57 protein-coding genes, 1 rRNA gene and 1 other annotated feature (1 of these 59 running past the window's edge) are annotated in these 57,671 nt (G+C 33.9%); of the genes, 9 read left to right on the top strand and 49 right to left on the bottom strand.

Features of this window, described 5'->3' with window-relative positions:
• The 31 genes from BO51_RS02690 to spoVG form a co-directional block, all read right to left on the bottom strand.
• A 16S ribosomal RNA gene (locus BO51_RS02690) occupies positions 1-238 on the bottom strand; the annotation flags it as partial.
• Positions 239-401: 163 nt separating this feature from the next.
• Positions 402-1,613, bottom strand: a complete 1,212-nt coding sequence (locus BO51_RS02695) for a glycosyltransferase family 4 protein (protein ID WP_496483724.1) — start codon at positions 1,611-1,613, stop codon at positions 402-404.
• Positions 1,614-1,659: 46 nt separating this feature from the next.
• Complete coding sequence (lysS, locus tag BO51_RS02700) at positions 1,660-3,108, bottom strand: lysine--tRNA ligase (RefSeq protein ID WP_496483878.1); 1,449 nt, start codon at positions 3,106-3,108, stop codon at positions 1,660-1,662.
• A gap of 62 nt (positions 3,109-3,170) precedes the next feature.
• On the bottom strand, positions 3,171-3,647 hold the full coding sequence (gene greA / locus BO51_RS02705; RefSeq protein WP_496483726.1) for a transcription elongation factor GreA: 477 nt from the start codon (positions 3,645-3,647) through the stop codon (positions 3,171-3,173).
• 129 nt (positions 3,648-3,776) lie between these two features.
• Positions 3,777-4,787: a tRNA dihydrouridine synthase DusB gene (gene dusB, locus BO51_RS02710; protein ID WP_496483728.1), complete on the bottom strand. Its 1,011-nt coding sequence runs from the start codon at positions 4,785-4,787 to the stop codon at positions 3,777-3,779.
• A 3-nt stretch (positions 4,788-4,790) separates the two neighbouring features.
• The gene (locus BO51_RS02715; RefSeq protein ID WP_496483730.1) at positions 4,791-5,573 is read right to left on the bottom strand and encodes a type III pantothenate kinase; all 783 of its coding nucleotides are present in this window, start codon (positions 5,571-5,573) and stop codon (positions 4,791-4,793) included.
• Between the two features lie 18 nt (positions 5,574-5,591).
• The gene (locus tag BO51_RS02720) at positions 5,592-6,338 is read right to left on the bottom strand and encodes an ECF transporter S component (RefSeq protein WP_496483732.1); all 747 of its coding nucleotides are present in this window, start codon (positions 6,336-6,338) and stop codon (positions 5,592-5,594) included.
• 128 nt (positions 6,339-6,466) lie between these two features.
• Positions 6,467-7,423, bottom strand: a complete 957-nt coding sequence (locus BO51_RS02725; protein ID WP_496483734.1) for a P1 family peptidase — start codon at positions 7,421-7,423, stop codon at positions 6,467-6,469.
• An 83-nt stretch (positions 7,424-7,506) separates the two neighbouring features.
• A complete protein-coding gene (locus BO51_RS02730; RefSeq protein ID WP_496483736.1) occupies positions 7,507-8,685 on the bottom strand; it encodes a sodium ion-translocating decarboxylase subunit beta in 1,179 nt (392 codons plus the stop codon).
• Positions 8,686-8,709: 24 nt separating this feature from the next.
• Positions 8,710-9,096 (bottom strand): biotin/lipoyl-containing protein, encoded by a 387-nt coding sequence (locus BO51_RS02735; protein WP_496483738.1) that lies wholly within the window; start codon positions 9,094-9,096, stop codon positions 8,710-8,712.
• 15 nt (positions 9,097-9,111) lie between these two features.
• Entirely contained in the window at positions 9,112-9,474 is a 363-nt protein-coding gene (locus BO51_RS02740) for an OadG family transporter subunit (protein WP_496483740.1), read from the bottom strand.
• 11 nt (positions 9,475-9,485) lie between these two features.
• The gene (locus tag BO51_RS02745) at positions 9,486-11,030 is read right to left on the bottom strand and encodes an acyl-CoA carboxylase subunit beta (protein WP_496483742.1); all 1,545 of its coding nucleotides are present in this window, start codon (positions 11,028-11,030) and stop codon (positions 9,486-9,488) included.
• 19 nt (positions 11,031-11,049) lie between these two features.
• A complete protein-coding gene (mce, locus tag BO51_RS02750) occupies positions 11,050-11,451 on the bottom strand; it encodes a methylmalonyl-CoA epimerase (RefSeq protein ID WP_496483744.1) in 402 nt (133 codons plus the stop codon).
• A gap of 15 nt (positions 11,452-11,466) precedes the next feature.
• Complete coding sequence (gene meaB / locus BO51_RS02755; protein ID WP_496483746.1) at positions 11,467-12,402, bottom strand: methylmalonyl Co-A mutase-associated GTPase MeaB; 936 nt, start codon at positions 12,400-12,402, stop codon at positions 11,467-11,469.
• A gap of 11 nt (positions 12,403-12,413) precedes the next feature.
• Entirely contained in the window at positions 12,414-12,812 is a 399-nt protein-coding gene (locus tag BO51_RS02760; RefSeq protein ID WP_496483748.1) for a cobalamin B12-binding domain-containing protein, read from the bottom strand.
• Positions 12,813-12,829: 17 nt separating this feature from the next.
• Complete coding sequence (locus BO51_RS02765) at positions 12,830-14,509, bottom strand: acyl-CoA mutase large subunit family protein (protein WP_496483750.1); 1,680 nt, start codon at positions 14,507-14,509, stop codon at positions 12,830-12,832.
• Between the two features lie 185 nt (positions 14,510-14,694).
• A complete protein-coding gene (gene ftsH / locus BO51_RS02770; protein WP_496483752.1) occupies positions 14,695-16,509 on the bottom strand; it encodes an ATP-dependent zinc metalloprotease FtsH in 1,815 nt (604 codons plus the stop codon).
• A gap of 42 nt (positions 16,510-16,551) precedes the next feature.
• On the bottom strand, positions 16,552-17,079 hold the full coding sequence (gene hpt / locus BO51_RS02775) for a hypoxanthine phosphoribosyltransferase (RefSeq protein ID WP_496483880.1): 528 nt from the start codon (positions 17,077-17,079) through the stop codon (positions 16,552-16,554).
• A 27-nt stretch (positions 17,080-17,106) separates the two neighbouring features.
• Positions 17,107-18,492, bottom strand: coding sequence for a tRNA lysidine(34) synthetase TilS (gene tilS, locus BO51_RS02780; protein ID WP_496483754.1), 1,386 nt, complete (start codon positions 18,490-18,492; stop codon positions 17,107-17,109).
• Between the two features lie 49 nt (positions 18,493-18,541).
• Entirely contained in the window at positions 18,542-18,958 is a 417-nt protein-coding gene (locus tag BO51_RS02785) for a S1 RNA-binding domain-containing protein (RefSeq protein WP_496483756.1), read from the bottom strand.
• A gap of 192 nt (positions 18,959-19,150) precedes the next feature.
• A complete protein-coding gene (locus BO51_RS02790) occupies positions 19,151-19,480 on the bottom strand; it encodes an FtsB family cell division protein (RefSeq protein ID WP_496483758.1) in 330 nt (109 codons plus the stop codon).
• A gap of 61 nt (positions 19,481-19,541) precedes the next feature.
• Positions 19,542-19,784: an RNA-binding S4 domain-containing protein gene (locus tag BO51_RS02795; protein ID WP_496483760.1), complete on the bottom strand. Its 243-nt coding sequence runs from the start codon at positions 19,782-19,784 to the stop codon at positions 19,542-19,544.
• 43 nt (positions 19,785-19,827) lie between these two features.
• The gene (locus BO51_RS02800) at positions 19,828-20,127 is read right to left on the bottom strand and encodes an HU family DNA-binding protein (RefSeq protein WP_496483762.1); all 300 of its coding nucleotides are present in this window, start codon (positions 20,125-20,127) and stop codon (positions 19,828-19,830) included.
• A 37-nt stretch (positions 20,128-20,164) separates the two neighbouring features.
• Positions 20,165-21,646, bottom strand: coding sequence for a bifunctional methyltransferase/pyrophosphohydrolase YabN (gene yabN, locus BO51_RS02805; RefSeq protein ID WP_496483764.1), 1,482 nt, complete (start codon positions 21,644-21,646; stop codon positions 20,165-20,167).
• A 12-nt stretch (positions 21,647-21,658) separates the two neighbouring features.
• Entirely contained in the window at positions 21,659-23,260 is a 1,602-nt protein-coding gene (locus tag BO51_RS02810) for a putative polysaccharide biosynthesis protein (protein ID WP_496483766.1), read from the bottom strand.
• A 24-nt stretch (positions 23,261-23,284) separates the two neighbouring features.
• Complete coding sequence (locus BO51_RS02815) at positions 23,285-24,205, bottom strand: peptidylprolyl isomerase (protein WP_496483768.1); 921 nt, start codon at positions 24,203-24,205, stop codon at positions 23,285-23,287.
• A 16-nt stretch (positions 24,206-24,221) separates the two neighbouring features.
• Positions 24,222-27,740, bottom strand: coding sequence for a transcription-repair coupling factor (gene mfd / locus BO51_RS02820; protein WP_496483770.1), 3,519 nt, complete (start codon positions 27,738-27,740; stop codon positions 24,222-24,224).
• A 49-nt stretch (positions 27,741-27,789) separates the two neighbouring features.
• On the bottom strand, positions 27,790-28,350 hold the full coding sequence (gene pth, locus BO51_RS02825) for an aminoacyl-tRNA hydrolase (protein ID WP_496483772.1): 561 nt from the start codon (positions 28,348-28,350) through the stop codon (positions 27,790-27,792).
• A 17-nt stretch (positions 28,351-28,367) separates the two neighbouring features.
• On the bottom strand, positions 28,368-29,315 hold the full coding sequence (locus BO51_RS02830) for a ribose-phosphate diphosphokinase (RefSeq protein WP_496483774.1): 948 nt from the start codon (positions 29,313-29,315) through the stop codon (positions 28,368-28,370).
• A gap of 17 nt (positions 29,316-29,332) precedes the next feature.
• Complete coding sequence (gene glmU, locus BO51_RS02835) at positions 29,333-30,718, bottom strand: bifunctional UDP-N-acetylglucosamine diphosphorylase/glucosamine-1-phosphate N-acetyltransferase GlmU (RefSeq protein WP_496483776.1); 1,386 nt, start codon at positions 30,716-30,718, stop codon at positions 29,333-29,335.
• A gap of 127 nt (positions 30,719-30,845) precedes the next feature.
• On the bottom strand, positions 30,846-31,136 hold the full coding sequence (spoVG, locus tag BO51_RS02840; RefSeq protein WP_496483778.1) for a septation regulator SpoVG: 291 nt from the start codon (positions 31,134-31,136) through the stop codon (positions 30,846-30,848).
• A gap of 201 nt (positions 31,137-31,337) precedes the next feature.
• Here spoVG and murC point away from each other — a divergent pair, with 201 nt between their 5' ends.
• Positions 31,338-32,753, top strand: a complete 1,416-nt coding sequence (gene murC / locus BO51_RS02845; protein ID WP_496483780.1) for a UDP-N-acetylmuramate--L-alanine ligase — start codon at positions 31,338-31,340, stop codon at positions 32,751-32,753.
• 60 nt (positions 32,754-32,813) lie between these two features.
• Here murC and BO51_RS02850 read toward each other — a convergent pair whose 3' ends face one another.
• The 6 genes from BO51_RS02850 to BO51_RS02875 all read right to left on the bottom strand — a co-directional run bounded on the left by BO51_RS02850 (position 32,814) and on the right by BO51_RS02875 (position 38,661).
• A complete protein-coding gene (locus tag BO51_RS02850; RefSeq protein WP_496483782.1) occupies positions 32,814-33,668 on the bottom strand; it encodes a 3-hydroxybutyryl-CoA dehydrogenase in 855 nt (284 codons plus the stop codon).
• A 12-nt stretch (positions 33,669-33,680) separates the two neighbouring features.
• On the bottom strand, positions 33,681-34,460 hold the full coding sequence (locus BO51_RS02855) for an enoyl-CoA hydratase-related protein (protein ID WP_496483784.1): 780 nt from the start codon (positions 34,458-34,460) through the stop codon (positions 33,681-33,683).
• 64 nt (positions 34,461-34,524) lie between these two features.
• Complete coding sequence (locus tag BO51_RS02860) at positions 34,525-35,820, bottom strand: glucose-6-phosphate isomerase (RefSeq protein ID WP_496483882.1); 1,296 nt, start codon at positions 35,818-35,820, stop codon at positions 34,525-34,527.
• An 18-nt stretch (positions 35,821-35,838) separates the two neighbouring features.
• The gene (locus BO51_RS02865) at positions 35,839-36,963 is read right to left on the bottom strand and encodes a PP2C family protein-serine/threonine phosphatase (protein ID WP_496483786.1); all 1,125 of its coding nucleotides are present in this window, start codon (positions 36,961-36,963) and stop codon (positions 35,839-35,841) included.
• 23 nt (positions 36,964-36,986) lie between these two features.
• Entirely contained in the window at positions 36,987-37,517 is a 531-nt protein-coding gene (locus BO51_RS02870) for a cob(I)yrinic acid a,c-diamide adenosyltransferase (protein ID WP_496483788.1), read from the bottom strand.
• 4 nt (positions 37,518-37,521) lie between these two features.
• On the bottom strand, positions 37,522-38,661 hold the full coding sequence (locus tag BO51_RS02875) for a THUMP domain-containing class I SAM-dependent RNA methyltransferase (protein WP_496483790.1): 1,140 nt from the start codon (positions 38,659-38,661) through the stop codon (positions 37,522-37,524).
• Positions 38,662-38,795: 134 nt separating this feature from the next.
• On the opposite strand from BO51_RS02875, the gene BO51_RS02880 reads away from it, so the two are divergent.
• The 5 genes from BO51_RS02880 (at position 38,796) to BO51_RS02900 (ending at position 43,827) form a co-directional block, all read left to right on the top strand.
• Complete coding sequence (locus tag BO51_RS02880; protein WP_496483792.1) at positions 38,796-39,167, top strand: class II SORL domain-containing protein; 372 nt, start codon at positions 38,796-38,798, stop codon at positions 39,165-39,167.
• 50 nt (positions 39,168-39,217) lie between these two features.
• Positions 39,218-39,398: a binding site (T-box leader), on the top strand.
• Between the two features lie 38 nt (positions 39,399-39,436).
• The gene (gene tyrS, locus BO51_RS02885; RefSeq protein WP_496483794.1) at positions 39,437-40,660 is read left to right on the top strand and encodes a tyrosine--tRNA ligase; all 1,224 of its coding nucleotides are present in this window, start codon (positions 39,437-39,439) and stop codon (positions 40,658-40,660) included.
• A gap of 185 nt (positions 40,661-40,845) precedes the next feature.
• Positions 40,846-41,985 (top strand): acyl-CoA dehydrogenase, encoded by a 1,140-nt coding sequence (locus BO51_RS02890; protein WP_496483884.1) that lies wholly within the window; start codon positions 40,846-40,848, stop codon positions 41,983-41,985.
• Positions 41,986-41,997: 12 nt separating this feature from the next.
• Complete coding sequence (locus BO51_RS02895) at positions 41,998-42,786, top strand: electron transfer flavoprotein subunit beta (protein WP_496483796.1); 789 nt, start codon at positions 41,998-42,000, stop codon at positions 42,784-42,786.
• Between the two features lie 12 nt (positions 42,787-42,798).
• Complete coding sequence (locus BO51_RS02900; RefSeq protein WP_496483798.1) at positions 42,799-43,827, top strand: electron transfer flavoprotein subunit alpha/FixB family protein; 1,029 nt, start codon at positions 42,799-42,801, stop codon at positions 43,825-43,827.
• A gap of 34 nt (positions 43,828-43,861) precedes the next feature.
• Here BO51_RS02900 and pgeF read toward each other — a convergent pair whose 3' ends face one another.
• Genes pgeF through BO51_RS02915 form a run of 3 tightly spaced genes read right to left on the bottom strand, consistent with a single transcriptional unit; the run spans position 43,862 to position 46,485 of the window.
• A complete protein-coding gene (pgeF, locus tag BO51_RS02905) occupies positions 43,862-44,635 on the bottom strand; it encodes a peptidoglycan editing factor PgeF (protein WP_496483800.1) in 774 nt (257 codons plus the stop codon).
• 16 nt (positions 44,636-44,651) lie between these two features.
• The gene (locus tag BO51_RS02910; RefSeq protein WP_496483802.1) at positions 44,652-45,278 is read right to left on the bottom strand and encodes an NUDIX hydrolase; all 627 of its coding nucleotides are present in this window, start codon (positions 45,276-45,278) and stop codon (positions 44,652-44,654) included.
• Position 45,279: 1 nt separating this feature from the next.
• On the bottom strand, positions 45,280-46,485 hold the full coding sequence (locus BO51_RS02915) for a patatin-like phospholipase family protein (RefSeq protein ID WP_496483804.1): 1,206 nt from the start codon (positions 46,483-46,485) through the stop codon (positions 45,280-45,282).
• Between the two features lie 102 nt (positions 46,486-46,587).
• Here BO51_RS02915 and BO51_RS02920 point away from each other — a divergent pair, with 102 nt between their 5' ends.
• Positions 46,588-47,016 carry a deoxycytidylate deaminase gene (locus BO51_RS02920; protein WP_496483806.1) on the top strand — a complete coding sequence of 143 codons (429 nt, stop codon included), beginning with the start codon at positions 46,588-46,590 and terminating at the stop codon, positions 47,014-47,016.
• Here BO51_RS02920 and BO51_RS02925 read toward each other — a convergent pair.
• Positions 47,008-47,604 (bottom strand): ribonuclease H1 domain-containing protein, encoded by a 597-nt coding sequence (locus BO51_RS02925; RefSeq protein WP_496483808.1) that lies wholly within the window; start codon positions 47,602-47,604, stop codon positions 47,008-47,010. The genes BO51_RS02920 and BO51_RS02925 overlap by 9 nt on opposite strands.
• A gap of 224 nt (positions 47,605-47,828) precedes the next feature.
• Between BO51_RS02925 and BO51_RS02930 the strand changes: the two genes are divergently transcribed.
• On the top strand, positions 47,829-49,181 hold the full coding sequence (locus tag BO51_RS02930; protein ID WP_496483810.1) for an alanine/glycine:cation symporter family protein: 1,353 nt from the start codon (positions 47,829-47,831) through the stop codon (positions 49,179-49,181).
• Between the two features lie 26 nt (positions 49,182-49,207).
• Here BO51_RS02930 and BO51_RS02935 read toward each other — a convergent pair whose 3' ends face one another.
• The gene (locus BO51_RS02935; RefSeq protein WP_496483812.1) at positions 49,208-49,717 is read right to left on the bottom strand and encodes a phosphatidylglycerophosphatase A family protein; all 510 of its coding nucleotides are present in this window, start codon (positions 49,715-49,717) and stop codon (positions 49,208-49,210) included.
• A 114-nt stretch (positions 49,718-49,831) separates the two neighbouring features.
• On the opposite strand from BO51_RS02935, the gene BO51_RS02940 reads away from it, so the two are divergent.
• Complete coding sequence (locus tag BO51_RS02940; protein WP_496483814.1) at positions 49,832-50,182, top strand: FMN-binding protein; 351 nt, start codon at positions 49,832-49,834, stop codon at positions 50,180-50,182.
• A 33-nt stretch (positions 50,183-50,215) separates the two neighbouring features.
• On the opposite strand, the gene cuyB is transcribed toward BO51_RS02940, so the two are convergent.
• From cuyB to BO51_RS02975, 7 genes are all read right to left on the bottom strand, one after another.
• A complete protein-coding gene (gene cuyB / locus BO51_RS02945) occupies positions 50,216-50,920 on the bottom strand; it encodes a cysteate racemase (RefSeq protein ID WP_496483816.1) in 705 nt (234 codons plus the stop codon).
• 16 nt (positions 50,921-50,936) lie between these two features.
• Positions 50,937-52,022 (bottom strand): FAD:protein FMN transferase, encoded by a 1,086-nt coding sequence (locus BO51_RS02950; protein ID WP_496483818.1) that lies wholly within the window; start codon positions 52,020-52,022, stop codon positions 50,937-50,939.
• A gap of 78 nt (positions 52,023-52,100) precedes the next feature.
• Complete coding sequence (locus tag BO51_RS02955) at positions 52,101-53,204, bottom strand: hypothetical protein (RefSeq protein WP_496483820.1); 1,104 nt, start codon at positions 53,202-53,204, stop codon at positions 52,101-52,103.
• A 330-nt stretch (positions 53,205-53,534) separates the two neighbouring features.
• Positions 53,535-53,840, bottom strand: a complete 306-nt coding sequence (locus BO51_RS02960) for a hypothetical protein (RefSeq protein WP_496483822.1) — start codon at positions 53,838-53,840, stop codon at positions 53,535-53,537.
• Between the two features lie 1,122 nt (positions 53,841-54,962).
• The gene (gene glmS / locus BO51_RS02965; protein ID WP_496483824.1) at positions 54,963-56,792 is read right to left on the bottom strand and encodes a glutamine--fructose-6-phosphate transaminase (isomerizing); all 1,830 of its coding nucleotides are present in this window, start codon (positions 56,790-56,792) and stop codon (positions 54,963-54,965) included.
• 46 nt (positions 56,793-56,838) lie between these two features.
• A complete protein-coding gene (locus tag BO51_RS02970) occupies positions 56,839-57,354 on the bottom strand; it encodes an adenine phosphoribosyltransferase (protein WP_496483826.1) in 516 nt (171 codons plus the stop codon).
• An 83-nt stretch (positions 57,355-57,437) separates the two neighbouring features.
• On the bottom strand, positions 57,438-57,671 hold the 3' end of the coding sequence (locus tag BO51_RS02975; protein ID WP_496483828.1) for a Mur ligase family protein. The gene runs 1,317 nt beyond the window's last position; the window shows 234 of its 1,551 coding nt (coding positions 1,318-1,551); the start codon falls outside the window, past its right edge — the gene reads right to left on this strand; its stop codon occupies positions 57,438-57,440.

A 57,671-nucleotide genomic window follows, 5' to 3' on the forward strand; every position in this document is an offset into this window, starting at 1 on the left:
CGCTTATTCGCTTTGACTTATCTTTCATGCGAAAGTTAAGTTTCATATGGTATTAATCCCAGTTTCCCGAGGCTATCCCTTTGTGAAAGGCAGGTTGCTCACGCGTTACTCACCCGTCCGCCGCTAAGATATATTTAAGTTCCGTCCGAAAACTTCACTTAAATATACTTCGCTCGACTTGCATGTGTTAGGCACGCCGCCAGCGTTCGTCCTGAGCCAGGATCAAACTCTCATTTAATAGTTTGATTTAGCTCAATTACTTCTTATTTTTTTAAAATTAACTTTGTAGTTTATTCAAAGTTTCACACTGTTTAGTTTTCTTGGTTCGTTGCCGCTCTCTTGGCGACTTTGTTAGTATACCATCTTCTATTAGCTTGTGTCAATACCTTTTTTAAAGTTTTTTAAAGTTTTTGTAAAATCTTCTCGAAATCATTAAATAAATGCTCCCACGATAGTTCTCTCAACTTGCTTTCTATTGCGGTAAAATTATTATACCCTTTTAACACTTTCTTAATCATATTTTCTATGCCTTTTTCAAGTGATTTTACAAAAATATTTTCTACATCTTCAGAAATCATATCTATGCTTGACATTGGCGGTAAATCTACATATTCAATTGCTCCACTTTTATTTATTTCTTCCCCTAAGTATTCTTTTATTCCAGAGTGATTTGTAACCACAGCTCCAAGCCCACAGGCTAAAGCTTCTATTGTGACTAAACCCAATCCTTCGTAAAAAGAAGGAAGTACAAATATATGAGATCTTCTGAATGCTTCTCCTAATTCTTTTTGGCTTAAATTTCCGAGATAAACAACTCCATTTTTATCTGCCATTTCTAATATTCTCTTTTTTTCTTCCCCTGTTCCATTCCCAGCTAGTAAAAGCTCAACATCATATTTATCTTTTAAATTTGTAAAAGCGCTTATAAGATAAGGTACACCTTTACTATTGCTTAATTTCCCTGCATATATAATTTTTATAGGTCCATTGGAAGGCCTTTTATCTGGAGGGTAGAAGTATTCACTATTATATCCAGCTCCTATAACATGAATTTTTTCTTTTGGAATATTATATATATTATGTACTTCAAATTTTTGCTGACTAGAAAGTGTCAATACTAAATCTAGGTTTTTGCAACCACCTACGACATATTCCATATATTTAGGATTCAAATGCAGTTGTCTAAGATCTGTGCCGTGGCATATACCTATGACTTTTTTGTTTGAATTTAACCTGCATACTAGTGATGTTAAAATCCAAAGATGATGAGATATTATTATATCTGGATTGAAATTTTTTATAGCATCTAATACAGCCTTTTCAAAAGCATTCATCCAAACCGACAGCATGTTTTCATCTAATTCTTTATACGTAGTGCTTGGATATGGCATTATGTCACTCATGCCAACTATGCTAAAAGGTATTTCTTTAGTGTTAAATCTAACCAAGTTTAAATAACTCAACGAACCATTTTCATATGTTAGTCCGTCTTGTATCGCAGCTATTAATCCTTGTTCATGATTTCTCTTATAGCCTTCGTTGATAAGAGAATTTACATATGTTCCACTTCCTGTTAGCCCAGGGAACTGTGCTATAATATGGAGTATTTTCATTTTTCTCACCTATAAAATATTGCGGCTAAATAGCCGCAATATAAATCTAATCTTCTAATGGTTTCATCGTTGGGAATAATATTACATCCCTTATGCTTGCTTGATTTGTCAACAACATTATCATTCTATCTATTCCAATACCTTCTCCACCTGTTGGAGGCAATCCTACTTCAATGGCATTTATAAAATCTGTATCCATAGGATGAGCTTCGTCATCTCCAGATTCCTTTTGCCTTACTTGTTCTTCGAATCTCTCTCTTTGGTCTATAGGGTCATTTAACTCTGAGAATGCATTTGCGATTTCCCAAGTGTTTATAAACGCTTCAAACCTGTTTGTTATCCTTGGATCTTTAGGATTTCTCTTAGCTAAAGGAGATATATCGACAGGGTGGCCAGTGATAAAAGTAGGTTGAACTAGATGTTGCTCGACAAATTCTTCGAACATCTCAGATATAATCATACCTCTGGTCATATTGTCTTCGATTTCCAATCCCTTTTCTCTAGCTACTTTTCTTGCTTCCTCGTCAGTATCGATTACACTAAAGTCAACTCCTGTGTACTTCTTTACCGCTTCAGCCATATCCATTCTATCCCAAGGAGGCGTCAAATCTATTTCAGTACCTTGATAGTTGATTACAGTAGTGCCCAATGTCTTCATAGCTACATATGAAAATAACTCTTCAGTAAGTTTTATCATTTCTTCAAAGTCTGCATATGCTTGATAAAATTCTATACTGGTAAATTCAGGATTATGCCTTTGGTCCATTCCTTCATTTCTGAACATTTTCCCCATTTCATAAACTTTTTCAAATCCGCCGACGATTAACCTCTTTAAATAAAGTTCATTTGCTATTCTTAAGTACATGTCTATGTCTAATGCATTGTGATGAGTCACAAATGGCCTTGCATTTGCTCCGCCGGCAATTGTACTAAGTATAGGAGTTTCAACTTCTAAAAATCCTCTGTTATCTAAAAATTCTTTTACAGCTTTAATTATTTTGCTTCTAAGTATGAAAGTATCTTTAACTTCGGGATTAACTATTAAATCTACATATCTCTGTCTGTATCTGAGTTCTTGGTCTTTTAGGCCATGGAATTTCTCAGGAAGGATTTGAAGTGATTTAGACAGTAAAGTTATTTTTTCAGTTCTGATTGAAACTTCCCCTGTTTGGGTTTTAAATACAGTCCCTTCAGCTCCAACAATATCTCCTATGTCCAAAAAATCCAAGTCTTCATATCCTTCGTCGCCAAGCACATCTTTTTTAGCGAATAATTGAATCCTTCCGTTGCTATCCTGCAAGTCAAAGAAAGTAACTTTCCCATGTCCTCTTCTAGACATCAACCTACCAGCTACACTAACTCTTTTCCCTTCCAGCTCATCATAATTGTCTTTTATCTCATCGCTGTGATGAGTGTAATCATATTTTTCAATTAAATAAGGGTTCTTGCCACTTTCCATTAGTTTAGCTAATTTGTCTCTTCTTATTTTTAACATTTCATTCAAATTTTGCTCATTATTATCCAATATAAGCCCCCCTTGTTTTAATAAAGATCATATTATCTCATAATTGCTTTTATTTTGTATTTTATGATTCCGTCAGGTGCTTGTACACTTACAGTGTCCCCAACTTTCCTTCCTAATAGTGCTTTTCCCATAGGCGATTCATTTGAAATTTTACCTTCGAATGGATCTGCTTCGGCTGATCCAACTATTGTATATTCCATTTCTTCATTGAATTCTATGTCTAAAACAGTAACCTTAGAACCTATTGTCACTATATCAGTAGATATTTCATCATCATCTATAACCACTGCATTTCTAAGCATTGCTTCAAGTTTGGCTATTCTCTCTTCTAATTTAGCCTGCTCATTTTTAGCTTGATCATATTCAGCATTTTCACTTATGTCTCCAAAAGCAAGAGCTTGTTTTATACGATCTGCTATCTCTTTTCTTTTAACTACTTTTGCTTCTTCTAATTCCATCTCCAATTTTTCTAATCCTTCTGGGGTCAGAAATACTTCCTTTTCGGTCATTAAACTCTCTCCTTTGATTTAATAATACATTTATTGTCAATATTAGCTAAAATTGTATCTGAATATTTCTAACTTTGTATGCAAACTATTATAATCAAGCATAAATTAGTTGTCAAGCTATAAACAATCTTATTTATCTTGAGATATTAGTTTATCTAAATAATTGTTCAAAACTGTTATGATTTCTTCTTTAGTGTTAATGGTATTTATTTGTTCTCTCACAGCTTTAGAATTCTTTAATCCCTTGATATATCCGTGTATATGCTTTCGCATCTCTTTAACACCAATTCTTTCTCCCTTTATATTGCACAATTCATTAAGGTGAAAAATCACCATGTTTATTATCATTTCTGGCGTAGGCTTTGTGATTTCTTTTTTTGATATTGCCTCATTGATATTTAAAAATATCCACGGGTTTCCAACTGCAGCTCGACCTACAGCTACATAATCACAATTTGTTCTTTCTAATACTAATATAGCATCTTCTGCATTTGATATGTCTCCATTCCCAATAACAGGTATTGAAATGCTATCTTTTACTTTTTTAATAAAATCTATATCCGCTTTCCCTGAATAAAACATCTCTCTGGTTCTAGCATGGACAGTAACAGCGCTTGCTCCAGCTTGCTCGAGCATTTTCGCAAATTCTACGCCATTTATATTGTCTTTATCCCATCCCATTCTGATTTTTACTGTAACTGGTTTATTAGAGGCATCGACTACTTTTTTTACTATTTTATAGCTTAGTTTTGGATCGTTCATCAATGCACTGCCTTCGTTGTTCTTCACAATTTTGGGTGCAGGGCAGCCCATGTTTATGTCTACTATATCGAAATCATCCCTAGTATTGAGTTTTGTTTCAACTACATAAGCCATTATATCAGGGTCAGAACCAAAAATCTGAATTGCCAATGGTCTTTCAGATTCATCGGTCAAAGTTAGTTCAACTGTCTTTTTATCGTTATAATACATTCCCTTTGCGCTAACCATCTCGCTTGTTACTAATCCAGCACCTAATTTTCTTGCAATTTTTCTAAAAGCTAAATCTGTATATCCAGCCATTGGCGCTAATACAGCTTTAGAATCTATATTGATATGATCTATAATAGATACCCACCTCCTATCAAATAAGGTAAGCAACTTTTAGTTACTTACCTTATTTCTCTCATATATTATCCTCAATCCTTCTAATGTAAGATATTTATCTACAACTTTTATATTCTTCGTTTCAGATGATATGAGGTTAGCAAAACCTCCAGTCGCTACAACCATTACATCTTCAATTGATTGATTCATTTCTTCTATCATTTTATCAATTATATAATCTACCATACCTGCAAAACCATTAATAAGACCAGATTGAATGCTTGTGATGGTATTTTTTCCTATTATTTTTTCAGGCTTTGTGATTTCAACTTTGGGTAGCTTTGCTGTCCTTAAAAACAAGGCTTCAGCTGATATATTAATTCCAGGTGTTATTACTCCTCCTAGATATTCCCCTTCCTTATTGACATAGCAGAAAGTGTTTGCTGTACCGAAATCAACAATAATCACTGGCCCGCCGTACTTTTCATATGCGCCAACTGCATTTACTATTCTATCTGCTCCAACTTCTCTAGGATTGTCATATTTTATATTCATGCCAGTCTTTACACCAGGTCCTATTACTATGGGCACTTTATTAAAATATCTCTGTGCCATTGAAGGTAAAGTGTGCATCAAAGTTGGAACTACAGAAGATATTATTATATCCTCTATTTCTTCTCTTTTTATGCCATCGTATTTAAAGAACTGATCAAATAGCAATCCATACTCGTCTGAGGTCTTTTCTTTGTCTGTAGCTATTCTTCTGTCATATATCAATTTCTTCCCATCATATACTCCAAATACAATGTTTGTATTGCCTACATCAATTACCAATAACAAATTTTCACCCTCTAGTCATTATTTTCGTTTAACTGCCGACACTACGCTGGACACGACGATTGCAGCAATTATTGTCTCTGGAATTCCATTTGCAACCCCAATTCCTGCTATTACCCTTCCAACAAATTGTGTGTCTTGGCCAATGGATTCCACGAATTGCTCCCCATAAATGATATAAATCATAGATAGCACCAATACAGTGTTTGTAAGTGTACCTATTACAGCACTTATCAATACATCTATTGATTTGCCTTTGAATTTCTTAGTAGTCATATATACCATAGTTGCAGTCAATAAAATGAGAATTATATTAATCAAAACTTTCCAAATGCTAGTATAGTTGATTACATTCAAGTATAATCCATGAGCTAAATAGATAATTATCGCGCACCATATGACATTCATAATCCAAATCGTATTTTTATTTCCAATTTTATTGAATAGGCGATAGCTATAATATGAAGTTATTCCTATTAAAATTCTTGGAAGTACAGAAACTAATGGATTTAAAAAAAATGGGCTGACAGGTGTAGGTGCAGTTATTGCTTGATAAATACTAAAAAGTCCAAAGATAAGCCCTACTAACGCTCCTACTACAGGGCCTTCCAATATTGCACCGATTATGACAGGTATATGCATAACTGTCGCCTTAGTTGGCCCCACTGGAATGAAACCTAGTGGTGTCATACCTAAAACTATGGATATAGCCCCTAATACGCCAACTACCGTTAACTTTCTTACATTTACACTTTTACTATTTTTCATTTTACCCCTCCGCTCTAGTTCCGTTTGGATACCAGTCGATATGCCAAAACAAATTATATAGTCTGACTCAAAAAGATGTCAGCTTTCTAACAAGATAATTATACATATTTTGATTAGATTATACAATATTAATTTATTATGTCTTTGTAAGCTTTCAAATTGCCTATGCTTTCTGCATTCAGTATTGCGTTGACTATTGCTCGCCTCGTAACCTCTGCTCCCAATGTAAGCACTAAGTTAAAGTCGGCTTCTACTACATTTGTCGCTAATGCGAAGATTGTATCGCCATCATACATTGTATGCACAGGATTGATTGCTTTAGCATATCCATTATGTGATGTCTCTGCTAATTTATTAGCATATGCTTTAGTTAATTTAGCATTAGTTGCTACAACGCCAATAGTAGTATTTGTGTGAGAAATTGAATTGTCAATATAACCTTTTTCCATTATTTCAACAGTATTTAATAATTTATTCTCATTATAGTCATATACGCCTGCAATTTCTTCTGTGCCTTCATATACATCCCCTAGACTGTTTACACAGATGAGAGCTGAAACCACCAAGTCTCCTACTCTTATTGAAGCACTGCCAATTCCAGATTTCATTGCGTTGTTAAAACCTAATATTTTCCCAATGCTTGCACCCATACCACATCCTGTATTCCCTTGACGGTTTTCATTGAAAGTTGCATTTTCACATGCTCTATAACCCATTTCTTTGTCAGGCCTAATGGTATGATCCCCAACATTTAAATCAAATATTACGGCAGAAGCGACTATTGGCACTTTCGTAAAGCCAACATCAAGCCCAATACCTTTATTTTCTAAAAAATGCATCACTCCAGATGAAGCGTCTAACCCAAAGGCAGAGCCTCCAGCTAAAACTATAGCATTGATTTTTTCTACTGTCTTGTCTGGCTTAAACAAATCTGTTTCTCTAGTTCCAGGTGCACTTCCTCTCACATCAACACCGCCGGTAGCTCCTTCTTCGCTTATTACAACCGTTACCCCTGTCATTCCTACTTCTGAATGAGCATGCCCTACTTTTATACCCTCTACATCAGTTATATATCCACTATACATATTTACATCTCCTATGTTCAATTTACTATTAATTACCCAAAATTTAAAATAAGCCATCAAAGTTATAACTTTGATGGCTATATTTAACTAAAAAACATTAATAACATTCCTGCCGCTATGGCAGAACCTATTACTCCTGCAACGTTTGGCCCCATTGCATGCATAAGTAGAAAGTTTTTAGGATTTTCTTCTTGCCCTACCTTTTGAGATACTCTAGCTGCCATTGGTACAGCAGAAACACCTGCTGAGCCTATTAAAGGATTTACTTTTCCTCCTGTTGCTTTGTACATTATTTTACCAAAAATAACACCAGATGCTGTTCCTATTGAAAATGCGACTAATCCTAGTGCAATGATTCCTAGTGTTTTTAAATTCCAAAAATTTGCAGCACTTGCTGTTGCACCAACTGTCGTACCCAACAGTATTGTTACTATGTTGATCATTTCATTTTGTGCAGTTTTTGATAGCCTGTCAGTTACTCCCGATTCTCTGAATAAATTTCCTAGCATCAGCATGCCTACTAGTGTAGCTGCTGATGGTAAAAGCAAAGAAACTATTAAAGTTACCATAATTGGAAATATGATTTTTTCTTTTTTTGAGACTGGCCTTAGTTGTTCCATTACAACAGATCTTTCTTCTTTTGTTGTAAGCGCCCTCATTATTGGTGGCTGTATGATTGGAACTAATGCCATATACGAATAAGCTGCTACAGCAATAGGTCCTAATAGTTGTGGTGCTAATTTTGACGTAAGGTATAAAGCTGTAGGGCCATCTGCTCCGCCGATTATCCCTATACTTGCTGCTTCAGCTCCTGGGAATCCTAATAGTATAGCTCCAATAAACGTTGCAAATATGACGAATTGTGCTGCTGCCCCAAGAAGTACTGATTTTGGATTTGCTATTAATGGACCAAAATCCGTCATTGCTCCAATTCCTAAAAATATTAATGGAGGATAAATACCTAATTTTACACCTTGATATAGATAATACAATAAGCCCCCGTACTCTTTTGTATGACTTACTAATTCCCCTGTGTTAGGGTCTTTAATAATCTCTACAACAGGCTCTTTCATCATATTTGCCCCCGGAAGATTAGCCAATAACATTCCAAAAGCAATTGGAATCAATAAAAGAGGTTCAAAACCTTTGGCTATAGCCAAATATAATAGAACAAGTGATATAATTATCATTATGATGCTCCCAAAAGACATCATGGCAAAGCCTGTGCTATTAAGAAAATCAACCAATACAGTTGCAGTCATTTTTTTCACCCTTTCTTATTAGCTCTATTCTATTATTGCTAATTTATCTCCGGTATTTACTGTACTGCCTTCTTTAGTTAGCATTTTTGATAGCTTGCCATCTCTTGGAGCTAAAATTTCATTTTCCATTTTCATTGCTTCTAAAATTAGGATGACATCTCCTGCTTTTAATTGTTGACCTTCTTGAGCAACTATTTTCCAGATGTTTCCTGGCATTGGCGCTTCAACTATTTCTTGACCTGCCTGAGCCTTAATTTCCTCTTTTACTTCTGGTTTTGGCTGTGGCTTCTCTATTTTCTTTTCTTCTCTTGTTACAGTGTTTGGAATTACAGCTGAATTTTCTTTTGATGAAATTTCTTCAACTTCAACCTCATAGCTTTGCCCATTTACATTTATTTTAAATTTTCTCATCTCATATCCTCCAATCTATATTTTGTTAAAAATTTGTTCTAATTGCCCTGCTCTTTGCCAGTCACTAATTTCTGGTGGTATTCTTTTAATAGTTTTTATTTTTATATCCTCTACCTTATTTTCGGTCGCACACGCTATTGCAGCAGCAATTACCGCAATTATTTCTTCATCGATTTCATTCTCAAATTTCTTGCTGTCTTCTTTCACTTCTTTAGTTTCAATTTTTACGGTCTCTATTTTGCTCTTAGAGTCTTTGTCATTTCCAATTGCTTTTAACTTATCTATTAGAAATGATATCAATATTAGTATTATAAAAACTACTAACATGCTAGAAACAGTGACGATTAATGATTCTCCAATAGTTATATGTTCTCCCATTTTTCGGCCTCCTATACTGGCAAGTTGCCGTGTTTTTTGCTAGGTCTAGTCTCTCTCTTTGTTTCCAGCATATCAAATGCACTTATTAATCTTGGTCTAGTATGGCTTGGAACTATTATGTCGTCAACAAATCCTCTTTGGGCAGCAATAGATGGGTTTGCTACGGTATTTCTATATTCTTCAATTTTTTCCATTCTTGTTTTTACTGGATCGTCAGAATTGGCAATTTCATTTTTAAATATAATATTCGCAGCTCCGTCTGGCCCCATTACCGCAATTTCTGCTGTTGGCCATGCAAATACTTGGTCTGCTCCCAAGTCTTTGCTGCACATTGCAAGATAAGCTCCGCCATAAGCTTTTCTTGTTATAAGTGTGACTTTTGGAACTGTTGATTCTGAATATGCATAAAGCACTTTAGCCCCATGTCTTATTATTCCACCGTATTCCTGATTAGTTCCTGGTAAAAATCCTGGTACATCGACTAGATTCAATAATGGAATATTATATGCATCGCAAGTTCTAATGAATCTTCCAGCTTTGTCAGACGCATTTATGTCTAAGCAGCCTGCCAATACTTTAGGTTGATTTGCTATAACTCCTATAGTCTTTCCATTCAATCTAATGAACCCTGTGATTATATTCCCAGCATATAGTGGTTGTACCTCGAAAAATTCGTTTTCGTCTGCTATCGACTTTATTACTTCCTTCATGTCATATGGTTTGTTTGGATTTTCTGGAACTATATCGTTTAACATTTCATCTGTGCGATTTATATCGTCATTGGTTCTTACAACTGGGGGCATCTCTAAGTTGTTTGAAGGGAGATATGAGAGCAATTCTCTGACTCTCTTTATGGTTTCTTCCTCTGTTTTATCCATGAAATGAGCGACTCCACTAGTTCTATTGTGTGTCATTGCACCTCCGAGTTCTTCTTGAGTAACCTCTTCACCTGTAACTGACTTGATTACTTGTGGTCCTGTAATAAACATCATGCTTGTCTTTTCTGTCATAAATATAAAATCAGTTAGAGCTGGAGAATATACTGCTCCTCCTGCACACGGTCCCATAATTACAGATATTTGTGGTATGACCCCAGATGCTATTGTATTTCTATAGAATATTTTGCCATATCCTGATAAAGCATCGACTCCCTCTTGGATTCTAGCGCCACCAGAATCATTAAATCCAACTATAGGTGCACCCATTTTCAAAGCCATGTCTTGAACCTTTACAATTTTATTAGCATGCATTTCTCCTAAGGAGCCACCGACAACTGTAAAATCTTGAGCATACACAAACACTAATCTGCCATCTACTGTACCATATCCAGTTACAACTCCATCAGCAGGCGCTTCAACACTTGCCATGTCAAAATTCGTCGATCTGTGTTTGACAAACGCATCTATTTCAATAAAGCTGTTTTCATCTAAAAGTAGATTTATTCTCTCGCGCGCAGTTAATTTGCCTGAACTATGTTGTTTTTCAATTCTTTTAATTCCACCGCCGAGTTTTATATTCTCTTTTGCTTTGATTAATTCATTTATTTTGTCATTCATTTTTATCCTCCTATAGAGATTATTCTCTTTCGCTTATTTCTATTAGCACGCCATTTGTTGATTTTGGATGTAAAAATGCAATCTTTGCCCCACCAGCTCCATATCTTGGTTTCTCATCGATAAGCCTTACACCTTTTTCCTTTAATTCTTCGAGTGTTTTTTCGATGTCATCAACTCTAAAGGCAATATGTTGAATACCTTCTCCCTTCTTTTCAATAAATTTAGCTATTGGTCCTTCATCATCTGTTGATTCCAACAATTCTATTTCCGAATCCCCTACAGGCAAAAATGCTACTTTTACTTTCTGTTCTTCTACTACTTCTCTTCCAGTACATTTAATTCCAAGCATTTGCTCATAGAATTCCACTGATGTTTCAAGATTCCTTACTGCTATACCTATATGATCTATTTTTTTTACCATTAGAACTCTCCTCTCTTAGTTCAATAATAAATTTAGCAGTTCTTCCTTTGCAGTATATGGGTCTTTCTTTCTTGTATATACTTCGTTTACAAGAGTATTTAAAAAATCATTCTCAACTGCTTTTTTCATTATTAAATTGATTAAGTCCTCCTTTGCTAAATCCAATAATTCTTGTTTAGCATTGTTAATTCTTCTCTTTTCATAATTTCCTGTTTTCATCTGATAATCCCTATGCTCAAATATAGCTTCTAAAAGGGTGTCAATATCTTTATTCTTTATAGCTGACACTTTTACTACTTTAGGCCTAAAATCCTTGTTTTCATTTAAATCTAAATTCATTTCTATTTCTAACTTTGTCTTATCTGCACCATCTAAATCGGATTTATTGATTGCAAAAACATCAGCTATCTCCATTGTGCCAGCTTTTATAGCTTGTATGTCATCCCCCATATTTGGAACCAATACCATTAAAACTGTATCCGCCATTTTTACAATGTCTATTTCAGATTGTCCTACGCCTACTGTTTCCACGAAGATGTAATCGCAACCAAAGATGTCTAATACTTTTATTGCACTCGAAGTTGCTTTTGATAATCCTCCTAGGTTGCCTCTAGTTCCCATGCTTCTTATGAAAACCCCTTCATCTAGACTTAAATCAGTCATTCTGATTCTATCCCCAAGTATTGCACCACCTGTAAAAGGGCTAGTCGGATCTATGGCAAGAATACCTATTTTTTTGCCTTCTTCTCGAAGTTTTTTAGCCATTTTTTCTGTAAGTGTTGATTTTCCAGCTCCAGGCGAACCTGTTACTCCAATGATATAGGCCTTTCCTGTTTTATGATACAAATTTTTAAGAATTTCCTCAGCTTCTTTTTCATTGTTTTCAAGCATAGAAATGAGTCTCGCACAGGCTATCTTGTCTCCAGCTAAAAGCCTATCTTCTATGTTCAAATAATCACCACCTATTGTCTTTTTACATGAGTTGTAATAAATTCGACAACATCCTTTGTACTAGTACCCGGAGTGAATATTGCTTCTACTCCAGATTGGATTAAAAATGGAATATCATCATCAGGGATTACTCCTCCTCCAACAATGAGTCTATCTGTAACTCCTCTTTCTTTCAAAAGATTTACAACCTTTGGAAACAATGTATTGTGTGCACCAGACAAAATACTCATTGCAACTACATCTACGTCTTCCTGAATTGCTGCTTCTACTATTTGCTCAGGTGTCTGTCTTAAGCCAGTATATATTACTTCCATGCCCGCATCTCTCAATGCTCTAGCTATTACTTTTGCGCCTCTATCATGCCCATCCAAACCAGGCTTAGCAACCAAAACTCTAATTGGTCTATTCATTTGTCTTCCTCCTCATCTTATAAAATGACAGATTGTTGATATTCACCAAACACTTCTCTTAATGCGCCACAAATTTCTCCTAATGTTGCATATGTTTTTACTGCATCTAAGATATAAGGCATTAAATTCTCATTTGTTTTTGCTTTTTCAGTCAATGTAGCAATTGCTTCGTTAACTCTTACATTGTCTCTTTCTTGACGTAATTTTTGCAATTTTTTCTTTTGTACAATTTCAACTTGTGGATCAACTTTTAATATCTCTTTCTTTTGTTCTTCTTCCACTTTAAATTTATTAACTCCTACAACTATCCTCTCTCCACTTTCGATTTGCATTTGATACTTGTATGCGGAGTTTTGTATCTCTTTTTGAATGTATCCAGTTTCAATTGCTTTGGTTGCTCCACCTAAGTTGTCGATATTTTTTATATATTCCATTGCTTCTTTTTCTATCTTATCTGTTAAGCTTTCTACATAATATGAACCTGCTAATGGATCAATAGTTTCAGTTACTCCTGATTCATAAGCTACGATTTGTTGCGTCCTAAGTGCGATCATTACGGAATCTTCCGTTGGCAATGCTAGAGCTTCATCTCTTGAATTTGTATGAAGAGATTGAGTTCCACCTAATACAGCTGCTAGAGTTTGAATTGCAACCCTTACGATGTTGTTATCTGGCTGTTGAGCAGTTAGCGTAGAACCAGCAGTTTGGGTATGGAATTTTAGCTGCATTGACTTTTCAGATTTTGCATTGAATCTTTCTTTCATTATCTTCGCCCAAAGTCTTCTTGCAGCTCTGTATTTAGCAACTTCTTCAAATAAGTCGTTGTGAGCGTTAAAGAAGAATGAAAGTCTTGGTGCAAATTCATCCACTTCAAGTCCTGCATTTATAGCTGCATCAACATACGCTATTCCATCTGCTAATGTAAATGCTACTTCTTGTGCCGCAGTTGAGCCTGCTTCTCTTATGTGATATCCGCTTATACTTATAGTGTTCCATTGTGGTACGTGTTTTGAGCAGTACTCGAATATATTCGTGATGAGTCTCATAGATTCTTGGGGTGGAAATATATATGTTCCACGCGCAATATACTCTTTTAATATATCATTTTGTATTGTGCCTCTTAATTTATCAGGTGAAACTCCTTGCTTTTCTGCTACTGCTATGTACATTGCTAATAGTACACTTGCTGGTGCATTTATTGTCATTGATGTGCTTACTTTATCTAAAGGTATTCCATCAAACAATATCTCCATGTCTTTTAATGAGTCTATCGCAACTCCAACTTTGCCAACTTCTCCTTCACTTAGCGGATGATCTGAATCATATCCAATCTGAGTAGGCAAGTCAAAAGCTACACTCAAACCTGTTTGCCCTTGTTCCAGCAAGTATTTATATCTCTTGTTTGATTCTTCTGCTGTCGCAAAACCGGCATATTGTCTCATTGTCCAGAGCCTTCCTCTGTACATTGTAGGTTGTACACCTCTTGTAAAAGGATATTGCCCTGGGTAACCTATTTCTTCTTCGTAATCCATATCTTTGATATCCAATGGTGTATATAATCTCTTTACTTCAATACCTGAGCCTGTTGTAAATGTTTTCTTCCTTTCAGGAAATTTTTCTATTAGCTTAACAATCTTATTTTCTTCCCATTTTTGATAGGAAGATAATATTTTATCAAGCTTGTCTTTTTCGTACATTTCATTGACCCCCTTGAATTTCACTTTCAGTTTTTATTATATTAGAAAATGTAACAATATTGCAATATAAATTTCATGCAATATATAAATTGAAATTTATATTGCAATATTGTTCTCCTCTACTATATTCTATCCTAAATATAAATTCTATGAAAGACCTAAAAAAAGCAGGAAATTAAATTTCTTTAATTTCCTGCTATAATACTTTCAAATTCTTTACCGTCAATTGTTTCTTTTTCCATAAGAGCTTGAGCTAATCTATGCAAAACATCTATATTGTCTTTTAAAAGAGACTCTGCCTTGTGATAAGCGCGATCTATTATATTTCTCATTTCTTTGTCAATTTCAGCAGCTACTTCTTCACTGTAATTTCTAGTTCTGCCGAAGTCTCTTCCCAAGAAAACTTCGTCATTGTCAGTTCCATAAGTCATAGGCCCAAGTCTTTCACTCATTCCATAGTGAGTAACCATGTCTCTTGCTATTTTAGTTGCTCTTTCTATGTCATTTTGAGCGCCAGTACTTATATCCTCGAGTACCAATGCTTCTGTTACTCTTCCACCTAGAAGCACAGCTAACCTGTCTTCCATTTCGCCTTTTGTCATGTAGTTCCTATCCTCTTCAGGTATATAAGCTGTAAATCCTCCTGCCATACCTCTTGGAATTATAGTAACTAGGTGAACTGGATCTGAGCCAGGAATCAATTTAGATGTTAATGCATGCCCTGCTTCATGATAAGCAGTTAGCCTCTTTTCTTTTGGGCTGATTACTTTGCTTTTTTTAGCTGGACCTGCTTGTACTTTTATTGAAGCTTCCTCAATCAAATGCATAGGTATTTCTTTTAAATTATATCTAGCAGTTAAGAGCGCAGCTTCATTCATTAAATTCTCAAGATCAGCTGGAGTAAATCCTGGTGTCCTCTTTGCTACTACTTTTAAGTCAACATCATCTGCTAAAGGTTTGTTCTTAGAATGAATCTTCAAGATTTCTTCCCTACCTTTAACATCTGGCAAACCTACATAAATAGTTCTGTCAAATCTTCCAGGTCTAAGCAATGCTGGGTCAAGTATGTCTGCTCTATTTGTTGCAGCCATTACTATGATACCTTCATTTTTGCTAAAGCCATCCATTTCAACTAGAAGTTGGTTAAGAGTTTGTTCTCTTTCGTCGTGCCCTCCTCCTAGTCCTGCGCCTCTTCTTCTCCCAACTGCATCTATCTCATCTATAAACACAATACATGGCGAATTTTTCTTAGCCTGTTCAAATAAATCTCTAACTCTGCTAGCGCCAACTCCAACAAACATTTCAACAAAATCCGAACCTGATATCGTGAAAAATGGAACTCCCGCTTCTCCAGCTACCGCTTTGCTAAGATAAGTTTTACCTGTTCCAGGAGGACCCACCATCAATACACCTGTAGGTATTCTAGCACCTATGTCGATGTATTTCTTTGGGTTTTTAAGGAAGTCTACTATCTCTTGTAGTTCCTCTTTCTCCTCGTCTAGCCCAGCAACATCGTCAAATGTCACAATTTTCCCATCGTCAAATTTTTGCATTTTTGCTCGGCTTCTTCCAAAGGACATTACTCCTTTGTTTCCTCCGCCCTGAGTTTGTTGCATCATTACCATCCAAAATACTCCAAAAATGAGGAGTATAAAGATTGTTGGAAGCATTTCAATATACCATGGTGTTGTGGGTACTTGTTCTGCCTCATATACAATTTTGCCTTCATCAACTAATTCTTTCACATAATCGTGATAAAAAGTAACCCTTGTTTCTTCAGGTAGAATGGCTGTAAACTTATTGCCATCATCGAGTTCACCTTCTACTGTGTTTCCAATAGAGGTTATTTTATTAATACTTCCATCGTTTAAATGTGTAACCAGCTCTGTAAAACTAAGCTCCACAGGTTTCTCTACATTCGTTCCTAACATTCTTACACTCAGCATAATCATCAATACTATTATCAAGTAAATGCTTATGCCTCTAAAAAATCTCTTCAAATTCAGTCTCCCTCCAGTCATAATTAAGTCTATTGAATATTGTTATTTATAATATTCTTCTTTTAATGCAGCTACAAATGGGTAATTTCGATATTTTTCATTATAATCTAGTCCATATCCAATGATGAACTCATCAGGTATAGTAAATCCGGTATAGTCAACATTTATATTAATTTTTCTTCTTTCAGGTTTATCCAATAATGTACAGATTTTGACACTATCAGCTCCTCTCTTTATAAGCAATTCTTTTAAATATCCTAGAGTCAGTCCTGTATCTATGATGTCTTCAACAATAATAATGTCTTTATCTTCTACACTGAAATCCAAATCTTTTATTATCCGAACCTCTCCAGTAGATATGCTTGACTTTCCATAACTTGATACAGCCATAAAATCAATGTGAATAGGTATTTTTATCTCTCTTATTAGATCAGACAAAAACACTACCGCACCTTTTAAAATGCCTACGACAACTGGCTCTTTGCCTTGATAGTCTTTAGTTATTTGTTCTCCTAACTCCTTTACTCTCTTTTTGATTTGCTCTTCAGAAACTAAAATTTCTTTAATCATTTGGTCTTCCACCTAAATACCTCCAAATTAATATTTTTGGTATCGCATTTTTAATACCCTTTGTGTTTTATTCGTAATCTTAAAAATATCTGATATGTCATAGCCTATTATCCACATAATATTGTTGATATCACATACGAGAGGAATTTTGCCTCTTTCTTCTTGTGGTATCTTTTTATCTATAAAGTATTTTTTAACTGTTTTTTTGCCTCCTAAGCCTAGAGGATAAAAAACATCGCCCTCTTTTCTAGTTCTTAAAATAATTGGCCATTCTATTTTATCATAATCAAAATACTTTGTATTTAAATTATTGAATTTTATATCTTTTTTATCTATTTCTTCAATGGTCAATTTAAGCCTTAACTCTTCAATGATGTTCTCTCCCATTGTCAGTTTCTTTGGTTCGAATACTATTTCTCTTGGCTTTTCCAATTCTAGATATAGATTTCCATACGAAATTCTCGCTATTATTCCCTTAGCGATATCGATACTCTTGCCAGTTTTATTGTTCTCTAATAATTCTATTATTAATTCTACATGTTTTTGTTCAATGTCAACAATGTCATCGCAAAGGCAAAATATAGCTTTCCTAATTATTCGATTTTTTATTGCTCGAAGCTCTTTATTTAAAAGTACGCCTTCAATGATTATACTATTATTGTCTGTTTTTTTCACCAATAAATTATATTTTTTTTCTGCGATTTCATCTAAAGCATCAGAGTCGATTTGAGCATTTTTTGATAATCTGTAAAGACTATCTACTATATTTGGATTGAAATTCTCTTCAATGTATGGAAAAAGTTCCAGTCTTACTCTATTCCTCTGATATATAGTTTCTACATTTGTATAGTCCTCTACATGATCTAACCCATATGACATTAAATACTCATTAAGTTCATTTCTCTTTATATTGAGTATAGGTCTTATTATATCTTGTGCTTTGAATTGCATGCCCTTTAGTCCATCTATTCCAGTGCCTCTAATTATTCTCAACATAACAGTTTCAGCTTGGTCATTTTTATTATGCGCTACTGCAATTTTCCCTCCGCCAACTTCGTTTAATATCTTCCTAAAAAATCCGTATCTAAGTATTCTACCAGCTTCCTCTGAAGAAATCTTCTTTTCTTTTGCGAATCCATTCATATCTACTTTTGTGCTGTAAAATGGGACGCTGTATTTGTTTGATAATCTCTCTACGAATTTTTCATCTCTATCGGCTTCGATACCTCTTACTCCATGATTTACATGAGCGACATAAAGATTATAATCGAATAAATCTCTAAGTCTAGCCAGTAAATCAAGCAATACTACAGAGTCAATACCGCCAGATATCCCAGCGACAATATTATCTTTTGGTTTTATCAAATTGTATTCCGTGACGTTTTTATAGAATTTATCGAATATATCGTCCATAAGATCACCTTTTCCCTAGATAAACAAAAAACCGGGAAACCCGGTTTAATCAATCGCTATATCCTGCTTTTTTGCTCCTCACTCCACTACTTTTTCTATTATCCCTCGTTTTCATTTGATCTAGCTTTTCATTACTGTCTTTTAAGTACATGTTCAGCATATCCTCAAACGATAAATTCTTCTGCCTTTCATCAGACTTATGCCAGTCAATATCAGCTGGTTTTGATGTCTTTGGCTTAGCTTGCCTAATTGACAAACTGATCTTTCCATCATTTGAAATTGACAAAACTTTTACTTTGACTTTTTGGTCTTTTTTTAAGTAATCCGATACTTTTTCTACATAATCATGTGAGACTTCGGAAATGTGTACCAAACCACTCTTCCCATCAGGAAGCTCAATGAAAGCTCCAAAATTTGTAATACCTGTTACAGTACCCTCAACTATTTCTCCTACAGATAGGGGCATAAATTAATTCTTCCTCCTTAGATTAATAATATATGATAAGTATATATCAGGATTTATTAATTGTCAATCAATTATCTTAATCATAAAGTACGCTTGGATTACTCATTAAGATGATTAAAAAATTTGGAAGTATGAAGCTGATATAATTTATAGCGCTTATGCCATTTAATTTCTTAGTAGATTTGTTGATTGTTATTTGTTGAAAAGACTCTTCTCATCGGTTTTATTTTTATCTATGTATATTATTTCCCTTGGCTTTACTAAGCCATATTCGTCTCTTGCAACTTTCTCAACAAATGATAATGTTCCACTTTGTTTTATTTGAGTGTCTAAATCTGTGATTTCATTGTTCAACTCTGATACTTCTTCCTCTAGTTTGACCTTTTCTGCCATGAGATCTCTCTGTAAATTTTTCTGGTTAAAAAAAGTTATTGTAGTGTATATGGCTATAATTAAAATGAATAGATGATGAATCCTAAATCCTCTTTTTTTAATTTGTTTTTTTCTTTTATTTTTAGACATATAATCACCACCTCAATATTATATATAGAATTATCTCACTTTTCTAAATTAATATCAATAACTATTCTATTATTTTGTACATTTCTGTCGATTCAGCTTTGGAAACATTCTCTTTAACATTCACTATCTCAATTTTTAAGTTTTTATTTCCAAATTGAATTTCAACTATATCTCCAGGTTTTACTTCATCTCCTGCTTTAGCAACTTTGCCGTTTATATAAACTCTACTGCTGTCGCATGCTTCTTTGGCTATTGTTCTTCTTTTTATTATTCTTGAATCTTTAAGAAATTTATCAATTCTCATATATTCTCTCCTGTAAAAAAAATCAGGTCTAAGACCTGATTTTTTATTTCTTTTTACCTTTTTTAGTTACATTTACGCTTTCTTTAAGAGCTTTTCCAGCTTTGAATACAGGTGCTTTTGAAGCTGGAATCTTAATTACTTCTTCAGGATTTCTTGGGTTTCTACCTTCTCTTGCTTTTCTTTCTCTTACTTCGAATGTTCCAAACCCAACTAGTTGAACTTTGTCTCCTGCAACTAGAGTCTCTTCAACTGATTTCATGAATGCATTTAATGCTGCTTCTGCATCTTTTTTTGTGAGATTGCTCTTTTCTGCAATGCTAGCTATTAATTCTGCTTTGTTCATTTTTACTCCTCCTTTAAATTTAACTAATTTTGAGTAATTATTTAGTTGTGTCATCTAAGCGACTCTTTGCTTGATCCCACAATTCATCTAACTCTTCTATAGACATCTCAAGCAACTTTCTACCTTTTTTTTGCGCCAATTCTTCGACTACTCCAAACCTATCTATAAATTTATCAGTAGCTTTATGCAGAGCAGTCTCAGGATCGACTTTTAAAAATCTAGCTAAATTGACGATGGAAAACAATAAATCTCCCAATTCTTCCTCATAGCGTAATGAATCTTTTTCTCCATTTTCAATAAGCTCTAGAACTTCATCATATTCCTCAATTACCTTTTTCATTGGTCCGTCTATATCATCCCAATCAAATCCGACTTCTGAAGCAAGTTTTTGAACTTTTTTACTTCTGATTAGGGAAGGCAATTTAGGAATATTCTCCATTCTACCGGACAAAGTATCGATTGATCTAGACCCATACTTTATCATATTCCAATTATATACTACTTTATCAGTATTTACCAGTGTTTTTTTTAAAAAAACATGAGGATGTCTTGTAATTAACTTGTTAGCAAGATTTTTTGTCACATCTATTAAGTAAAAATCGCCATTTTCAGAGGCTATCTGGGTATGCAATAACACTTGAAGCATCAAATCTCCTAGTTCTTCTGCCAAGTGATTAAAATTTTCTTCCTCTATCGCTTCTATTACTTCATAAGCTTCTTCGATTAAGTTTTCTCTTAATGTAAAATGATCCTGTTCTCTATCCCAAGGACACCCGTCTTTAGAACGCAGCTTTTTCACAATATCTACCAAGTCGTTAAAATCATATATGTTAAATTCATCTTTATTTACTTTAAAAACCACTAATGTTGTCAAAGCTCCGATATTCTTAGATCTGTCAATATCCATCACTTTGATTTTCTCGATTAGCTCTTTATCTTTTACACCTGCATAATGTACTAAACTGACTTCATACTCATCACCATAAACTTCCGACAATGCTAGTTTTACTTCAGAAGCCACTCTTTTATTGTATACCTGGCATATTATCAAATTAGAATTAATATCTAATTGTGTTGGTTTTAATTCTAATGCATCGATGATTTTTATCCCATCAATTGGATCTATTTTAAGAGATGCTAAAATCGGTTCGATAAAGCTCTCACTTGGAACTATTTCAATTTCAAAAGTTCCCTTGGATGCTTTTTCAAGCAAATGAGAAACAGTTTTTTCCGCTACCATCGGATGTCCGGGAACAATATAGTTAATTTCATCGTTGGATTCCAACTCATAAAGTAATCTATCTACTATTTTCTCATACACTTTTTCGAAGCTCATTTCGCTCTCATATATATAATCCATGCTTATAAATGGTATGTTTTTATTGTGAAAAAACTCAATTGTAGGATGATTAACAGTTCTTAGTATGTTTTTGTTTCCACTTTGTATCTTTTCGATTGCCCCCAATGTCAAAGAATCGATATTGCCACACCCAAGACCTATTATGTTGATTTTCTTCATAGAAACCTCCAACTACAGATATTTATCTGCTATAGCTAATATTTTTTCATTTTTTGTCATTAATAAAATGTCTTCTTTTGTTATAGTTTTTGTCATAAATAAAGCAACTACATAGGAAATAACTCCTAACACAACTGCGGTCAATGTAGATATTGAATTTCCTGCTAAAAGATGCACTAAGTAATATCCTGAAGCAGCAAATATCGACATTATAATAGAAGAAATAAAGGGTTTAATGAATATGTCCTTTAAATCCAGATGGATTTTGCCTTTAGTTATTACATATTTCAAATTCAACAATGATGCTATTGCATATGCCGTGACGGTACTAATTGCAGCTCCGTTTATGTTTATTGCCGGTATTGCTGTCAAAGTGTAAGTAAGCAAAACTTTAGCTAAAGCTCCAATAAATAAATTTCTTACCGGTATGAAAGGCTTTCCAAGCCCTTGAATAATGGCTGTCAAAGACTGAACTAAAGTTAAAAAAACCACTCCCAATGATAAATATCTAAGTATTTTCCCTGTGCTGACTATAACTTGTTCTGTGTTGCTAAAATACAAAAGCCTTATTATTGGTTCAGCTAGCACAAATATACCTAATGCACAAGGCAATCCTATTAGCAAAGTAATTCTTATTCCAGATGATATTGTTGCATTTAATTCTTCTTTTGAGTCCTTTGCTTTAAGCGATGAAATTGCGGGCACTAAGCTCATTGCTATTGCCATTGAAAAAACTTGTGGTAAATTTATGAGAGTCTGTGCCATGCCTTTTAATTGGCCATATAAAGCATTTGATTCTTGCTGTGTAAAAGATATTGACTGAAGTCTTCTCAATACTAAACTTGCATCTATAGCATCCATTATCGGAGCAATTGCAGAGCCTATTGTTATTGGTATTGCTATCAATAACAAATCTCTTATTATGCTTTTTGCAGGGTATTCCTTGGCTTCAATCGTCTTATGGGATTCTCTTTTTATAGTATCTCTAAATAAATAATATATAAACACAATACAAATCGTTCCAAATATTGCTCCTACTGAGCCTCCAAGCGATGCGCCTCCTGCAGCTATTGGAATACCCTTGTCTAGCAATATTACTGTCAACGTAAGCCCAAACACCACTCTGAAAAGTTGTTCCACAATCTGTGATAGCGCCGTTGGCACCATGTTTTGCCTGCCTTGAAAAAGTCCTCTAAAGGCTGACATTATAGGCACAAACAAAAGTGCTGGTGTCAACGCAATAAGTGCATAATATGCATTAGGGTTTCCCAAATAATTTACTATTTTTTTAGCGAAAATCAATAAAATTGACGAAGTCAATAATCCGGCAATTGCCATTACAGTTAGTGCAGTCTTAAATACCTTCTGTGCGTTTGAATAATCTCCTAAAGCTCTCTTTTCTGATACGATCTTAGCTACAGCTACTGGAATACCAGAAGTTGAAATTGTAAGCAATAATACATAAAACGGGTATGCTGTCTGGTAATATCCCATCCCCTCAGCTTTAATTATATTTGACAAAGGGATTCTATAAATAGCACCCAATATTTTTACAATAACCCCTGCCATACCTAAAATAGCAGCGCCTTTTACAAAGCTGTTTTGTTTAGACATCTATTTATCCTCCTGGATGAATTACTATAAATTATCATAATAATTTTTTATCTTTGCTTCGTTTTTTAGTTCAGTTACGTATTCAATGTATTTATTATTTTTTATTTCTAGGACTACATCATCTTTTAAATCATCAAAAGATTCTTTTACATCAGTTAATTTCATGATGAAAAATCCATTTGATGCAGATATGACATCGGTGATTTCTCCAACCTTTAACCCTTTAATATAATCGTCTAAAACCGGATCTTGCCCTTTTCTAATATATCCTACATCTCCACCCTGTATAGCTGAAATACTGTCTTTTGACTCTATTTTAGCAAGTTCTTCAAAACTTTCGCCCTTCTTTAGCCTATTCAATATATCATTGGCTTTTTGTTCATCTTCCAAGTATATTTGGCTTAACCTGTACTTTATGATTTCGTCTTTGTGTTTATTATAATACTCCTTGATTTCAATTTCATTAATATTTAATGTCTCAAAATAGTGATCCTTATGTTTATTGACCATTAGCTCTGATTTTTGGAGTTTTTGAACATCTTCCCAACTTATTCCAATCTTCGATATGAAATCGCTAAATTCATCTCTAGCTTCGCCTAGTGATTCTTCCATGTATTTTTCTAACTCTTGACTTGTTATTGTTAAGCCAGCTTTATTGAAATCTTGCTCTATGATTTTCTCAAGTATCAGTTTATCATAAATATCTCTTTTTAATGTATCTTCATATGTCTTATCAGCTGATGATTTTTCATAAAGCGCTTCTTCTCCATTTTGAAATACAAATAAAGCTTTGTAAATTTCGTATTCGCGATTATATTCATCAATAGATATTTCTTCTCCATTCACTATTGCAACTACTCCATCTTTGCTACTAGAACAGCCTGATAATAATGCAATGAATAGGAAAGATATTGCAAGTACTTTTATTATACTCTTCTTTTTCAAATAACCACTCCCTCTATCAATCTTTTTGTCTACTATTTATACTGTCAATTATCTGAATTAATTCTAAAGTAGATTTCAAAATATCTTTTTTAACTTTTATTGTTATATTCGCATTTTTTGTTAAATTAAAGAAAACATTGTTTTTATATTTGTCAGTCAACTTCGTAATGAGTTCTAAAGAAATATTGTTGACATTTGCAAAGTTTACCATTATGCCTTTATCAATTTGCTCAACATTTGTTATGTTATTTTTGCTTGCTAAATATCTGATATATGAGATTGTGATTAGATTGAAAACAGGCTGTGGTATGTCTCCAAATCTATCTATTAACTCATCAGTTAATTCATCAATATCTTCTTTGCTCTCAACGGATGAAATTTTTCTATACATCTCAATTCTTTGTTCTTCTTCTTCTATATAGAATGAGCTTATATACGCATCTAATTTCAAATCTATCGTAGTATCTATTTTCTCTATTACGCTAACTCCTTTAACCTTTTGAACTGCTTCTTGCAAATATTTGATGTAGAGGTCATAGCCAACATTTTCAATATGCCCGTGTTGACTTAAGCCAAGTAAATTTCCAGCTCCTCTGATCTCTAAATCTCTCATCGCAATCTTGAATCCAGCTCCAAACTCTGTAAAGTCTTTAATCGCTTTTAGCCTTTTCTGCGCTACTTCGCTTAGAACTTTATCTCTTTGATACATCAGATATGCATAGGCAAGTCTATTTGTTCTTCCAACTCTTCCTCTAAGTTGATACAACTGAGATAGACCTAGTTTATCAGCATCGTGAATTATTATAGTGTTGACATTTTGAATGTCCATTCCAGTTTCAATAATTGTAGTACAAACTAAAACATCAATTTCATTGTTGATGAAATCAATCATAACATTTTCCAATTGTCTTTCTGTCATTTGGCCATGCGCTACGCCAAAGCTTGCCTCTGGGACTAGTTGCTCGAGTTCATACGCTATTTTATCGATGGATTCAACTCTGTTATATACATAATAGACCTGTCCGCCTCTTGAGATTTCTTTAAGAATTGCTTCTCTAATCAATGCCTTGTTTAACTCAGATACATATGTTTGAACTGGATACCTTTCCTCAGGCGGTTCATCAATTACAGACATGTCTCTAATCCCGATTAAACTCATATTTAAAGTTCTCGGAATTGGTGTTGCGCTTAATGTCAAGCAATCTACATTTTCTTTCAGTTTTTTTAGAGCTTCTTTGTGTTTTACTCCAAATCTTTGTTCTTCGTCTATGATCAACAATCCTAAGTCTTTGAATACAACATCTTTTGATAAAATCCTATGAGTCCCTATAATTATATCAACAGAGCCCTTCCTTATCATAGACAAAGTGTTTTTAATTGATTTAGATGTGCTAAATCTACTTAGCAATCCTATTTTTACAGGAAAATCAGAAAATCTTTCAATTATAGTATTGTAATGTTGCTGTGCCAATATTGTAGTTGGAACTAATATTGCCACTTGTTTCCCGTCCATTACAGCCTTAAAAGCAGCTCTTAAAGCAACTTCCGTCTTTCCATACCCTACGTCTCCACATAAAAGCCTGTCCATAGGTCTTGGTTTCTCCATATCTGCTTTGATTTCCTCGATTGCTCTCAATTGACCTTCTGTCTCTTCATATGGAAAACTGTCTTCAAATTGTTTCTGCCATGGCGTGTCAGGAGAAAACGCATAGCCCTCTATGTTTTCGCGCTTTGCATAGAGTTCAACAAGATCTTTTGCCATTTCTTCAATTGCTTTTTTTGTTTTATTTCTTTTTTTAATCCATTCAATGCTGTTTAGGCTGTCTACCTTAGGTAAACCGGCATCTTTGGCTGTATATTTCTGAATCATGCTCATTTGGTCAATTGGCAAGTATAGCTTGTCTTTGCCTCGATATGCAATTGATAGATAATCTTTTTTTACTCCATCGACATCGAGTTGTACTATGCCTAAATATTGACCAATACCGTGGTTTTCATGGACTACATAATCTCCTACATTTAAATCCCCTAAAGATATTGCATCATTTGCCTTCGTTTTATTTTTCTTAGCTTTTTTAGTTTTCTTGCTACTCCCTAATATATCTTTATCGCTTATAAGCGTAAATTTCACATTTTCATATTCAAATCCTTTATCTAAGCTCCTAGGAATTATAAAAATTTGTGATGATTGAATGATATTATCTTCATCTTCAATTACGGATGCATTAATTGAAGAATCGCTAAGTTGAGTTTTCAATCTGTTTGCTCTTTCAAGAGTACCAGAGAAAATCAATGTCTTATAACCACGATACATATATCTTTTTAAATCTTCAATAAGAAAATTGAAATTATTAGCATAATACGAGCCCTGCTTAGCTGAAATCTGATAAATTGCTTTTGGTGGAAAATCATTGTCTTGTTTTAAGAAAAAGCTCGTCGTGATTATATTTTTATCTTTTAAAGCTCGAAGAAACTTTAAATAATCGTAGTTTAAATACAAATGAGAATTAAGTATTTCTCCAGTTTCAAATAGCTCTAGCAATTCAGAATTTTGTATATCCCTATTTGTTTTGATCTTTTCTTCAATGCTTTTGACTTCGTCTAGCAATACGATGCTATCTGGAGAAAAATAATCAGTTATGCCGCCTCTTATGCTCTCATCTATATAGGGTAAAATCAAATCTATATTTGCTACATCGCTATTATTGTCTAAAATCTCTAGTATATGATTATACTTATTTATAGCCATTTCACTTGCCTTCGAATTTTTAACTCTGTTCATATGTTTATTTAAATCTTTTTCCAACTTCGCAGCAATATTTTTTTTCTGGATTTCAGATAAAATGATTTCTTTTGCAGGAATAACCTCTATATTATCCAAATTGTCGATAGTTCTTTGAGAAATGACATCAAAATACCTTATGGAGTCTACTTCATTATCAAACAATTCAATTCGGAATGGATATGAATAATTTGGCGAGAAAATATCTACAATCCCGCCTCTTATGCTGAATTGGCCTTTGCCTTCCACTTGATTTACTCTCTCATAGCCTAACTGAACCAATTTATCCTGTAATGATCTTAATTCTATAGAGCTATTTAGATCTATACGGATTATAGAATTCTCAAATATTTTCCTGTTGATCAAGATATCAAATACGCTTTGTGCACTTAATGCCAATATTATTTTGTCCCCATTCACTAGTCTGTTTAGAATTCTCAATCTTTCATGTGAAATTTGGTTGCTTAATGCCTCAATGTCATAAAACATCATTTCTTTTTTTGGAAAATACTCTGCGTCACCATAACTTGACATAGCTTTTATATTTTCGACTAGTTTCTTAGCTCTAGTTTCCTCTGCTGTAATAATAATTATTTGTCTATTTAAATGTCTATTAAGAGCATATACAAAATGGGAGTGATTTTCTTCAATCAATCCATGTATCATAATTGGAAATTCATGATTTACAATGCTCTCATTCAATTTTTTATATGAATCCAAATTCAGCAATGGATCAATTAAAATGTCTCTCATACTATCCCTCTTTAACACCTTAAGCCCAGGTATTACCTGGGCGTGTAAGTTATTTATTATATAAATTCATGGATTTATCAATGCCATCTTTGATAAATACTTCTACTGCATCACAAGCTAAATTGATAGCTTGTTCAATAGTACCCTTCTCTTCCTTGGTAAAATCGCTTAGAACAAAGTCCGCAAGATCCCATCCCGGTGGCTTCTTGCCAACGCCTATTCTAATCCTTGGAAATTCAGTACTATTTAACTCTTTTACTACTGACTTCATTCCATTATGGGTTCCACTGGAACCTTTCTTTCTTATTCTTACAGATCCAAAATCTATATCAATATCATCATATATCACAAGCAAATTTTCCAGAGGTATTTTATAAAATGACACAGCTTTTCTTATAGCAATACCGCTGTTATTCATATATGTGATAGGCTTTAGCAAAAGTACTTTTTCACCGTATAAATTTATTTCTCGAGTTAAACTGTCAAATTTAATCCTATCCACATCAACATTGTTTCTTTTGGCTAGTTCATCAATGACCATATAGCCTATATTATGTCTTGTATTAATATACTCTCGGCCTGGATTACCTAGCCCGGCAATAATTATCACCGAACCATCCCCTTATATTAATTGAAAATTATACTAACTGATTGGTTGCTATTAATTCGTTTGATCGCTTCAGCAAACAAAGGTGCAACACTTACAATATCAATTTTATCAATCTTTGCTAATTCTGGTAATGGTATTGTATCAGTAATTACAAATTTCTCTATCACAGAATCATGAATTCTTTCAATGGCCGGCCCTGATAGAACCCCATGAGTAGCACAGCCATAGACTTTTTTTGCACCGAAATCTTTCAAAACACTTGCTGCTTTTACCAAAGTTCCAGCTGTGTCAGCAATATCATCTACTAATATTACATTTTTGCCATCAATATCTCCTATCACATTCATGACTTCAGATACATTCGCTTTTGGTCTTCTTTTTTCGATAATCGCTATTGGAAGATCTAAAATATTAGCAAAAGTTCTTGCTCTAGTGACACCTCCTAAATCTGGTGAAACTACTACAGAGTCCTCATCAACCATGTTCTTAAAATAGTTTGCCAACAATGGTATGCCTGATAAATGATCTACAGGGATGTCAAAGTATCCTTGGATCTGGCCTGCATGTAAATCCATAGACACAACTCTATCTGCGCCAGCGACTGCAATAAGATTTGCAACCAATTTTGCTGTGATAGGTTCTCTCGCTTTAGTTTTTCGGTCTTGTCTAGCGTACCCATAATAAGGTATTACTGCATTTACTCTACCTGCTGAAGCTCTTTTTACAGCATCAATCATTATTAATAGCTCCATTAAATTGTCATTAACAGGTGAGCAAGTTGGTTGTATTATAAATACATCCGCACCTCTTACAGTTTCCCTTATATCAACATTCAGCTCTCCATCACTAAAAGTTGACACTTCGCAATCTCCGAGTTTAGCACCCATTTCCTCGCATATTTTCTTAGCAAGCTCTTTATTTGCATTGCCAGTAAAAACTTTAATCTCCCCATAGCAAAGATTCATTTACAATATCCTCCTAGTTATTTGTGATTTTTAAATCCCCTTTTTTCAACCCATCCCGGTATGTTTATTTGTCTTGCTCTAGCTATTGAAAGGTCTCCTTCATCTACATTGTCGGTAATAGTCGAACCAGCTGCAACATAGCCATATTCTTCTACGACAACAGGAGCTACTAAATTTGAATTGCTTCCTATAAAAGCGTTGTCCTTTACAGTAGAGCGGAATTTGTTCTTGCCATCATAATTTACAAAAACTACTCCACATCCAATGTTTACATTTTTGCCTACATCTGCATCTCCGACATATGATAAGTGAGCGGCTTTAGAATTGTCATCAATTGTCGAATTCTTTATCTCAACAAAATTTCCAATCTTGACATTGCTTCCAATCTTGCAATTTGGTCTTAAATGGGCAAAAGGCCCAATGTGACAATTGCTCCCAATTACGCTCGATTCAATCAGCGTTGAATCTATATCACAGCCATTCCCAATTTCACTGTTTACAATCCTTGTGTTTCCAATAATCTTGCAATTTTGGCCGATAATCGAATTGCTCTCGATTATTGCTCCTGGGTAAATTATTGTATCATATCCAATAACTACATTTGGTTCAATGTATGTATTATCGGGGTCCACAATAGTTACCCCATTATCCAGATGGTATTTATTTATTCTCTTTTGCATTATTTTAGAAGCTATCGCAAGCTGCTCTCTACTATTTACTCCTAAAATCTCTTCGCAGTTGCTAATCTCATAAGCACTTACTTTTAACCCCTCTGAATTAAGTATCCCAATTGCGTCGGTTAAATAATATTCATTTTGTTTGTTTTTATTGTCAATTTTTTTAATTGATTCCTTTAATGCTTTTCCATTAAAGCAATAAATACCAGAATTTATCTCTTTTATTTTTTTCTCATCATCGGTTGCATCTTTATCTTCTACAATTCTTAATAAATCTCCATTGCTCTTTCTTACTATTCTACCATAACCAGTAGGATCTTCAAGAACAGTGGTTAATACTGAAGCATAACTTTTTGTACTTTTGTGATATTCAAAAAGATTTTTTATGGAATCGCTTGTTATCAAAGGTGTATCCGCACACAATATGATTACATCATCATCGTCTTCCACTTCATCAATCGCTTGAGAAACTGCAAAAGCAGTTCCATAAGGGCTTCCCTCTCCTATTGGCTGTTCTCTTACTATTACGTCAACATCTCTTAGATATTCAATGAGCTCTTCTTTTTTATGTCCAACGACAACAATGTTCTTGTCTACGCCTGATTTATAAGCTTCCTCTATTACGTATGATATCATTGGTTTGCCACAAATTTTATGTAAAACTTTTGCATGTCTAGATTTCATTCTTTTGCCTTCTCCCGCAGCAAGAATTATCCCAATATTCAATATATCACCACCTTTTGTTTTTTCCTCTTTATTTATTTTAACCCAAAAAAAGAATAAGTCCACAAAAAATTAAACAAATACCTAATAAAATTGATGTCAAAAAAAGTAAAAAAGCCTTAAGGCTTTTTTACTCGTTGGTTTCGGCTGTTTCTGAATGTTCTTGCGCCAATGTTTTTTCATACTCTTCAAATACTGCTTCTTGGATTTTTTGCCTTGTGGTGGCATTAATTGGGTGAGCGATGTCTCTAAATTCACCATCTGCCATTTTTCTGCTTGGCATAGCAATGAATAACCCATTTTGCCCTTCTATGACTTTAATGTCATGAACTACAAATTCATCATCAAAAGTCACAGATACTATTGCCTTCATTTTACCTTCTTCAGTTACTTTCCTTACCCTTACGTCTGTTATCTTCATAGTCTCACCACCTTCCTTGACGAAACAATCACATCCAAATATATATATTCTAATTTTTTAGAAAAATACCTTTATTTTGTGTAAATTTTAAAAAAGTATTTATTAATTATTTCATTGTGGTATAATTTATCCGAAAACTAATGAATAAAGATAGAAAATAATACTATACATTGATTATATACGTCTTCAGGGGGAAAGTAAATGTTTGAATTTGATTTATATGAAAAAATTTTCAAAAAAGTCCATTTTATTGGAATTGGTGGTATAAGTATGAGCGGTTTAGCAGAAATACTGTTTTATAAGGGATTTACAGTGACCGGTTCAGATACTAAAAAAAGCAAAGTTACCGAGCACCTAGAAAATATTGGAATAGAGGTATTTATCGGTCATGATGAAAAAAATATAGATGATGCAGATTTAGTTATCTATACCGATGCTATTTCAAAAGACAATGTGGAGTTAAATAAATGCATTGAAAGAGGAATACCATTAGTTGATAGAGCAACTTTCTTAGGAGCTTTGATGAAAAATTACAAGAAAAGCATTGCAATATCAGGAACTCACGGAAAAACTACCACTACTAGCATGCTTGCTACTGTACTGAATTTTTCCGATTTGAATCCGACAATGTTGATTGGCGGTAATTTGGACGATATAGGTGGAAATGTCAAATTAGGTTCAGATGATTTGCTCTTAACTGAAGCTTGTGAATACAAAGCAAATATTTTGAAATATTTTCCTACAATAGCTGTAATCCTGAATATAGATGAAGATCATTTAGATTACTTTAGAGATATTGACCATATAAAAGAGACATTTAAAGGTTATTTTAAAAACATTCAAAATGATGGATATTTAATTGTCAATATAAATGATAAAAATATCAATTCTATATTGGATAGTGCTGATTCAAATATAATTACATTTGGAATTAATAGTGATGCTTTCATAACTGCAAAAAATATTGAATATGATATACACGGAAATCCGTCCTTTGACATTTATAAGGACCATAATTTAATAGGCAATATAAGATTAAATGTCATGGGAGAGCACAATATATACAATGCCTTGGCGACATATTGCGTATCTAGCTTGATAGGAATGGAAGATCATGAGATATTAAATAAATTATCCCATTTCAATGGTGTTCATAGAAGACTTGAGTATAAAGGACTTTTAGGAGATATAAAGATAATTGATGATTATGCTCATCATCCAACCGAGATAATGGCCTCTTTAAGAGCGATAAGAAAATCCACTAACGAGAAAATATATTGTGTGTTTCAACCTCATACTTTTACAAGAACAAAGATATTATTAGACAGTTTTTCAAAGGCTTTCACTGATGCAGACAAAGTGATTATAGCTGATATATATGCCGCTAGAGAAAAAGATTTAGGTGAAATTCACTCTAGGGATTTGGCTGAAAAAATCAGGTTGTCTGGCACTGATGCTATATACTTGGGTTCATTTAAAGAAATAGAAGATTTTCTATTAAATGAAGTTTCTAACCATGATATTATTGTTACAATGGGTGCGGGAAATGTTTACGAGATTGGAGAAGATCTCTTAAACATCGACAAAGAGCCAGAGATAAAACAAATCGTAGTGTAAAAAAATCCAAGTGGAATTTTCATTCAACTTAAATTTCCACTTGGATTTTTAATGCTATATCTAATTCAAATATTCAAAGAAGCCTTTCTTGGTTTTCCTTCCAAGCATGTTTCCGCGAACCATCTTTCTTAGTAGTGGATGAGCTCTGTATTTTGAATCTTTAAATTCATCATACAAAACATCCATGATTGCTAAGCAAACATCTAAACCAATTAAATCTGCCAACGCTAAAGGTCCAATAGGATGATTAGCGCCTAATTTCATTGCCTCATCAATGTCTTTTGCTGTTGCAACGCCATCGGCCAATATTCCAACAGCTTCATTTATCATAGGAATAAGTATTCTGTTAACTACAAATCCTGGCGCTTCTTCAACCTCTACTGCCACTTTATCAAGATCAGCTGCCAAGTCGAATATAGCTTTCTTTGTCTCTTCAGAAGTAACAATACCTTTAATTACTTCAATTAATTTCATCACAGGGACAGGATTGAAAAAGTGCATTCCTATAACTTTATCAGGTCTGTTTGTAGCATTGGCAATCTCTGTAATTGACAATGAAGATGTATTTGTTGCAAGGATAGCTTCTTTTTTACAAACTTCATCCAATTTCTTGAAAGTCTCTTTTTTAATGTTCATATCTTCGGAAATTGCCTCAATGACTAAGTCACAGTCGCTTAAGTCATCATATGATGTAGTAATGGATATTAATGATAGAGCTTTTTCCATATCCTCTTTAGACATCTTTTCTTTTGATACCAATTTATCAAAAGCTTTCTCTACAGGTGCAATGCTAGCTCTTTTGTTGTTTTCATCAATGGATCTAACCCATACTACAACTTCATATCCTTTTTGCGCAAATACTTGCACAATTCCTAAAGCCATAGTTCCTCTACCTAATACGCCTACTTTTTTCATTTTACGCCTCCATTATTTACCCTTAAATTCAGGGTTTCTTTTTTCTACAAATGCTTTCATGCCTTCTTTTTGGTCTTCAGTAGCAAAGCAAAGGCCAAATAGGTTTTTCTCAATCTCCATTCCAGTTTCAATATCTACCTCTGCACTTCTATTTATTGCAACCTTTGAATATCTAACCGCTGGTTGTGCTTTTTGTGCGATTTTATTCGCCATCGTAATAGCTTCGTTCATGAGGTTTTCTGCATCCACCACTTTATTTACTAATCCTATTTTAAGGGCTTCATCTGCGCCTATCACATCGGTTGTAAAAATCAATTCTTTGGCTTTTGCAATTCCAACTAGTCTTTGAAGCCTATTTGTTCCGCCAAATCCAGGTGTAATACCTAATCCAACTTCAGGCTGTCCAAATTTTGCGTAGTTTGAAGCTATTCGTATGTCACAAGACATAGCTAATTCTAAGCCTCCGCCTAAAGCATATCCATTTACAGCAGCAATTGAAGGTTTCTCACAAAGTTCTATCTTTCTAAATACCTCCAGACCAGCTTGTGCAAATTTTCTCGCTTGAGCTGAGTTTAAATCCTTCATTTCTAAAATATCAGCTCCCGCAACAAAAGCTCTGCCTTCACCTGTAACTATAAAAACATTAACCTCTTCATCATTGATTAATTCATCCAACGCTTGAGAGATTTCCGATAAAACCTCTGTGTTTAAGGCATTAAGCGCATTTTGCCGATCAATAGATAAAATGCCAACAGACCCGTCTTTTTTTAAAATGATATTTTTATAATTCAAGCTATCCCTCCTCTTTGTTTATAATATATCAATCATTGTTAATTTTCAACCTAGTTTTAATAAATTATTCAGGTTTTCCTAATAATTTAAACATATTTTTCTTGTACATCTCAACTCCAGGCTGATCAAACGGATTGATTCCTTGTATATACCCAGAGATTGCACAAGCTTTTTCAAAGAAGTAAATTAAATTTCCCATATTGTATTCATCGAGTTTATCTAATCCAATTATTAAGTTTGGCACATCACCTTGAACATGCGCTTGAAGCGTACCCTTAAATGCTTTTTCATTCACATAGCTTACAGTCTTTCCTGAAAGATAATTTAATTTGTCTAAATCCATATCATCGCTTTCAATTGTCAAGTCTTTATCTAAATCTTTGATGATTAAATTAGTTTCGAATATATTTCTCTTTCCATCTTGAATCCATTGGCCCATGGAATGTAAATCAGTAGTAAAATTAACACTTGCAGGATATATGCCTTTTTTGTCTTTGCCTTCCGATTCTCCATAAAGTTGCTTCCACCATTCGGATATGAAAGATAAAGACGGTTCGTAATTAGTTAATATTTCAATGTCTTTGCCTTTTCTATTTAATATTTGTCTTGAAGCTGAATACATATAGCATTCATTATCAAATAAATTACTATTTGAGTAAATCTTTTCAGCTTCAAAAGCGCCTTTTAAAATCTCATCGGTATTTATGCCTGAAACTGCAATTGGCAACAATCCTACTGGAGTTAATACTGAATATCTACCGCCAATGTCATCTGGAATAACAAAAGTTTCATATCCATTAATCTTTGCCAGTTCCTTTAGCGAACCCCTGCTTTTATCAGTAGTGGCGATAATTCTTTCCCTTGCTTTTTCTTTTCCGTACTTTTCTTCCATGAATTTCTTAAAAAATCTAAATGCTATTGCTGGTTCAGTTGTAGTTCCTGACTTGGAAATAACATTTACGTAGACTTCTTTGTCCTTTACTACTTCAAATAAATCTGATAAATACTTCCCAGATATGTTGTTGCCTGCAAATATTACTCTAGGGCTAGTTCTCTTATCATCTTCAATCAAGTTATAAAAACTGTGATTTAAAGCCTCTATAACTGCACGAGCTCCTAAATAAGAGCCACCTATTCCAATAACTATCAAATAATCTGCATTGTTTCTAATTTCTTCCGATTTCATTAATAATCTCTGATATTCTTCCTTGTCAAAATGTAAAGATAAATCAAGCCAGCCTGTAAACTCACTTCCTTGTGCAGTTCTATTATGAAGCATGGTATGAGCTGTCTTTACTATCTGCTCCATGTTTTTATATTCGTGCTCTTTTATAAATGAATTCGAATAATCAAATTTTATTCCCATATTTTTCCTCCTCTAGTCAGTTACTTCTACCAATACCAACGCATAGTCGTCTTTTTGTTCTCCCCAGCTGTGAATAATGAATTTTTCCTCGATTTCTTGCAATAAATTATTAGGGTGATTTCTTACTGTTTCAAGCACGCCTTCAATTCCAAATTGCTTGCCGTTATAATCCATTGCTTCAGTTATTCCATCAGTGTATAAAAGTATCTTATCCCCATAGTTTAATTGTACTTCCTTTTCTTCATAATTCATCTCATCAAATAAGATCGTTATAGGATACCCTTTGATTTTTAATGGATTAACATCTTTATCATTAAATTTTATTGGATAACAATTGTGTCCTGCATTTGAGTAAGAAAAAGTATTTTTTGTCCTATTGTAAATGCCATAAAAAATTGTAAAATACTTATCTGGTTCTAATCCAAATGCTAAAAATCTCTTGTGAAGTTCTAAAAGTGCTTCAGAAGGGCTTTTTATCTCATCTTTGATGTCTCTCATCATCTGTTTTATAAACATGGTAAGCATCGAAGCGGCAATTCCATGGCCAGCTACATCGCTTATATATATTCCAATATTGTCATCATCAATGTGAAACACATCGAACATATCTCCACTTAGCATTTCTGAAGCTTTATATATATATTCAATATTCAAGTTTTCAAACATGCCTTGTCTAGGAAGTATCTTTTCTTGAACTTTTTTCGCAAATTTCAAATCTTCGCTTATGAGTTTGTTTCGTTCCAATAATTCTAATTCTAGCTTTCTTTCCCGTGTGACGTCTCTAAACACTTCTACTGCTGCAACAATATCCCCATCTGTGTTTCGTACTGGTGAACTTTTCACAGAGTAGTATTTTCCGTTTACAATCTCCTCTTTTAGAAATGTTTCACCAGAAAATATGCTTTTCAGAGTAATACAATTGACACATCTATCCGCTTTATTTAATATTTTATAACAATTTGAACCAATTATATTCTCGCCAAGATCTCTTTTCATTGCTTTATTAGCATAAATCACTATTCCATCTCTCGATACAACTCTTACCCAGTCAGCCATGCCATCTAAAACTTGATAATTCAATATTCCATGTTGAAACATTGTCAGTTTATCATTTAATTTATTATCATTTTCAAACACAAAATCACCCCGCGGTTTAGAAACTATACCTCATAATTGACTTTTTGCTGCTCATCTTCTAAATATCTAGCTAACGCGTAAATACAGTCTGATAATCTATTAACGTATTTTATTAGATTTTCATCGACATATTCTTCTTTCGATAGAGAAATAATCCTTCTTTCAGCTCTCCTACAAATAGTCCTAGCTACGTGTAGATGAGCAGACTGTTTATTTGACCCGGGAATGATAAAGCCTGTTGGATTGTTTATTTTCCCCATATATTCGTCTATTACTTTCTCAAGAAATGCTATGTCCTCTTCTTTTACTCTATACTTGATTTTTTCTTGGTCAATTGTAGCTAAATTAGAGGCTACAACAAAAAGCTTGTTTTGGATCTTAAATAGGATTTCTTTTATGTTTTCATCCTCTACATAGTTCTTTGCTAATCCTATAAAACTGCCAAGTTCATCAACAGTGCCATAGCTCTCAACTCTTATATCGTCTTTGTAAACTCTTGTGTTATCAAATAAAGAGGTCTTACCTTTGTCGCCTGTTTTAGTATAAATTCCCATATTATCACCTTTCCTTTGTTGGTTTGGGGCCAAAAAATTGATAATAATCAACCTTTATCCTTCCATTATACAGCTTTCTCTTTCGGTCTGCTTTTCTACCAAAATAACGTTCAAAGTCCTCATCGTTTGTGATAACATATATTGACCATTTATCTAGTTCTCTAAATTTATTGCCAAAATCAATATAAAGCTGTCTAACTTCGTCGTCATCCCCCATTCTCACACCATATGGGGGATTGGTTATTAAAACTCCATATTCATTTTTTATATCAACATCTCTCATATCTTTGACAAAAAAAGTTATCTCATCTTCTAATCCTAAATTCGCTAAATTATCTCTTGCAATCAAAATTGACTTCTTATCGATGTCACTTCCCATAATCCTAAGCTTTGTACTATGTTTTATTGAATTTCGCGCTTTTACTCTTTCTGCTTTCACAATTTCTTTTGGAAATACTTCCCATGCCTCAAAATCAAATTTTCTATCCAACCCGGGAGCAATATTCTTGCCAATTAGCAAAGCTTCTATTAGTATAGTTCCCGATCCACAGAAAGGATCGTATAAAAGCCTTTCATTATTCCAATAGCTTAGCATCACTAAACTTGCAGCAAGAGTCTCTTTAATGGGGGCTAAATTTGCTCTATTTCGATATCCTCTCTTATGAAGTCCCTCACCAGATGTATCGAGTGTAAGTGTTGCTATGTCTTTATTTAGTGATACTTCTACTTTAAATCTAGCTCCAGTTTTTGAAAACCATTCCACCGCATAGTTTTCCTTTAGTCTTTCTACTATAGCTTTCTCTACTATACTTTGGCAATCAGAAATACTGAATAGTTTTGAATTTAAACTTTTTCCAGAAATCATAAAATTGCCATCTATATCTATCCATTCTTCCCATGGAAGCTCTTTAGTTTTGTCAAATAATTCAGTAAAAGTAGTAGCTTTAAATTCTCCCACTTTTATAGATATTCTTTCTGCAGTTCTCAGCCATATATTCAATTTTGCTACATCTTCTATCTCGCCTTTAATTGTTATCCTGCCATTTTCAACTTCAAATTCTTCATATCCTAAATCAATTAGTTCTCTCTTTGTCAAAGCTTCTAATCCAAAAGTGGTTGAAGCTATTATATCAATTTTTTTCAATTATTCCCACCTCATATATATATTATACTTAAAATTTCACTTAATACCATTTATTTGTTGTAATAAAAATTTTTTTGGGTATTAATCAAAAGGAGTATTTATTATAAAAATGAAAATTAATTAGGAGGGATATTATGAGTATAGGAAATTTTTATCAAACAGGAGATTTTAAAGGTGAAAAACACGTACCAGTTATCCATGCACCAGAAGTTGTTAAAAAAGGTGAAAAAATTGAAGTCAAAGTTTTAATCGGAGAAGAAATACCTCATCCAAATACACTTGAGCACCACATAGCATGGATTAAATTGTATTTTAAACCAGAAGGAGCTAAATTCCCTATTGAGCTAGGAACATATGAGTTTAATTCACATGGAGAGTCAGATATATTTACAGAACCATGTGTGATATCAGTATTTAGCACTACACAACCAGGTACATTATATGCAACAAGCTATTGTAATATTCATGGCTTGTGGGAAAATGCAGTAGATATAAAAGTTGAGTGATATTAGACTTGACAATGACATATTTATATATTAGTATGGTGTTAATTGAAAATTAGGCGATGAAAGACTTTAGTAGAGACTATGTTGAGCTTTTAGAGAGCTAGTGTATGGTGAAAACTAGCAGCGATATAGTACTCGAATTACAATCTTGAGTTTTAAGGGATATCACACCATACGTGTAAGAGGCTTTGAGCGAATTAAGGTGGTACCACGGGTCTTCTCGTCCTTTAGATGAGAAGACCCTTATTTTTATTTTTGGAGGGATAGATTTGGACAATGTTTTTGATATTTTAAGCGAAAGAGGTTACATAGACCAAGTTACTCATGAAGAAGAGTTAAAAGAATTACTCGGAAAAGAAAAAGTTACATTTTATATAGGCTTTGATGCGACTGCCGACAGCCTAACTTTAGGCCATTTCCTACAAATCATGGTCATGACACATATGCAAAGAGCAGGACATAAACCCATAGCACTAATCGGCGGAGGAACCACTATGATAGGTGATCCTTCAGGAAAATCTGATATGAGGAGAGTCCTTACAAGAGATATAATAGATTACAACGCAAATAGGTTTAAAGATCAACTTTCTAGATTTCTAGACTTCTCGCCTGGAAATGCTATTATGGTCAACAATGCTGATTGGCTATTGGAATTAAAATTTGTAGATTTTATGAGAGAAATTGGTGTTCACTTTTCAGTAAACAGAATGCTAACTTTTGATTGTTATAAAAATAGATTGGAAAAGGGTCTTACATTTTTTGAGTTTGGTTACATGTTAATGCAAAGCTATGATTTCTTACACCTTTATAGGAATTACAATTGTAAACTTCAACTAGGCGGAAGCGATCAATGGTCAAATATTATTGGTGGTTATGAATTAGTAAGAAAACTTGAGAACGATACAGTATATGGCATGACATTCCAACTGTTGACCACAGCATCTGGCAATAAAATGGGCAAAACTGAAAAGGGAACTATTTGGCTTGATAAAGACAAAACTTCACCATTTGATTTCTATCAGTATCTAAGAAATACAGATGACAGAGATGTCAAGAAGTTCTTGTATCTATTGACATTTTTACCTAAAGAAGAAATTGAAGATTTGACAAAAGAAGGTGGCGAGAGTTTAAACAAGGCAAAAGAGGTATTGGCTTATGAAGTAACAAAGATGGTTCATGGAAAGGAAGAAGCTGATTCTGCTTTAAAAGCTGCTCGAGCATTGTTTTCAAATGGGCAGGATGAGGGCTCTATACCACATACTGTAATGGATAAGTCCATATTTGAAAACGGTATAAACATAATCGATTTGCTATTTGACATAAAATTGATCAAATCAAAAAGTGAAGGAAGAAGACTAATAGAGCAAGGTGGAATTAGTTTAAATGGCATTAAAGTGGAATCAATCGATAAAATAGTAACATTGTTAGATTTCACCGATGATAAACTAATGATAAAAAAAGGGAAAAAACAATATCATCAAATTAGATTATAATGTGGAAAATTCCACATTATAATTTTTATTAATATTTGATAAATATGTATCAATTTTGTGCTTTTACCCTTGATTAAAAAAATTTAAGGTTTATAATAATATTTGGGGATAAATATTTTAGTTTTTTTAACGAAGAAGGTTATTTTTTTAACATTTATTGAGGGGTGAATTTTTTGAATAACGGTATGAATTTTGATTTAAGCGAAAAACAGGCTCTTATGAGAAAACTGTTTCGTGAATTTGCAGAAAAAGAAGTAAAACCTCTAGCAGCAGAAATTGATGAAGAAGAGAGATTTCCAATAGAGAACGTAAAGAAAATGGCAGAAATAGGTATGATGGGAATACCTTTTGAAAGCAAATACGGTGGTTCAGATGGAGATAATTTATCATATATTTTAGCTGTAGAAGAGCTTTCAAAAGTATGTGCAACAACAGGTGTAATTCTATCAGCTCACACATCTCTTTGCTGCAATCCAATCTATACTTATGGCACTGAAGAGCAAAAGATGAAATACTTGGTGCCTTTGGCAAAAGGAGAAAAACTTGGCGCATTTGGTCTTACAGAACCAAACGCTGGATCAGATGCCGCAATGCAACAAACAACTGCTATCAAAGAAGGCGACTATTATAAAATAAACGGGTCAAAAATCTTTATAACCAATGGTGGTTATGCAGATATCTACATTATCTTTGCAATGACTGATAAGCAAAAAGGAACTAGAGGCATATCGGCATTCATCGTTGAAAAAGGCATGGAAGGTTTCTCAATCGGCAAGATCGAAAAAAAACTTGGAATTCATGGTAGTTCAACTGCTGAATTGATTTTCAAAGACCTTTATGTGCCTAAAGAAAATCTATTAGGTCAAGAAGGAAAAGGTTTTGGAATAGCTATGTCAACTCTTGACGGTGGAAGAATTGGTATCGCTGCTCAAGCTGTTGGAATTGCACAAGGAGCTTTAAACGAAACTATAAAATACACAAAAGAGAGAAAACAATTTGGAAGACCTATTTCAGCTTTCCAAAACACTCAATTTGTAATCGCAGATTTGCAGACAAAAATAGATGCTGCAAGACTTTTAGTTTATAGAGCTGCTTATTTGAAAGATACTAATCAAAACTATACTTCTGAAGCTGCAATGGCAAAACTATTTGCTGCTGAAGTAGCTATGGAAACCACTACAAAAGCTGTTCAGCTACACGGTGGATATGGATACACGAGAGATTATCCAGTAGAAAGAATGTTCAGAGATGCTAAAATAACTGAAATCTATGAAGGTACATCTGAAATTCAAAGATTAGTAATATCAAATAAATTATTAAAATGATAGGAGTCGATTATGAATATACTAGTATTATTAAAACAAGTTCCAGATACAACTGAAATGCAAATAGATAAAGAAACTGGGACACTAATAAGAACAGGTGTTCCAACTATAACAAATCCTGATGACTTAGCAGGGTTTGAGATGGCTTTAAGAATAAAAGATGAAAAAGGCGCAAAAGTAACATGCATCACCATGGGACCTCCTCAAGCAAAAAGCATGCTTAGAGAATTATATGCAATGGGTGCTGACGAATGTATTTTAGTAAGCGATCCAAAATTTGGCGGTGCTGATACATGGGCAACTTCCAATACTTTAGCTGCTGTCATAAGACAGTTGGACTATGATCTTATTATAGCTGGTAGGCAAGCAATTGATGGAGATACAGCACAAGTTGGTCCACAAACGGCAGAAAAATTGGGAATTCCACAAATAACTTATGTTGATGACATATTAGATATAACCGATGAAAAAATAAGAGTAAAAAAAGCTCTTGAAAATAGCTATGAAGTGCTTGAATGTTCACTTCCTTGCTTAATCACTACATTGAGCACAATTGCTACACCAAGGTATATGACTGTCAAGGGAATAAGTCATGCTTTTGAAAAGGACATCAAGGTTGTCACATTCAACGATATTGACATAGATCCTTCAATAATAGGCTTAAAGGGATCTCCTACAAAAGTAAAGAAGACCTTTACAAAAGAAGCTCATAAAAATTCTGATGTATTGGAATTAGATCCAAAGACAACCGCTAGAAAAATTGTTGAAACGCTAATAGATTTTAAGTTTATTGGTAAATAAGGAGATTGAGATATGGATATAAAAGAATATAGAGATATATATGTATTTTGCGAGGAAAAAGATGGAGCTATAAATGACGCTTCTTTGGAGTTATTAGGTGAAGCTCGTAGATTAGTGGAAAACAGACCTCAACTTGGCTATAAAGTAGTTGGAGTTGCAATTGGAAATTTAAGTGAAGATTTAATCAATGAAATTGGTTACCATGGTGCTGATAAAATTATTTGGCTGTACAACAAAGATATCAATCACTACAGCACTGAAATATTCACTACTCTATTTGTAGATGAAGTGATAAAAAAAGATAAGCCAGACATCGTGCTAATTCCGGCGACAGTAATGGGAAGAGATTTAGCTCCTAGAATTGCTGCTAGATGCGATACAGGTTTAACAGCAGATGCTACTAAACTTGAATTCGACCCTGAAAATGAAAATTCATCATTGCTCTATGTTACAAGACCAGCATTTGGAGGAAATCTATTTGGGACTATTATTAATGAGACAAAGAGGCCTCAAATGACTACAATAAGACCTGGAGTAATGGAAAAATTGCCAAAGGATACATCTAGACAATTTGAAATAGACAAAAGAGAAGTTTCCATCGTAAATATAAATGATCCAGTAAAATTAGTCGAAGTTCTTCCAAGAGATCATATGGCTGTAGATATTACAAAAGCTGACATAATAATCTCAGGCGGCCGTGGGATTGGCGACAATTTCCATATTCTCGAAGAATGCGCTAAGATGATTGGAGCAGAAGTTGGAGCTTCTAGAGGAGCTGTTGACAAAGGTTATATATCAAAAGACCATCAGGTTGGTCAAACTGGCAAAACCGTTAGGCCTAAAGTTTATATCGCTTGCGGTATTTCAGGGGCCGTTCAGCACTTGGCCGGCATGGAAAAATCAGATTTTATAATCGCAATCAACAAAGATCCTGATGCACCAATATTCAGCGTCGCAAATATAGGATTTGTCGGGGATGCTTTAGAAATAGTTCCCCTTATTACAGAAGAAATAAAAAGATATAGAGAAAGACCATATTAGAATATTCAAAAATATAGCGGGTGCAGTGCACTCGCTATATCAATGTTATCGCTCCCATCAACCCATACGATTCTTTATCTCGTCGATAAGAATGCAAAAATTGAGTTGAATAAGTAGATAAATTTATATCAACAATATTTTCCTGTTTCAACCCTTTATCTATTAATAATTGTTTATTAATGCCTTTTATGTCTATTAAATACTTAGTCTTATTTTTAATAGCTGAAAAATCCGATATGTTTGAAAATCTTTCCTTAAACATTAAATAAACGTCTTCTTCTACCTCAAAATCTTCTTTACTTATTGAGGGTCCTAATACTGCTATTAAATCAATAGGAATAGATGAGAAATTGTCTATCATCATATCTATAGCTTTTCTAGCGATTGTTTTTAAAGTACCTCGCCAACCTGAGTGTATATTAGCATGAACTTTGTTGATTGGATCATAAATAATAATTGGAGTGCAATCAGCAAATCTAGTGATAAGTCCAATCCCTTTTTCTTTCGTCATAAGACCATCTGTGTCAGCAAAATACTTTCCTGTATCATTTTCCAAGCCCTCTTCAATGCTTCTTATTATTTTTATATTGTCACCATGGACTTGATATCCATTGAAAAGTACAGTCGGTCTATTACCTAAAAAATCATACACCTTTTCCAGATTGCTATTGACTAATGCTGGATTTTTGGTTGTTTTTAAGCCCAAGTCCATGTCTCTAGTCGTAAAACAATGATTTAATCCCATTTCTTTTAATTCTCTTACATATATAAAATTATGTTTATAATATTCAACAATTTCGTAATTCAAATTACTCCTCCTAAACTCATATTATTCCAATTTCTCTCAGAATATCTATAAATTGCTTAGTCATCCTAGCAGTAAAACCCCAAATAATATAGTCTCCATATTGGTAAAAAAGAACTATATGCTTGCCTTCTCTGAAATTATAATCACGTCCCTTAGGAATAAGTTCATAAGGAAATGAGTCATTCCCCTCGGTCTTTAATGCGAGTTCAAAAATCATCGGTTCGTGAGTTAGAAAATAATCTAACGGAACTGCAAAAATATGATCTACTTCTTCTTCATTAGGCTTAATATCTTCTAGCTTTATGTCTTTAAGTTCACCTAAAAAGCAGTGAATAGTAAAATTTGCATAGGATATTAGATAGTCAAGTTCTCCTATTATATTTATGTTTTTCTCGTCTATATTTAATTCTTCAACTGTTTCCCTAATGACTGCTTGTTTATAAGTTTCATTCCCTTCGACTTTTCCACCTGGAAAGGATATTTCTCCAGGTTGTGCGATAAGCGTAGATGCTCTTAATTCGTATATAATATGCCATTTTTCATTAATTTTCAATAAAGGTATCAAAACAGAATATTTGTTTTTTATATCTATTGGCTGAGGTATTCGCGATTTCAATTTTCTTTTTAATTCATCAATATCCATATTACACCTCCATGCCTTTAATTAAATCATATGCTACATTAAGCAAGATATCTTCTTTCCTAAAAACATTTGTTATATTAGCTTTCTCCAAAATCTTCTCGAATCTACTAGTTTGAGTAGGAATAATCAAATTAGGTTCTTTTCTTATTATTTCTAAACATTCTTCAAAATCATAAATCTTATATTTCTCTACTCTATAATACGCCAACAAAACTTCCAACAAATTTAATACAAAATCTTCATAGTCGTAGTTCCCCTTTAATTCAAGCAATTTTGAGATTTTAGGGATGATTACTTCAAAAAATAACCTTTTATTTGGTTCATCTGTGACATTTAGAGCATTAGCTATTGAATTTATCGTTGGTTTTCTAGTATTCTTCAATATATCAAAGTAATATTCTTCTCCAAGAGGCTTAAAATAGTATTTATTTCCCTTTAATCCCTTAATTTCTTTAATTGCATCAAAATAACCCAGTTTCATGTTTGAAACTGCAATGTCTTTTTCATAAGTAAATGAATTACCTATATTCTCAGATGGCGAAATTGTCAATATGTTGTATTTGTCATCCGGCACTTTTCTCGCTATACCTAAAGCATTTGTTCTGATTATAATCATGTCGCTATATCCTCTTTCGACTAACATGTCAAAAGGGAGGTTGTTGTAGTACCCACCATCTAAAAAAAGCTTACCATTAATTCTCTCTTTTTTGAAAACAGGTAAATAGCAAGATGCCAATATATAATTTTTGAGCTCTCCTGTTGGTATATCCTCTTTAAATAATTTTAACGGTTTCAAATCCGAGATATTAACTGTTACCAATCCATAATCCATATTTGATTTTCTTATTTTATCTTCATCAATATATTGATCTAAGAGGTTTTTTAATGGAGTTATGTCAAATCCTCCATCTTGAATTATTTCTCTAAGCTTCTTCAATAAAATACTTAAATCTTCCTTATTCAGTCTTAGCTCTTTAAGTCTATTGATTTCTTCTTCGTTAGCTTTTATGATGTCAGTGTAATTAACATTTTCCCATAGTTCATACGCTTTATCAAAATCACCTTGGGCAATCATTGCTCCATTTATAGCGCCGACTGATGTCCCTACAATAGCACCTATGTCGAATTCGTTCTCTAATATAGCTTTGTAAGCGCCTATATGATAAGCGCCCTTTGCTCCGCCGCCTTCTAATACAACTCCATGCATACATTTAACCTCCTTAGTATATGTTTAGTATATACCCATATTATATTAATATATATTAATATATTTTTATGTTATAATACTTTTTGATAGGGAGGTTTTAGAATGGCAAATAGGAAAAGTTGGAATCAATATTTTATGGAAATTACTGAAATGGTTGCGTCAAGATCAACTTGTGATAGAGCCTTTGTCGGCTGTGTCATCGTTAATGATGATCACAGAATTGTATCAACTGGATACAATGGATCAGTTGCAGGAAATCCTCACTGTGATGACGTCGGACATACAATTAGAGATAACCATTGTATTGCGACCATACATGCCGAAATGAATGCACTTTTATATTGTGCTAAAGAAGGCATTTCCGTTAAAAACTGCAATGCCTATGTAACTCATTTCCCTTGCTTAAACTGCACTAAGGCTCTTATACAAGCAGGGATAAAAAAAATATACTATAAATATGAATACAATGTGGATGAATATGCTCTCTACTTGTTAAAAAACAACAAAGTAGCCATTGAAAAATTAGAGTAACTTCGAATTCTTTGCCAGTTTATCTGCCTCTTCATTGAATTCATCACCTGAATGTGCCTTAACTTTTACAAATTTTACTTCCAATTTTTCTTTTATTTCATCGTAAAATTCTTTGTAAGCTTTCGTTCCTGTTTTAGTGGTTTTCCATTTGCCAAGAGCCCAATTTTCTATTCCCATGTAATCATAGTGAAGAATTAACTTCTTCACTTTGTTTTTTAGTGCCCACCTCATGACAGCTTCTGCACCTTTGATTTCACCTGCCACATTTCTCATAGATGCTAAATCTTTATCATCAAACCTTTGTGAAAATGTTAGTTTTTCACCATCATAAAATATTACCGCTCCAAATCCAAAAGTATGAGTTTCTATGTCAAAACTGCCGTCTATATATGCAACAGCAGTATCTGAATTTAATACCATATTGGTGTTATTTTCGTCATTAAAATCATTATTTATAAAAGAAAGTGCTTCCTCATAAGTTTTGAATTTCTTGTATTCTGCTCCGCTAAAACCTTCTACTTCCCTTTTGCAATCATCCCAAGTATTATATATACCAATGTTCTTGCCCTTTCTCACAGCGTAAAACATAACTCACCTCTAATAGTTTATTAATTTATAATATCTCTTATCATATAAAATATCAAGTAAATATGGGTCTATAATCTATATTGCTTGTTATATTTGTGTCAATTTTATCATAATTATTAATTTTCTGTTAATTGATATTGTAATCAATCCATATTTCTGCTAAAATGATATTAATTGATTCAAACGTTTTCATTTGAGTCAAAATATAATTGAGGAGGTAAGCTATGGAACTTTTTGCCGAGATTAATAAGATGGTAAATAATGTAGTATGGGGACCGCCAATGCTAATACTACTAGTAGGAACTGGAATTTATTTAACTATTAGAACAAAATTTTTCTCAATTACCAAATTAGGCTATATACTAAAGAACACACTTTTAAAAATTTTTTCAAAGGAACAAAAAGGAGAAGGAGAAGTAACTGCATTTCAAGCAGTAGCGACAGCTCTTGCTGCAACAGTAGGAACTGGAAATATTGCTGGTGTTGCAACAGCTATTGCAACTGGTGGACCTGGAGCAGTTTTCTGGATGTGGGTTTCGGCTATTTTCGGCATGACCACAAAATTTGCTGAAGTAGTTTTATCAGTTAATTTTAGAGAAAAAACTGAAGATGGCAGATATGTCGGTGGACCTATGTATTACATCACAAATGGACTTCATATGAAATGGCTCGCAGTTATATTCGCAATCTTTGGTTCTATTGCAGCATTTGGTATAGGCAATATGGTACAAGCAAACTCTGTTGCCGCTGCACTTGAAGAGTCCTTTAAGGTACCTCCATTAGCAACAGGATTTGTACTTGCTATAATTACTGCTCTAGTAATAATTGGGGGATTAAAAAGAATTGGTGCTGTTACAGAAAAGTTAGTACCTTTCATGGCTGCAATATACATCATAGGAGCTCTTGTCATCATATTCGGAAATATAACACATATTCCTGAAGCATTTGGTCTGATATTTAAACATGCTTTTACTCCTACTGCTGCTGTAGGTGGATTTGCTGGTTCTACCGTAAGATTAGCTATGACAAAAGGAGTTGCAAGAGGAGTATTTTCAAATGAAGCCGGCCTTGGTTCTGCTCCAATAGCTCACGCTGCAGCAACTACTGATCACCCAGTTAGACAAGGTTTGTGGGGAGTATTTGAAGTGTTCATGGATACTATTGTTATTTGCTCAATGACAGCATTGGCAATAATGGTATCAGGCCTTTGGGATAGTGGTGCATCTGGAGCTGTATTGACTACACAAGCATTTAATGAATCTATCCCTGGCGGTGGATATATAGTCACAATAGGAATTATGTTATTTGCTTTTTCAACAATTCTTGGATGGAGCTACTACGGAGAAAGATGCATGGAATATCTATTTGGACCAAAAGCTATTACCCCTTATAGAATAATTTACATTCCATTCATAATAATAGGTTCTGTTGGTGGTTTGGAATTAATTTGGGATCTTGCTGATACTCTAAATGGTCTGATGGCTATTCCAAACTTAATCGGTGTCCTAATGTTAAGTGGAACTGTATTTAAATTGACTAAAGAATTCTTTGAAAAAGAAGGTTTAACTAAAAAATAAGAAGTGGGTTAAGCCACTTCTTATTTTTACATTGAATGGGCTACTCTACTCGCTGCTGCCGCAGCTAATGCTGCAACTAAATCATCTAAGAATGTATTGCATATCTCTCTTTTTTCATTATCTAATTCTCCAATAATGCCTAGTTTTACTTTATCTAAATAACCAAAGTTTGTAAGTCCTATAGTGCCATATACATTTACTATTGACAATGGCAGTATCTCATCAATCCCATAAAGACCTTCATCCGATAATATAATTGATTGTATTGGCTCAGGAAGTAACTTCTTCTCAGCCAATTCATCTAATGCAATTCCTGTTAAAACTGCATGGATTATTTCTCTTTTAGAAAGTACTGCATCTAAGCTTTCTAAACACATTTCAACAGTTAAATTGTCATGATAATCCTTTTGGAGTTCATAAACTATGTCTGCTATATCTTTTAGTTCAACTCCCCTCTTTTTTAAAGCTTCTATTGTCATTTGTTTTAGCTCATCCGAATCATATTTGTGCTTGTACATGCTTTTCTCTTTCACCATATAATCGCCTCCTCTCATAATTCTACCCATTTCTTTTTTAGAATACTTATAAAGTTGAATTTTAATCTAAAAAAATGTATAATAGTATTACATATTAAGAAAGGAGTGATGAAAGTGAAAAAGTACATGATAATACTATTGTCTGTATTGGTTCTTTCACTTGTCCTTGTTGGATGCAGTAGTGATTCAAGTGATGAAGTGACATATAAAGACGGGACATATGAAGGCCAAGGCGAAGGAATGCATCCTTTAAAAGTTTCTGTTGAAGTAAAAGATGGTAAAATTGCATCAGTGACTGTTATTGAACAACAAGAAACAGAAGGAGTTGCAGATCCAGCTCTTGAACAAATACCAGCAGCAATTGTAGAGAAAAACTCAACTGATGTTGATGTTGTTTCTGGCGCAACGCTAACAAGCAACGGCATCATTGAAGCAGTTAACAATGCTTTAGAACAAGCGAAATAATTAAATAGACAGGCTCAAAAGATTTTGAGTCTGTCATTTTTTATATAGCTTAGCTCCTGCTTCAATTATAGCTTCCTTAGCAAGTATCTCTAAAGCATCTACATATTTTATTTTTTCTTTGAATTCATACATATCAACAGCGACAGATAGTTCTGTACATCCTATTATGAAAACTTGCACGCCGTCATTTTTCATGTTAATAAATTCTCTATATAAATTTTCTAATTCATTGTCATATATGCCCATTTTTATATTGTAAATTAACTTCATTACTTCTCTCTGCCCTTCTATCGAAGGAACAAGATAATCTATTTTTTCCCTTTCCAATACTCTTTGATAAACTTTTCCCATGATAGTCCCATCTGTCCCTAATATTCCAACTTTCTCATTTTTATACTCTGTCTTTACTTTTTCAACAGCAGCTTCTATCATGCTAAGTAATGGTATGTTTATCTCCTTTACAATGTCTTCATAAAAATAATGTGCATTATTACATGGCATTATTAGAAAATCTGCACCCATTTTTTCAAGTTTCTTAGCAGATTTAATTAATTCCGGTCTTGGGTCTCTCCCTGTTCCGAGTACAAATTGAGTTCTATCTGGTATTCTAGTATTATTGTCAATGAGTATCGGCGGATGGTCTTGATCAGATGAAGCTGAGGTATTCAATACTATTTTTTCAAATAATTTTACTGTCGCTAAAGGACCCATGCCCCCAATTATTCCTATTGTTTTCATATTTCTCCTTCTCTTACTAATTATTAGATATTGCATTTCCATATGTCTTTGATATTTTCATGTACCCATCTGTCATTTGTACTGAACCATCAGCAAAAACCCAAATAGCTTCTAGATTATCAATTGATTCTACTAATTTTTTGCTCTCCTCAAATGGCAACAAAAAAACTTCAGTTGAATAAAAATCTGCTTCTCCAGAATTTGGAGTGATCACTGTTACCGCTCTATAATAAGTTGCAGGCATTAAAGTGTCTGGATCTATGATATGATGCATTCTCTTTCCATCGACTACATAGTATCTTTGATAATCGCCCGAACTAACTACTGACAGATCATTTATAAATACAGTATCCAATACTTTATTCTCGTCTGTCAAAATGTCTTTATTAGGATCTTGTATGCCTATTCCCCATTTATCTCTATTACCGTCTAATGGTTTTCCTACAGCTTTCACGTTTCCTCCAGAACTCATAATAAACGAGCTAAAACCTTCTTTTTTTATTTCTTCCACAACTATTTCAGTCGCATAACCTTTTGCTATAGCTCCAACATCAAGTCTCATATTAGGATCTTCTAGATATACTGTGCTATTTTTTTCATCAATAATAACTTTATTTATATCAGTATGCTCATTTGCCATCTTCAGCTCTTCCATTGATGGAATTTTTGCATTCTCTGGATCTAATTCCGCCTCATCCCTGTATTTAGCCCAAACATCTAAAACACTTCCAAATGCTATATTAGTTCTTTGTTTGCTTCTAAAATACATTTCTTTTGAAAATTTAATTAAGTCAATTATCTCTTTATCTACTTTTACAGGTTGTTTACCAGCATTGTCGTTAATAGTCTTTATGTTGTTCAAACCTTCGTAGTTATTATACCTATCGTAGAGTTTGTGAAGTTCTAACATCCTATCATGCATTATCTTTGTATAATTTCTAAATTCATCTTCAGTTTCTGTATAACCTACAATTTGTATAACTGTATCAAATGTATCGAAAAATGTCTCTGTGTACTTTGTATAAGTTGTTTTAGTTGTGCATCCACTCAAAGTAGAGACAAAAATTGCTAAAACTAAAATATATGAAATCTTTTTGTTCACTCTATCACCCCGAATAATCATACCAAAAAAAGAGTAACTTTTCAAATTAAAAACTCCCTCATTTGAGGGAGTTTTTAATTATTTTGCGTTGTTAATCGCTTCTTCTACTACTTCCAAATAATCAGTTACATGAATTGTCACGCTTGAAACTAGATCTTCTTCAGCAGGTTTTCCTTCTTCTAATTTCATAGCTTTTATTTCATCTAAGCTCTTGCCTTTCATCCATTCTGCTAGAGCTTGGGCTTGTTCATACCATTCTTTCCCTATTGGTGATACTTTGCCCATTCCATATTCTTCTTTTAATTCATTCTTTGTCTTTAATTCAGCAGTTTTATCTATAGCAACTTTTCCATCTGCGTCAAATGGAATTACTACTTGAGCTGTGTCAATAATAGCACCAGCAACTTTTCCGTCAGCATCTAGCGCTACAGCTGATATCATAGTATCTATTTGTGCTTTTGCAGTCACTGGATTGCCATTAGCATCAGTTCCTGCACTAACTGATTTAGCAATTGATGTTTTAACTCCTAAGCCAACTTTTTCAGCTCCTGTTACATCTATAGCATTGTTCCATGCTTCTTCTACTGCTTTTAAGTATTCTCCTACGTCCATTGTTACGGATGAAGTAAGTTCAGGAACATTTGGTACTGTTGGATGCTCATCATCTCTTTTTGTAGTTTCCATTGAAACAATTTCTTCAACAGTCTTTCCTACCATCCACTCTTGTAATGCATCCATTTGTTCAAACCATTCTTTTCCTATTGACGATGCTTTAACCATTCCATAATCTGCTCCAAGATCTCTCTTAGTAGGTACTTCTGCATTTACATCACTAGTCAATTGCATATTTTCATCAAATGCTACTTTTGTTTGAGCGGTATCAATATACACGCTTACTACTTTTCCATCTGCATCAAATCCAACTGCAGCTATCATTACGTCTGCTTGGCCAACTGGATTTACAGGATTTCCATTAGCATCTGTGCCTTTATCTTTTGATTTTGCTATGGAAATTACATGTCCTAAACCTAACTTTGTAATAGTGCCGCCAGTTGTAGGTGTTTCTTCACCTGTTTCAGGTGCAGTTGGTTCTGTTGGTGTTGCAGGTTCTTCTTTTGCGCACCCAACTAAAAGCGAGATAGACAAAGCTATCATAAGTACTATTGATAATATTCTTTTCATTCTCTTCCCCCCATAATTATGTTATATTTTGTCATTATTATAGCACATAACAAATATAACATCAATACATATTGATAAATAAATATTTATCAATATGTTAATAATACAGTATGTTTACTTTGTACTTATGTTATGCTTATATTGAAGTATTTCATACAATATAGTACAGAATAACAGTGGTAAATGCATTTATAACATAAATACATGTTAAAACAAAAAAAAGTCTGCTCAAACCCTGAGGGGATTCAATCCCTTGGTACAAGCCGACTCAAAGCACTTTTCCCATTTTCTTGAAGTAAATAATGTTTGCTCAAGAATTTATAAGTTATGTCAACTAAATATCCATATAATTACAAAAATAGATATAAAAAAAGAAAATAAAGTCTGCTCAAAACTACCCCCATATGCAGCCTTCACCTCCATTTCTTGCGTGTATAATACCTCCGCAGGTGTAATCAACCTGCAGCCCATAACCACAGCAATACCTCCGTCATGGTTACACACCGCTGCTGATTCCACCCTTTTCCCTATATATTTATATACATATTTATCTCTATCTGAAGCCGTCACAAACCACACTGTATCAGTGTTTGAGCCGATGGGATAACCGCTGCGGTTTCCCCCTCCGCAACACATACCAGCCCCTGCTGTAACCACCCCGCAGGCTCCGCCACAATTACCACACCGCAACCCATACTACACCCGTCAGATTCACTGCCGAAGCCGCCTCCTGTTGAATCATAATAAAGTTTGGTGAAAATTACCCCCTTATGCAACCTACACATCCGATTCTTGCGTAATGATACACCCACAGGTGTAAATCAACCCAAAGCATATAAACCCCAACAAACTTCCTATCCCTTGCTTACACCCCTGTCTATTTCCCCCTCTGGGTCTATTACACCCACTGCCTCTTTTTTATTTATTTATTTAAATATTTTTTTGTGTGGGGGGTAGCCACAACATAAGTGGAATCCGACATTAGAAGCGTCGGATAGAGTATGTCTACAGTGGAATTTATGATGGGGCTGATTACACCTACTGGTAATTTGAAATAAACATTGCAGAAATCGTTACAAGGGGTAAAGCGAGACATATCAGAGGCTCACGAGTGCTTTTACTGTAATTCCCAGATAAAAATGATTGCAGAAAAAAATAGGGTTATATTGTCCTAAAAAATACCATTATAGCCATATGTATAAATAAAAAAAATAAAGTCTGCTCAAAGCCGTGGGGGTAAACAAGGCTATGGATTAGTTGTATGGTGTGATTACACCCACCACCTCCTCGCTTTAATCCCCTGCTATTACAGGGTTTACGCTGCTTTTGATTATTCCCCCCAATGCACGAAAATACCCCGCGTCTGTAATGCGACCTATGCCGATTACACCCACGGGGCTTTCCTTCCATTCAATCTTACTTTCCTTTAATCAATCTTTTTATACTTTCGACACTTGATTACCCCCTACGGGTCTCTTTTTATTTATTTATATGGGACGAGGAGGGTTAACCACAACATAGGTGGAATCCGACATTAGGAGCGTCGGATAGGGTATGTCTACAGTGAAATTTATGATGGGGCTGATTACACCTACGGTTATCTCTGGGGGCATAAAAAAAACCGTGAAGGTACACAGGATTTCTCCTGCACACACTTCACGGGTCTTCACCAAACTTTATTTTACTTTCTGCAGACTTTATTATCGTTCTGCAGAGTTTATTTTACATGGACAATACAATTAATTACAGGGGCATATTCTATTCAACTGTGACTGATTTAGCTAAATTTCTTGGTTTATCTACATCATTTCCCTTTAACAAAGCAGTATAATAAGAAATGAGTTGAGCTACGACAACTGAAATCAATGGCATAAATATATTGAAGCTCTCTTCTAATAATACCACCTCATCGCATATTTCTTTTAGATCTTCATTCTTCTTTCTGGTCACTCCAACTACATAAGCTCCTCTTGCTTTTACTTCCTTTATATTCGAAACCATTTTATCATAAATCAAAGACTGAGTCGCAAAAGCAATCACAGGTGTACCTTCTTCTATTAGCGCAATACTACCATGCTTTAATTCTCCAGCTGGAAAAGCTTCAGTGTGGATATATGATATTTCTTTTAGTTTTAAAGCTCCTTCTAGAGCTGTGTAATAATCCAATCCTCTTCCTAAATAAAAAACTGATTGCTTGTCTTTTATTGTCTCACTTATATTTTTAGCTTTTTCATCGCATTCTGACAGCGTTATTTCTAATTTCTCAGGTAAAGACCTCAATTCATTTAATATTTCTTCGTAACATTCTAATTCAATTGTGTTTTTAAGTCTTCCAAAATGAAGTGCCATCAAGTAAAAAGCAACTAGTTGAGTTGTATAAGCTTTTGTCGAAGCAACAGCTATCTCTGGGCCTGCCCATGTATAAAATACGTCATCTGATTCCCTTGCAATAGAGCTGCCAACTACATTCGTTATAGATAAAATTCTAGCACCCTTTTCTTTAGCGTCTTTTAGTGCTTGAAGAGTATCGGCTGTTTCTCCTGATTGACTTACGATTACAACCAATGTGTTCTCATCTATATTGTGTTCACTGTATCTGAATTCAGACGCTATATCAGATATCGTATCTACTTTTAAAAATGTTTGAAATAAATATTTCCCTATAAGTCCTGCATGATATGCTGTTCCACAAGCTACAATATATATTTTATTGATTCTATCCAAATCTTCTTTTGTGATGCTGATATTTTCTAATACTATATTGCCTTTTTCATCAATTCTTCTTTCTATGGTCTCTTTTATTGCTGAAGGTTGCTGATAAATTTCTTTAAGCATAAAATGTGCATATCCTTCTTTTGAAGCTGATTCTACATCCCAAGAGATTTCTTCTGTTCTTCTATTCACTCTGTTTCTTCCCTTGTCATATATTTCATAGCCAGATTTTGTTATTCTAATTATGTCTTTGTTATCTAAGTAGACAACTTTTTTAGTGTACCTTAAAACAGCAGGTATATCAGAAGCGACTATTGTCTCATTCTCTCCTGCTCCAAGTATTAGTGGACTTTCATTTCTAACCGCTATTATTTCATCGGGATTGTTTTCAGATACTATTGCTAATGCATATGCTCCTTTTAATCTATCTTCTGCTTTAAAAACAGCTTCCAGTAAATCGCCATTATAGAAATAATCTATCAAATGTGCAACTGCTTCAGTATCTGTATCTGAAATAAATTTATAGCCTTTCTTTTCTAATTCTTCTTTTATTTCTCTATAGTTTTCGATAATTCCATTATGTACAACAGCTATTGTACCGGTGCTATTCGTATGAGGATGAGAATTTAAATCAGATGGTATTCCATGGGTAGCCCATCTAGTATGCCCTATGCCTACATGGCCATTTATCGGATCATTTTCTAGACTCTTTTCCAAATTTGAAAGTCTGCCTGACATTTTTCTTATTCTCAATTTGCCATTTTCAATTATACCTACTCCAGCAGAATCATATCCTCTGTATTCAAGTTTTTCCAATCCATCAAGTATGACTTCCTGAGCATTTCTATTACCTACATAACCAACTATTCCACACATTTATATCCCTCCTTTTTTAGAGAAAAAATTAACGTCCCAAAAGACGTTAATCATATTTAACTAAAGAATTTACATGATAGCCTTTAAGTTTATCTCTTCCTTTCAAATCTGTTAGCTCAATGACAAATTCAAGAGCTACCACTTCCCCACCAAATGACTCGATAAGCTTTGTAGCTGCAACTACAGTGCCAGCAGTTGCTAGCAAATCATCTATAATAGCTACTCTATCTCCTTTTTTAATAGCTTCTGTCTGTATTTCCAATGCTGCTGTCCCATATTCAAGATCATAATCGTATTTTGTTGTTTCTCCTGGAAGCTTGCCAGGTTTCCTTACTGGAATAAAACCAACACCTAATCCATAGGCTACTGCAGCTCCAAATAAAAATCCTCTTGCTTCTGGTCCAACAATATAATCTATTTGTTTGTCTTTTAAGTCTTCAATCATCAGGCTAACTGTTTCATGAAAAGCATCTTTGTCTCTTGTCAATGTAGTAATGTCTTTAAAGCTTACACCTTTAATCGGAAAATCTTCAATCTCTCTGATCTTTGATTTTAAGTTCAAGTTACTTCCCCCTCGATTTTTATAGAAAGCAGTGCTTTCTGCAAATATTAGTTTACCACATTTAATATAAAAATAAAAACATTTTAGTGAATTTTATCGATTTCTGAAATCCTTCTTTTAATAGGATCAAACAGCTTCTCTTTGTCAATTCCAATCTCTTTTTTTGAGATTATATCTAAAGCGATTTTTGCTCCCATGTCCATGCCTTGACACCCTGCCAATAAAATTATATCACCTTTTTGCGCTTCGTCTATTGCTTTTTTGATAGCGTCATACAGGGTGTCGTATATTTCTAATGGGATCCCTGCATTAGTAAT

It is taken from the genome of Soehngenia saccharolytica DSM 12858 (assembly GCF_059568515.1).

Bases quoted from the DNA above. Each gene is read 5' to 3' on its own strand.
- mce (WP_496483744.1), bottom strand. From the start codon at position 11,451: ATGGTAAAAAAAATAGATCATATAGGTATAGCAGTAAGGAATCTTGAA.
- yabN (WP_496483764.1), bottom strand. From the start codon at position 21,646: ATGAAGAAAATCAACATAATAGGTCTTGGGTGTGGCAATATCGATTCT.
- BO51_RS02725 (WP_496483734.1), bottom strand. From the start codon at position 7,423: ATGTATAGTGGATATATAACTGATGTAGAGGGTATAAAAGTAGGGCAT.
- BO51_RS02955 (WP_496483820.1), bottom strand. From the start codon at position 53,204: ATGAAAAGAATATTATCAATAGTACTTATGATAGCTTTGTCTATCTCG.
- BO51_RS02735 (WP_496483738.1), bottom strand. From the start codon at position 9,096: ATGAGAAAATTTAAAATAAATGTAAATGGGCAAAGCTATGAGGTTGAA.
- BO51_RS02795 (WP_496483760.1), bottom strand. From the start codon at position 19,784: ATGAGAATTGATAAATTTCTTAAAGATTCAAGAATAATAAAAAGAAGA.
- BO51_RS02960 (WP_496483822.1), bottom strand. From the start codon at position 53,840: ATGTGTTGCGGAGGGGGAAACCGCAGCGGTTATCCCATCGGCTCAAAC.
- spoVG (WP_496483778.1), bottom strand. From the start codon at position 31,136: ATGAAGATAACAGACGTAAGGGTAAGGAAAGTAACTGAAGAAGGTAAA.
- tilS (WP_496483754.1), bottom strand. From the start codon at position 18,492: ATGGACGATATATTCGATAAATTCTATAAAAACGTCACGGAATACAAT.
- BO51_RS02935 (WP_496483812.1), bottom strand. From the start codon at position 49,717: ATGGTGAAAGAGAAAAGCATGTACAAGCACAAATATGATTCGGATGAG.
- BO51_RS02695 (WP_496483724.1), bottom strand. From the start codon at position 1,613: ATGAAAATACTCCATATTATAGCACAGTTCCCTGGGCTAACAGGAAGT.
- BO51_RS02760 (WP_496483748.1), bottom strand. From the start codon at position 12,812: ATGAATAGACCAATTAGAGTTTTGGTTGCTAAGCCTGGTTTGGATGGG.
- BO51_RS02830 (WP_496483774.1), bottom strand. From the start codon at position 29,315: ATGAATCTTTGCTATGGGGAGATTAAAGTTTTTACTGGCAATGCAAAT.
- BO51_RS02785 (WP_496483756.1), bottom strand. From the start codon at position 18,958: ATGCCCCTATCTGTAGGAGAAATAGTTGAGGGTACTGTAACAGGTATT.
- BO51_RS02765 (WP_496483750.1), bottom strand. From the start codon at position 14,509: ATGTACGAAAAAGACAAGCTTGATAAAATATTATCTTCCTATCAAAAA.
- BO51_RS02930 (WP_496483810.1), top strand. From the start codon at position 47,829: ATGGAACTTTTTGCCGAGATTAATAAGATGGTAAATAATGTAGTATGG.
- BO51_RS02870 (WP_496483788.1), bottom strand. From the start codon at position 37,517: ATGGGAATTTATACTAAAACAGGCGACAAAGGTAAGACCTCTTTATTT.
- BO51_RS02740 (WP_496483740.1), bottom strand. From the start codon at position 9,474: ATGGGAGAACATATAACTATTGGAGAATCATTAATCGTCACTGTTTCT.
- BO51_RS02745 (WP_496483742.1), bottom strand. From the start codon at position 11,030: ATGAATGACAAAATAAATGAATTAATCAAAGCAAAAGAGAATATAAAA.
- BO51_RS02800 (WP_496483762.1), bottom strand. From the start codon at position 20,127: ATGAACAAAGCAGAATTAATAGCTAGCATTGCAGAAAAGAGCAATCTC.
- murC (WP_496483780.1), top strand. From the start codon at position 31,338: ATGTTTGAATTTGATTTATATGAAAAAATTTTCAAAAAAGTCCATTTT.
- cuyB (WP_496483816.1), bottom strand. From the start codon at position 50,920: ATGAAAACAATAGGAATAATTGGGGGCATGGGTCCTTTAGCGACAGTA.
- BO51_RS02880 (WP_496483792.1), top strand. From the start codon at position 38,796: ATGAGTATAGGAAATTTTTATCAAACAGGAGATTTTAAAGGTGAAAAA.
- BO51_RS02895 (WP_496483796.1), top strand. From the start codon at position 41,998: ATGAATATACTAGTATTATTAAAACAAGTTCCAGATACAACTGAAATG.
- BO51_RS02915 (WP_496483804.1), bottom strand. From the start codon at position 46,485: ATGCATGGAGTTGTATTAGAAGGCGGCGGAGCAAAGGGCGCTTATCAT.
- hpt (WP_496483880.1), bottom strand. From the start codon at position 17,079: ATGATTAAAGAAATTTTAGTTTCTGAAGAGCAAATCAAAAAGAGAGTA.
- BO51_RS02790 (WP_496483758.1), bottom strand. From the start codon at position 19,480: ATGTCTAAAAATAAAAGAAAAAAACAAATTAAAAAAAGAGGATTTAGG.
- greA (WP_496483726.1), bottom strand. From the start codon at position 3,647: ATGACCGAAAAGGAAGTATTTCTGACCCCAGAAGGATTAGAAAAATTG.
- BO51_RS02925 (WP_496483808.1), bottom strand. From the start codon at position 47,604: ATGTTTTACGCTGTGAGAAAGGGCAAGAACATTGGTATATATAATACT.
- BO51_RS02720 (WP_496483732.1), bottom strand. From the start codon at position 6,338: ATGAAAAATAGTAAAAGTGTAAATGTAAGAAAGTTAACGGTAGTTGGC.
- BO51_RS02850 (WP_496483782.1), bottom strand. From the start codon at position 33,668: ATGAAAAAAGTAGGCGTATTAGGTAGAGGAACTATGGCTTTAGGAATT.
- mfd (WP_496483770.1), bottom strand. From the start codon at position 27,740: ATGAGAGACATTTTAATTGATCCATTGCTGAATTTGGATTCATATAAA.
- BO51_RS02730 (WP_496483736.1), bottom strand. From the start codon at position 8,685: ATGACTGCAACTGTATTGGTTGATTTTCTTAATAGCACAGGCTTTGCC.
- BO51_RS02810 (WP_496483766.1), bottom strand. From the start codon at position 23,260: ATGTCTAAACAAAACAGCTTTGTAAAAGGCGCTGCTATTTTAGGTATG.
- lysS (WP_496483878.1), bottom strand. From the start codon at position 3,108: ATGTTAAAAATAAGAAGAGACAAATTAGCTAAACTAATGGAAAGTGGC.
- BO51_RS02900 (WP_496483798.1), top strand. From the start codon at position 42,799: ATGGATATAAAAGAATATAGAGATATATATGTATTTTGCGAGGAAAAA.
- glmS (WP_496483824.1), bottom strand. From the start codon at position 56,792: ATGTGTGGAATAGTTGGTTATGTAGGTAATAGAAATGCTCAGGAAGTC.
- BO51_RS02910 (WP_496483802.1), bottom strand. From the start codon at position 45,278: ATGGATATTGATGAATTAAAAAGAAAATTGAAATCGCGAATACCTCAG.
- BO51_RS02920 (WP_496483806.1), top strand. From the start codon at position 46,588: ATGGCAAATAGGAAAAGTTGGAATCAATATTTTATGGAAATTACTGAA.
- BO51_RS02890 (WP_496483884.1), top strand. From the start codon at position 40,846: ATGAATTTTGATTTAAGCGAAAAACAGGCTCTTATGAGAAAACTGTTT.